General features: G+C 36.7%; 50 protein-coding genes, 1 tRNA gene, 1 pseudogene and 1 riboswitch (1 of these 53 running past the window's edge). Of the genes and pseudogenes, 25 read left to right on the top strand and 27 right to left on the bottom strand.

Going from position 1 to position 57,671, the window contains the following annotated elements:
- The 7 genes from ACWIW0_RS01065 to ssb form a co-directional block, all read right to left on the bottom strand.
- Positions 1–281, bottom strand: the 5' portion of a protein-coding gene (locus ACWIW0_RS01065; protein WP_454450495.1) for a hypothetical protein. 58 nt of this gene lie to the left of the window's left edge; the window shows 281 of its 339 coding nt (coding positions 1–281); the start codon lies at positions 279–281; its stop codon lies beyond the left edge, outside the window.
- 228 nt (positions 282–509) lie between these two features.
- Positions 510–692: a hypothetical protein gene (locus ACWIW0_RS01060; RefSeq protein WP_454451841.1), complete on the bottom strand. Its 183-nt coding sequence runs from the start codon at positions 690–692 to the stop codon at positions 510–512.
- A gap of 83 nt (positions 693–775) precedes the next feature.
- The gene (locus ACWIW0_RS01055; RefSeq protein WP_198303052.1) at positions 776–985 is read right to left on the bottom strand and encodes a hypothetical protein; all 210 of its coding nucleotides are present in this window, start codon (positions 983–985) and stop codon (positions 776–778) included.
- Positions 986–1,037: 52 nt separating this feature from the next.
- Positions 1,038–1,478, bottom strand: a complete 441-nt coding sequence (locus ACWIW0_RS01050; protein WP_454451840.1) for an STY4534 family ICE replication protein — start codon at positions 1,476–1,478, stop codon at positions 1,038–1,040.
- A 1,150-nt stretch (positions 1,479–2,628) separates the two neighbouring features.
- The gene (locus ACWIW0_RS01045) at positions 2,629–4,659 is read right to left on the bottom strand and encodes a DNA topoisomerase III (protein WP_454451839.1); all 2,031 of its coding nucleotides are present in this window, start codon (positions 4,657–4,659) and stop codon (positions 2,629–2,631) included.
- A 748-nt stretch (positions 4,660–5,407) separates the two neighbouring features.
- Positions 5,408–5,854: a hypothetical protein gene (locus tag ACWIW0_RS01040; RefSeq protein WP_454451838.1), complete on the bottom strand. Its 447-nt coding sequence runs from the start codon at positions 5,852–5,854 to the stop codon at positions 5,408–5,410.
- Between the two features lie 70 nt (positions 5,855–5,924).
- Positions 5,925–6,440, bottom strand: a complete 516-nt coding sequence (gene ssb, locus ACWIW0_RS01035; RefSeq protein WP_454451837.1) for a single-stranded DNA-binding protein — start codon at positions 6,438–6,440, stop codon at positions 5,925–5,927.
- A 189-nt stretch (positions 6,441–6,629) separates the two neighbouring features.
- On the opposite strand from ssb, the gene ACWIW0_RS01030 reads away from it, so the two are divergent.
- Entirely contained in the window at positions 6,630–6,821 is a 192-nt protein-coding gene (locus ACWIW0_RS01030; RefSeq protein WP_454451836.1) for a hypothetical protein, read from the top strand.
- Between the two features lie 3 nt (positions 6,822–6,824).
- Here ACWIW0_RS01030 and ACWIW0_RS01025 read toward each other — a convergent pair whose 3' ends face one another.
- From ACWIW0_RS01025 to hflD, 13 genes are all read right to left on the bottom strand, one after another.
- Positions 6,825–7,037: a hypothetical protein gene (locus ACWIW0_RS01025; RefSeq protein ID WP_454451835.1), complete on the bottom strand. Its 213-nt coding sequence runs from the start codon at positions 7,035–7,037 to the stop codon at positions 6,825–6,827.
- Between the two features lie 152 nt (positions 7,038–7,189).
- A complete protein-coding gene (locus ACWIW0_RS01020; RefSeq protein WP_454451834.1) occupies positions 7,190–7,693 on the bottom strand; it encodes a DUF3158 family protein in 504 nt (167 codons plus the stop codon).
- The gene (locus tag ACWIW0_RS01015) at positions 7,686–8,423 is read right to left on the bottom strand and encodes a PFL_4669 family integrating conjugative element protein (protein ID WP_454451833.1); all 738 of its coding nucleotides are present in this window, start codon (positions 8,421–8,423) and stop codon (positions 7,686–7,688) included. Before ACWIW0_RS01015 ends, ACWIW0_RS01020 begins: the two co-directional genes overlap by 8 nt.
- A 315-nt stretch (positions 8,424–8,738) precedes the next feature.
- Positions 8,739–10,040 (bottom strand): STY4528 family pathogenicity island replication protein, encoded by a 1,302-nt coding sequence (locus tag ACWIW0_RS01010; RefSeq protein WP_454451832.1) that lies wholly within the window; start codon positions 10,038–10,040, stop codon positions 8,739–8,741.
- An 84-nt stretch (positions 10,041–10,124) separates the two neighbouring features.
- Positions 10,125–10,685: a DUF2857 domain-containing protein gene (locus ACWIW0_RS01005; RefSeq protein ID WP_454451831.1), complete on the bottom strand. Its 561-nt coding sequence runs from the start codon at positions 10,683–10,685 to the stop codon at positions 10,125–10,127.
- Complete coding sequence (locus ACWIW0_RS01000) at positions 10,678–12,423, bottom strand: ParB family protein (RefSeq protein WP_454451830.1); 1,746 nt, start codon at positions 12,421–12,423, stop codon at positions 10,678–10,680. Before ACWIW0_RS01000 ends, ACWIW0_RS01005 begins: the two co-directional genes overlap by 8 nt.
- A gap of 2 nt (positions 12,424–12,425) precedes the next feature.
- Positions 12,426–13,811: a replicative DNA helicase gene (dnaB, locus tag ACWIW0_RS00995; protein WP_454451829.1), complete on the bottom strand. Its 1,386-nt coding sequence runs from the start codon at positions 13,809–13,811 to the stop codon at positions 12,426–12,428.
- Positions 13,812–13,821: 10 nt separating this feature from the next.
- Positions 13,822–14,652, bottom strand: a complete 831-nt coding sequence (locus tag ACWIW0_RS00990) for a ParA family protein (RefSeq protein WP_218194841.1) — start codon at positions 14,650–14,652, stop codon at positions 13,822–13,824.
- Positions 14,653–14,731: 79 nt separating this feature from the next.
- Positions 14,732–14,817: transfer RNA gene (locus tag ACWIW0_RS00985), tRNA-Leu, on the bottom strand.
- Positions 14,818–15,003: 186 nt separating this feature from the next.
- Positions 15,004–15,876 (bottom strand): 4-hydroxybenzoate octaprenyltransferase, encoded by an 873-nt coding sequence (gene ubiA / locus ACWIW0_RS00980; protein WP_454451828.1) that lies wholly within the window; start codon positions 15,874–15,876, stop codon positions 15,004–15,006.
- Complete coding sequence (locus tag ACWIW0_RS00975; protein WP_454451827.1) at positions 15,876–16,640, bottom strand: DeoR/GlpR family transcriptional regulator; 765 nt, start codon at positions 16,638–16,640, stop codon at positions 15,876–15,878. Before ACWIW0_RS00975 ends, ubiA begins: the two co-directional genes overlap by 1 nt.
- 204 nt (positions 16,641–16,844) lie before the next feature.
- The gene (purB, locus tag ACWIW0_RS00970; RefSeq protein WP_454451826.1) at positions 16,845–18,212 is read right to left on the bottom strand and encodes an adenylosuccinate lyase; all 1,368 of its coding nucleotides are present in this window, start codon (positions 18,210–18,212) and stop codon (positions 16,845–16,847) included.
- Between the two features lie 14 nt (positions 18,213–18,226).
- Positions 18,227–18,856 carry a high frequency lysogenization protein HflD gene (gene hflD / locus ACWIW0_RS00965; RefSeq protein WP_454450512.1) on the bottom strand — a complete coding sequence of 210 codons (630 nt, stop codon included), beginning with the start codon at positions 18,854–18,856 and terminating at the stop codon, positions 18,227–18,229.
- A 215-nt stretch (positions 18,857–19,071) separates the two neighbouring features.
- Between hflD and lon the strand changes: the two genes are divergently transcribed.
- Positions 19,072–21,477 (top strand): endopeptidase La, encoded by a 2,406-nt coding sequence (gene lon / locus ACWIW0_RS00960; protein ID WP_454451825.1) that lies wholly within the window; start codon positions 19,072–19,074, stop codon positions 21,475–21,477.
- A gap of 59 nt (positions 21,478–21,536) precedes the next feature.
- Here lon and ACWIW0_RS00955 read toward each other — a convergent pair whose 3' ends face one another.
- Positions 21,537–23,480, bottom strand: coding sequence for an ABC transporter ATP-binding protein (locus ACWIW0_RS00955; protein ID WP_454451824.1), 1,944 nt, complete (start codon positions 23,478–23,480; stop codon positions 21,537–21,539).
- 178 nt (positions 23,481–23,658) lie between these two features.
- Here ACWIW0_RS00955 and ACWIW0_RS00950 point away from each other — a divergent pair, with 178 nt between their 5' ends.
- From ACWIW0_RS00950 to ACWIW0_RS00935, 4 genes and pseudogenes are all read left to right on the top strand, one after another.
- Complete coding sequence (locus tag ACWIW0_RS00950) at positions 23,659–24,537, top strand: EamA family transporter (RefSeq protein ID WP_454451823.1); 879 nt, start codon at positions 23,659–23,661, stop codon at positions 24,535–24,537.
- Positions 24,538–24,646: 109 nt separating this feature from the next.
- The gene (locus ACWIW0_RS00945; RefSeq protein ID WP_157393920.1) at positions 24,647–25,531 is read left to right on the top strand and encodes an NAD(+) kinase; all 885 of its coding nucleotides are present in this window, start codon (positions 24,647–24,649) and stop codon (positions 25,529–25,531) included.
- Between the two features lie 92 nt (positions 25,532–25,623).
- Entirely contained in the window at positions 25,624–27,639 is a 2,016-nt protein-coding gene (gene uvrB / locus ACWIW0_RS00940; protein WP_454451822.1) for an excinuclease ABC subunit UvrB, read from the top strand.
- Between the two features lie 130 nt (positions 27,640–27,769).
- Positions 27,770–28,675 (top strand): annotated as a pseudogene (locus ACWIW0_RS00935) (IS256 family transposase, variant Zn-binding type); the annotation flags it as partial.
- 164 nt (positions 28,676–28,839) lie between these two features.
- Here ACWIW0_RS00935 and ACWIW0_RS00930 read toward each other — a convergent pair.
- The gene (locus ACWIW0_RS00930) at positions 28,840–30,345 is read right to left on the bottom strand and encodes a Na+/H+ antiporter NhaC family protein (RefSeq protein WP_454451821.1); all 1,506 of its coding nucleotides are present in this window, start codon (positions 30,343–30,345) and stop codon (positions 28,840–28,842) included.
- Between the two features lie 134 nt (positions 30,346–30,479).
- Positions 30,480–30,660, bottom strand: a riboswitch (Lysine riboswitch).
- A gap of 210 nt (positions 30,661–30,870) precedes the next feature.
- On the opposite strand from ACWIW0_RS00930, the gene ACWIW0_RS00925 reads away from it, so the two are divergent.
- From ACWIW0_RS00925 to ACWIW0_RS00870, 12 genes are all read left to right on the top strand, one after another.
- Entirely contained in the window at positions 30,871–31,284 is a 414-nt protein-coding gene (locus tag ACWIW0_RS00925; RefSeq protein WP_454451820.1) for an H-NS family histone-like protein, read from the top strand.
- 81 nt (positions 31,285–31,365) lie between these two features.
- Positions 31,366–32,202, top strand: a complete 837-nt coding sequence (gene purU, locus ACWIW0_RS00920; protein WP_157393924.1) for a formyltetrahydrofolate deformylase — start codon at positions 31,366–31,368, stop codon at positions 32,200–32,202.
- A gap of 64 nt (positions 32,203–32,266) precedes the next feature.
- Positions 32,267–32,728, top strand: coding sequence for a ribonuclease HI (gene rnhA, locus ACWIW0_RS00915; protein ID WP_157393925.1), 462 nt, complete (start codon positions 32,267–32,269; stop codon positions 32,726–32,728).
- A gap of 230 nt (positions 32,729–32,958) precedes the next feature.
- Entirely contained in the window at positions 32,959–34,548 is a 1,590-nt protein-coding gene (locus ACWIW0_RS00910; protein ID WP_454446576.1) for an ABC transporter substrate-binding protein, read from the top strand.
- 165 nt (positions 34,549–34,713) lie between these two features.
- Positions 34,714–35,667: an ABC transporter permease gene (locus tag ACWIW0_RS00905; RefSeq protein ID WP_454446577.1), complete on the top strand. Its 954-nt coding sequence runs from the start codon at positions 34,714–34,716 to the stop codon at positions 35,665–35,667.
- A complete protein-coding gene (locus tag ACWIW0_RS00900) occupies positions 35,667–37,625 on the top strand; it encodes a dipeptide/oligopeptide/nickel ABC transporter permease/ATP-binding protein (RefSeq protein WP_454451819.1) in 1,959 nt (652 codons plus the stop codon). Before ACWIW0_RS00905 ends, ACWIW0_RS00900 begins: the two co-directional genes overlap by 1 nt.
- Positions 37,625–38,431, top strand: a complete 807-nt coding sequence (locus ACWIW0_RS00895; RefSeq protein ID WP_157393929.1) for an ABC transporter ATP-binding protein — start codon at positions 37,625–37,627, stop codon at positions 38,429–38,431. Before ACWIW0_RS00900 ends, ACWIW0_RS00895 begins: the two co-directional genes overlap by 1 nt.
- Before the next feature lie 1,440 nt (positions 38,432–39,871).
- Entirely contained in the window at positions 39,872–40,225 is a 354-nt protein-coding gene (locus tag ACWIW0_RS00890; RefSeq protein WP_454451818.1) for a hypothetical protein, read from the top strand.
- 267 nt (positions 40,226–40,492) lie between these two features.
- On the top strand, positions 40,493–40,765 hold the full coding sequence (locus ACWIW0_RS00885) for a hypothetical protein (RefSeq protein ID WP_454451817.1): 273 nt from the start codon (positions 40,493–40,495) through the stop codon (positions 40,763–40,765).
- A 228-nt stretch (positions 40,766–40,993) separates the two neighbouring features.
- A complete protein-coding gene (locus ACWIW0_RS00880) occupies positions 40,994–41,293 on the top strand; it encodes a hypothetical protein (protein WP_454451816.1) in 300 nt (99 codons plus the stop codon).
- Between the two features lie 375 nt (positions 41,294–41,668).
- Complete coding sequence (locus ACWIW0_RS00875; RefSeq protein ID WP_454451815.1) at positions 41,669–42,844, top strand: hypothetical protein; 1,176 nt, start codon at positions 41,669–41,671, stop codon at positions 42,842–42,844.
- 24 nt (positions 42,845–42,868) lie between these two features.
- A complete protein-coding gene (locus tag ACWIW0_RS00870) occupies positions 42,869–44,119 on the top strand; it encodes an HlyD family secretion protein (protein WP_454451814.1) in 1,251 nt (416 codons plus the stop codon).
- Positions 44,120–44,354: 235 nt separating this feature from the next.
- On the opposite strand, the gene ACWIW0_RS00865 is transcribed toward ACWIW0_RS00870, so the two are convergent.
- Positions 44,355–44,609 (bottom strand): hypothetical protein, encoded by a 255-nt coding sequence (locus ACWIW0_RS00865; protein WP_454451813.1) that lies wholly within the window; start codon positions 44,607–44,609, stop codon positions 44,355–44,357.
- 172 nt (positions 44,610–44,781) lie between these two features.
- On the opposite strand from ACWIW0_RS00865, the gene ACWIW0_RS00860 reads away from it, so the two are divergent.
- The 5 genes from ACWIW0_RS00860 to purF all read left to right on the top strand — a co-directional run bounded on the left by ACWIW0_RS00860 (position 44,782) and on the right by purF (position 51,254).
- The gene (locus ACWIW0_RS00860; protein WP_454451812.1) at positions 44,782–45,285 is read left to right on the top strand and encodes a cysteine peptidase family C39 domain-containing protein; all 504 of its coding nucleotides are present in this window, start codon (positions 44,782–44,784) and stop codon (positions 45,283–45,285) included.
- A gap of 154 nt (positions 45,286–45,439) precedes the next feature.
- Positions 45,440–46,771 (top strand): peptidase domain-containing ABC transporter, encoded by a 1,332-nt coding sequence (locus ACWIW0_RS00855; protein ID WP_454451811.1) that lies wholly within the window; start codon positions 45,440–45,442, stop codon positions 46,769–46,771.
- 753 nt (positions 46,772–47,524) lie between these two features.
- Positions 47,525–49,141, top strand: coding sequence for an FAD-binding protein (locus ACWIW0_RS00850; RefSeq protein ID WP_454451810.1), 1,617 nt, complete (start codon positions 47,525–47,527; stop codon positions 49,139–49,141).
- A gap of 74 nt (positions 49,142–49,215) precedes the next feature.
- Positions 49,216–49,728, top strand: a complete 513-nt coding sequence (locus ACWIW0_RS00845; RefSeq protein ID WP_454451809.1) for a CvpA family protein — start codon at positions 49,216–49,218, stop codon at positions 49,726–49,728.
- Positions 49,729–49,736: 8 nt separating this feature from the next.
- Complete coding sequence (purF, locus tag ACWIW0_RS00840; RefSeq protein WP_454451808.1) at positions 49,737–51,254, top strand: amidophosphoribosyltransferase; 1,518 nt, start codon at positions 49,737–49,739, stop codon at positions 51,252–51,254.
- 70 nt (positions 51,255–51,324) lie between these two features.
- Here purF and ACWIW0_RS00835 read toward each other — a convergent pair whose 3' ends face one another.
- The 4 genes from ACWIW0_RS00835 to ACWIW0_RS00820 all read right to left on the bottom strand — a co-directional run bounded on the left by ACWIW0_RS00835 (position 51,325) and on the right by ACWIW0_RS00820 (position 55,087).
- A complete protein-coding gene (locus ACWIW0_RS00835) occupies positions 51,325–51,984 on the bottom strand; it encodes a prepilin peptidase (protein ID WP_454451807.1) in 660 nt (219 codons plus the stop codon).
- Entirely contained in the window at positions 51,981–53,195 is a 1,215-nt protein-coding gene (locus ACWIW0_RS00830; RefSeq protein WP_454451806.1) for a type II secretion system F family protein, read from the bottom strand. The genes ACWIW0_RS00835 and ACWIW0_RS00830 overlap by 4 nt, the downstream gene beginning before the upstream one ends.
- A complete protein-coding gene (locus tag ACWIW0_RS00825; RefSeq protein WP_454451805.1) occupies positions 53,188–54,582 on the bottom strand; it encodes a GspE/PulE family protein in 1,395 nt (464 codons plus the stop codon). Before ACWIW0_RS00825 ends, ACWIW0_RS00830 begins: the two co-directional genes overlap by 8 nt.
- A gap of 67 nt (positions 54,583–54,649) precedes the next feature.
- On the bottom strand, positions 54,650–55,087 hold the full coding sequence (locus ACWIW0_RS00820; RefSeq protein ID WP_454451804.1) for a pilin: 438 nt from the start codon (positions 55,085–55,087) through the stop codon (positions 54,650–54,652).
- A gap of 227 nt (positions 55,088–55,314) precedes the next feature.
- Here ACWIW0_RS00820 and radA point away from each other — a divergent pair, with 227 nt between their 5' ends.
- Positions 55,315–56,694 carry a DNA repair protein RadA gene (gene radA, locus ACWIW0_RS00815; protein WP_454446835.1) on the top strand — a complete coding sequence of 460 codons (1,380 nt, stop codon included), beginning with the start codon at positions 55,315–55,317 and terminating at the stop codon, positions 56,692–56,694.
- Positions 56,695–57,180: 486 nt separating this feature from the next.
- On the top strand, positions 57,181–57,671 hold a 491-nt coding region (locus tag ACWIW0_RS00810), incomplete at its 3' end, for a hypothetical protein (protein WP_454451803.1).

Here is a 57,671-nt window from a genome sequence, read left to right as displayed (position 1 = left end):
CAAATATCCCACTCATTAATAACCAAGTGGGTATCAATTGAATTTACATAGTAAAACAGCGTTAAATCTGATTCATCTTTTCCTGTTTCCTCACAGAAATGGGATAAGATGCGATCTAGCACTAATCGTTGGTAAATATTTCCTAAGATAGGTGGTTTCTCCGATTGTCTAGCAATCTCCCAGACTTCATCATCTGCAACCCAATCATTGTAATGGGAAAGAATATCTTCCCAAGCCTCGCATTTACGGGAACAATTAAGAGGAATGTTTAAAAATGACATAATGTGTCTCCTAAAGAAGAAAGGGAAACACTGCCTTACCTAATAGGGAAGTGTCCCCATTGGGTAAATGTTAAAAAATGAAAGAAACAGACCGCTAGCGAGGTCTGTTATATGGTTAAGTTATTGCAAATAAAGTTGCCTTACAGTAGCGTTCTGCGTTCATCAACTCGTGATGAGATGCTACGGTTTGTTCAAAAAGTATGGACAAATTCATAATATAATTCCTTATCATTCAGGATCATCATAATATTCACCATCTTCATTTGCACCGAACCACTGGCTAATAACATTAACGTTTATTAGTTCAATATCATCGCTGTTTTGCCAGAGATTTAATTGTTGCTGAGTTATGACAAAGTGGTCTTGCTGTTGAGTCTGTTTATTACGAAATACGACAGAATAAAGTGACATAATTTTCTCCTTTTAAAGATAGCCAACACAACTTTTGCTGTACTAGCTAACTAAAATTAGCAGGATTCTATAAGTGAACCAGATTATTTACCTTTCGATGCCATAAATGCGAGATAGCCTATACTATTTTGCATTGGATCTTTGTTATATTTCAGAGCGTATAGGATTTTTAAAATCCGTTCACTCTCTTGAATACGAGTTCTAGCAATTTCATCGGTTTCTTCACTTTGGTACCAAGCTGTATAGCGTTGGTCTAAGCGTAAAAATTCATCTTGAATATATTTATCCAACATAAAAATATCCTCTAAAAATAAAGCCCAACAATATTGCTGGGCTAAGGTTGATTTAAGCATCAACTTCATCTTGTTTTTTAGACTCTTGGTATTTTACTTCGCCATCAATTTTAATCATTTTGATACGAATTAAACGACCTTTAAGACTTACGCCTGTATCACCTTTTTTATGAAATTTACTATCTGTTGAATAAGTAAATGTGTCTGTCCATAAATCGGCAATAACGAATGAAATTAACACTTTTTTCTGAGCTTCAACTGCTTGCTCGCATTTTCTGACAAGGGCTTCAGCATCTTTGCCTACAACATTGACATCAAAATAACGATATTCAAGTTCATCAGCAGGACCGGTTAAAGCAGCAATTTGGCAAGCTAAAAATGAATTACCTTTTTTACCTTTCGGTTGTACTTCACGAATGCGACTTAAATAGCCCACACCATGAGTATGAAGATTAAAATAGTTAGCTTGTTGAGTAGAAGTTTGAGTAGTCATAGTTTGTTTCTCCAAAGAATAAAAAAAGCGGAGAAACATTCCTACCCAATACGGGAAAAACGTTTCCCGCCTAGGGTTAAAATTGGTTGTGAAGTAAACGATCCCAATAAATTGGAGTCCTTTTCAGATCGCCGAGGAACATTTGGGAGAGTTCATTCTATCCACCGATAGAATTATCGCTTTCAGAACTCTACGATATTTAAGTGCTATCAACGATAGCGGCTTAATGCATAAATCATAAGCAAAAAATTAATGTTTTATAACATTAAATTCTATTTTGAATTTAGAGATTTAATCCCGATACGCCTAAATACAGTAGACAAACGCCGAAGGAAAAATGAATGATTGTGCGTATATATTCTTTAGGTTGGCTAAAAAAGTAGAGAATTCCCATTAATGTGTTTATACCACACAAAATAATGAGAAATATGCTTAACAGAATCATATAAATCACCCACAATTAATCTTTTTTGGCTATTATAACGATAAAGTTAAAGGGTTAAATTAATGAAATTTAACTGAAATATTTTGGAAAAAGCTTATTACCGTCATTGCAAAGCTGATTATTGTAATCATTATTGAAAAAAGAAAAACCCTAGAACTTCCGCTCCAGGGCATTGAATAAAAATTTGATAATAATCACGATTAAATATATAGACTAGTTGGACCATATAATACAAACGCTGAAAATAGTGTTTGTTCTCGTCAAGACATTAACTACTTTCTTTTTGCATTATCCGATAACAAAGTGGTCATTTATCGGCAGTGACACGCACCAAATATGGCACAAAGGGCACCTCTTTTTTCACCAGGAGGCTCTGGGATAGATAGAGTTTGCGTAATGCAAGGACAGCAATATTCTCATAGGCAAAATATTCCTGTCCTTACAATACCCTAATGGAGTAAGATGGGGTCGCCCTACGATCCCTTAATGTAGTTTGACCCGATAGAAGAGTAAACACCCCTAGTTATAGAACTAGAGCCCTTTTCTGGGTGCTGAGGGACATTTAGGAATGTAGTCAGAGCTAGTAGAGACCCTCTGCCACATCAGACTATTTGATGACCGACAAATAGCCAAAACGGCTTTTAAGACCTGATTCTAGCACGTTAAAGCACAAAGATCCAAATTTAGACTGAATAAATCAAAACATCAGGATAATATTTTACCTCTAACTTGCTCAGAAATAGATAATGGTTTACTACCTGCTTTTGAACGACCTTTTGCTTTGCTAGTAATATTCTCTATAGCATCACACTGAGGATACTTTGAACATCCCCAAAATGCCCCATTTTTACCCGTTCGTTTTACCATTGGAGAGCCACATCTAGGGCATTTTTTAATCTCAATTTTCCCTAGTTTCATACCTTGTTTAAGACACATTTGCATCAAATGACGGATAAAACCTTCTTGTTTCTGCATAAAATCCTCTAACGAAAGTGTTCGCTCTGCAATCTGATTTAAGGCCTGCTCCCACAATGCGGTCAATCCTGGATTTTTTAAAAGTTCAGGTAAGTTATCAGCTAAAGCACATCCTTCAGCCGTTGCTATTAAAGATTTACCTTTTTTCTTAATAAATCCCTTATTTAGTAATGTTTCAATCACACTAGCTCGAGTAGCTTCCGTTCCAAGTCCTTCTGTTTCACGCAATCGTTTTTTTAACTCCTCATCGGTAACAAATCTTGCCGCATTTTTCATTGCTGCAAGTAAAGTACCTTCCGTGTAATGGCTCGGTGGTGAAGTTTTGAGAGATTTGAGTTCAACATTTTGAATATGGCATTGTTGATTTACCGAGAGAGGGGGCAATCCTTGAGTTTCTTCATCTTCTTCAGTACTTTTACCAAATAATATTTTCCATCCTGTAGCAATTACAACCTGTCCTTTCGCAATTAAGGTATGTCCAGCACAACTTAGTGTGACGATGGTTTTATCTGATTCAAAATAAGGTAAAAATTGAGCCAAATAACGACGACGAATGAGATCATAAACTTTAAATTCATCGGAGCTTAATTTAGCTAAATTACCTCTTGAAACAGTAGGAATAATACCGTGGTGAGCGGTAATTTTCTTATCATTCCAAACTCTAGATTTTTGTCGCAAATTAAGATTGGGAACCAATTTTTTCAGATTAGTATCTACTGAACACAATGATTGAATAACACTTCCGACATCAGAAAATTGAGATTCAGGTAAATAACCGCAATCTGTACGAGGGTATGTGGTAAGTTTATGAACCTCATACAGTGATTGGGCAATATCTAATACTTGTTGAGCCCCCATACCATACAAGCGGTTACATTCGCCTTGAAGATCACTTAATGCAAAGAGAAGCGGATGACTTATTTTTTCTCTTTTTGTACTCACATCCAAGACTTGAGCCACTTTTGCTTGTTGTACTTGTTGATGAACTTGCTGTACCAAAGCCAGATTAAGGCAACGCCCCTCTTCATCACAATACTGCTCAGGAGGAACCCAGCCTGCAATAAACGATTGATTTGCAGTAGAATTAAGTTGGACGCTTAAAGCATAATGAGACACAGGCACGAAATTAGCAATATCCCTATCTCGGTTGACGACCATTGCGAGTACGGGGCTCTGTACTCGACCAACCGATAGTGGAGGACCTTGATATCCTTGTTGTTGAGCCAATAATGTAAATAGCCGAGAGAAATTCATCCCAATCAACCAGTCTGCTCGACTTCTACCTAAACCAGCATAATACAAAGGCAGGGTTTCTTGATTTGATTTTAAAGAGCTTAACGCTTGGCGAATACTGGCATCATCTAAAGCGGATAGCCATAACCGTTGAATTTGTCCTTGATAGGAAGCAATATCTAATAACTCACGGGCTATCATTTCGCCCTCACGGTCAGCATCAGTAGCAATAACCAAATGCTTAGCTTGTTTAATGAGTTTAATTACAATGTTATATTGCTTTTTTGTTTCTTTTTTAGGTGCAACACCCCAATGTTTAGGAATAATCGGCAATGTCTCAAATGACCAGCGTTTATATGCAGGATCATAATCTTCTGGCTGAAATTGTTCGACTAAATGCCCAACACCCCAAGTAACACAAATGGCATTATCAGTAGTAGCTAAATAACCATCACCATTTCGATTAGCCCCTAAAATTCTAGCAATATCTCGACCCTGTGATGGTTTCTCGCAAAGAAAGAGTTTCATGTTATCTCCATAAATGAACAGGCTTAGGCGTATTACAAACAAGGAAGAAGAACTGCTCAATAGCTTAATCTCTTGAGAAAATAATGAGTTTCATAAAAAAACTCCCAGTCATATAAATAACTGGGAGAATCCTCTAGGAGGTTTTGTCACACCATTATAGTTTACCCTAGTAATTACTAGAATTAGAACCGTAGATACTTTGGTTAATTTACTCTGCTATTTCGCCTACTTTAGTATTAATCGCACTTATCAAATTAGAGAGTTCTTTCACCTACCATAAAACCAATTTCTAACAGCCATTTATCCATAAGACTCCTCAAGTTTATTTTAATAATTTACGTAGTTTTATTAGAAACCATACAACATATCCCAATAAAGAGATAGTGATAGAAACTCTAATTAAAGGATATGTCATCTCATAGTAATTGCTATTTATTGCATTTACATTTAAATCTAAGAACACAATAAGAGAGATGGTGGTAAATGAAACAGAAAAAAGAAGAAATACGACTAAAATATCTTTAAGAAAATGACTCAATGTGCTTGAAGTAGCAGGAACCAATGCTTTTAATATATCTTTATGCATAAAATCTCCAATTAGCATCTAAAAAAATGGCACCTTAATAGGTGCCTAATCTATCTTCGTTTTTCGCCTTTTTGTTGTAATTCGGAAATATAACGTAGCGATGCCATTTTAGCGGTTAAAGCAATAATAGATATAATAATTATAAATTACATATAAAAGACTTTATTTAATTGCTTTCACCAATCGTTTTTCTAATCTTTGAGCGTATTCTTCTGTCGCATAAATTTCCCAACGGACAATCGTTTTTTTACCCTCTTTTTCTAATATCACTGAAGTTGTGTAATATTTAGGAAAAATTTTCGGCTCTGATTCAGCTAATTCCAATTTGTAATAAACGTTTGGCACAGCTTCTCTTGTCTTTAGATTTAGTTCACGTTTAAGTCTAACAAATAGGTTATCTATAGTGCTTTGAGATTTATAGCTGTCACTATAATTATTAAAAGTTATTTGCTCAACTCGAGTGTTAGTTGTGGTATTTTGCTGGCCATCACGAATTTCAATCATTTTACCCGCCCATTCACCAACTTGTTGATTCACCTCGGCAAGTTCAGCACAACCAGTCACAATACTGGCACAAAGGATAGGTATAATAAATTGTTTCAGTTTCATAAGGGATCTCCTGAATAACACAGATATGTGGGCAGTTATTTTACTACGCAGCCCATACGTAGCCAACTAGCTAAATAGAATAAATGGTTATTTTACTGTGACTATGATGAACGGGAGCAAAAGGGATATCATCATCAAAATTATTTAATGTTGGTTCCCCACCCTGTGGTTGGGATGCTGGTTTTGCTTGAGACATATTAGAAGATGAAGGAGGTTGCTCTGTACCATAATTATTCCCTTGATTATTAGCATTACGGCTACCCAACATTTGTAACACATCACCTTGAATTTCAGTTGTATAGCGATCTTGTCCATTTTGATCTTGCCATTTACGTGTACGTAAACGACCTTCTATATAGACTTGTGAACCTTTATGGAGATATTGACCAACGACTTCAGCTTGACGGCGATAAAATACAATACGATGCCATTCAGTAATCTCTCGACGCTCGCCTGTATTTTTATCAGTCCAGCTTTCACTTGTTGCAACGCTAATATTAGCCACAGCCTCACCATTTGGCATAGTACGCATCTCAGGTTCATTACCGAGATATCCAACAATAATTACTTTATTTACACTAGCCATTATTTTACTCCTTTCAATGAATTAAATTTGGATTATTAAACTTGATTTCATAAACGAAAAAATCATTTAATTAAAATTCCATCGGAATGAATTTCTAAGATGTGAGTCGCTTATTTAGCCACATCGACTCTATGTGGTATATTGAGTCTCTATTTTTTATCTACCACAACAAAACATAGGAAACTCAATATGTCAGAAAAACTTAATATTACTTTTGGTGAAGCAGTTATTGCAGCTTCAAATCTCTTATCTTTGGATTTAGGTGAAAAAAATAGTTCAATCAAACAAGAGTGGGATGAATCACCTTACCGCAGGGAAGATTTTATTGCTGATAAATTGAATGATTTAGCCAAATCTATTTATAAAACTTGCAATCAATAGGCATTACTGTTTTTCATAAGTATCGAAAACAGGCCAAGGTTTTTTATCTATCCATCTTTCAGAATGGAACTCATTCATCTTATCAATGATTTCTTTAGCTAGTTTACGCTCTTCATGAAAACGAGAGCGTGTTATCTTACCTTGTTCATTGATCTGATGTTGAATAATCGTTTCACCATCTATTTCAACACTGAATGTCATCTTCACATTTACCATCATTTTCTCCTCAAGAGTAAAGGCGTTTTCTCGTCAAAGGTAAGGGGCTTCGCCCCCTTACCTTTAAAAGGCCTTTTAGTCTAGGCTTTGCATACGCACTTACTTCTAGGGTTTGCATACGCAACATTTCTAGGCTTTGCATACACAAAATTTTATTCATTTTCTTCCTGCGCCAACATTTCAATTTGCTGGATTTTGTCACTACACTCTCTAAGCTGGCGAACAATATGAGTGAGAATAGCCATCTGCATATTTAGTGTAATTCTTTCTTTTTCAATTTGAACTAAGGAATCCTTTACTACCTTTGGTTGATTAGGTGATAGAAGTATCTCACGCCAAGCATTTTCTCCTGATTTAGAATTCCGCAGATTTCGCCATCTGAGATAACAAGCCTCTGATCTGCTAGCTGTATCTCTAACAAAGAGTAAAGGTAGAACCCCCATTACATTGTCGGTTTTAATACCATCTACCATTCTATCTTGCAATTCAGATAAAGACTGACGCACCTCTTTGATTTGATCACTGATATATTGATACTGTTCAATGTCATCAATTGGGCTAAATAACAATCTTAATATCCCATTAAGATTATGTTTCTGCGTCAAATCTTTATACATTCCCTCTGGAATCAAACGATAAATTTTGGATTTATTCATTTCCTTCACCACTAATTACTTGTTCATCTGGGCCAGTTTGTTGTGTTCGAATCATTGGTGCAAACATTGCTCGTTTTTCACCAGCGAGAACATCTGCTGGCAATTCTAACTGAAGTCGTTTAACCGTCTCTTGGTAGCGAGAGTTATTTTCTCTCACGTCTTGGCGAGTGATCCCAGAATGACGATAAGAACTGGTCACACCAAAACATTTACGTAATAAACTTGCTCCAGCTTCTAGCCATTCGTGAGATTCTGCACGACTCATTAAGGCGATATGGCAGGCAGTCATAGTAGAGCGAGCTAGCATATCGAATTCGGATAGTAGGTAGATTAGCTTGTAGCCAAGTTGGGAATTGACAAAGATAGGAATAGTGACAGGATTGATATTCGCACAGCGAGAAATATCAATATTTTCAGGTAATTGATCTTGGTAAATATCAATTAATTTCACAATGAGTTCTTTCATATCTTCAGTATGTTTTTGCACCTTTTCTTCAAATTGAATCAGATACCAATCTGCGTAAGGGTCATCACCTGCGGCATCCTTTTGAATTTGAGATAAGATTGCGAGGCAATTTGGCATACTAGGAATTTGAGGCTTAACAACATTATCTGTGAGTTCATCACGAAGAATGGGTCTGCCATTCCATAGTTTCAAAGCATACTGCGAATGTAGTGTAAGTGTAATTTCACTACGTAATGCTCCAAGTTCCTGATTATATTGAGTCATAATTACTCCCTTTCATAATGTTTTTAAGTTATACGAATTGCCACCAGTGGTGGCACTTGGTTCAAAATTTATACAAACTGCCACCAGTGGCGACACTTGGGTCAAAATTTATACAAACTGTCGCCAGTGGCGACACTTGGGTCAAAATTTATACAAACTGTCGCCAGTGGCGACACTTGGGTCAAAATTTATACAAACTGTCGCCAGTGGCGACACTTGGGTCAAAATTCATACAAACTGTCGCCAGTGGCGACACTTGGGTCAAAATTTATACACTGCAGCTTGGGGTGGCACCTGGGTCAAAAATGACACAAATTACGTTCTTACCATCTGTGCCAATTTTTTAATAAAATCCTGAGATACCTGAGTATCCTTATCAGGAATCGTACTGCTTAAAACTCGTTTAGCGGGATGAGATACCTCTCTCATTTTCCCTAAATGCTCAATCTGTGGCGATTTGTTTATCAAGTAGGGTTTAAATAGCCCTGCTTTTGCTTTGTAAATCAAGCTTGTTAAATATCCCACAGGTTTTTTCACACTGCCTTGAGAAATTCGCTGTTCAGCTTCAAACAGTACCGCTTTACGCAATTCATCGCTTAATCCTTCCAACTCTTTCGAAATAGTATTTTTTTCTAAAATACTTAATTGCAAATTCTCTAATGATAAATCTGTACTTGTACTGTACTTAATACTATTAGTACTAGTACTGTACTGGCAATCTACTGAGTTCCAATTTGGAACTTCTTTTAAAATCAATGAGTTAAAATTACTCTTCTTACTGAGTTCCATATTGGAACTCGGTGATTTATCTGTTTTTTGACTGAGTTCCATATTGGAACTTGGTAAATTGTCTATTTTTTGACTGAGTTCCATATTGGAACTTGGTAAATTATCTGCTGTTGGGCAGAGTTCCAAATTGGAACTCAAGATGTCTTTCTGAACATTTTCTATTGCTTCAGCAATATTTGGGGTCAGTTCAGTTATTTGTCTCGGTTTCACAAATCCTTCTTTAAAATGTAAATAACGCTCTGTAATGACTCCTAAATGAGAAACAAAGTGGCTTAATGACTGTTGTGCTTCAATTTCGCCTATGATTGCATCTGCCACTTCTTTAATGAGTGGATCACTATGTTTTTTCGATTTTTCAAGTAGTCGTAAATAATCACCATTAATTTGCAAACAATCCGAAATGCTTAATGGTTCATCATTCATTACATAAACATTACCAAGAATTTGTCCTCTCTCGTTACGTACCGTCTCACATAAAGTAAGCCATCGAGTGAGTCTTAATAGTAAAAGTGTTTGGCTAATTGTTTTACGAGATAAGGTTTTATTTTGAAACGCTCTATCTGATAGCCAATATCCAAGCTCCTCATAAGAGGGAAATGCAGCACCTTGAAATTGTTGTGCATTTAGCTTGATCATTTGCCAAGCAGTCTTCGCTCTAGGCGTCAAATATTTATCCGTCAATAATCTTAATGGAACCGTTTCGTGGCGATTACCAATAAAGAGTAATCCCTGAAACTGTCCATTTTCTTCAGAATTCTGTTCTTTCTTTTCAGATAATTTTTTCCTTGCAAATTCCGCTTGATGATTTATACTTTTCCGCAATTCCATTCTAGTTCTCCAAAGACGAATCGGGTTGGATATGTAAAGGAACATCAAAAGCGAGAATTCGTACTTCTCGCTTTTTTATTGGTATTACTTCACGCTATGTAATCGACGTTCTTTTTCCCATTGTGAAACAAGACGATAAATTTCAGTTAAACTTGTGTCACTTTCTTCCGCTATCAGTATTAATAGATCTAATGATTCGCTTGAGTCCTCTTCAGTCTTATGGCGTTGCCAGAGTTCCCAAATTTTTGCTTCTTCTTCCTCATTTGCATTGGGTTTTCTACCCATATTTTCTTTAATACCTAATAACTTCCGTCTTGCAGACACTTCTGCAGAACTCCAGCCAAAGAATATATGGATCATCTCGGAAGAAATGCCTAGAGTCAGAGCTCGGTCAATTTGGTTCCGTTGTCGAGAAGCCTCACGTACTGTTTCCAATAATGACCAAAATACAGCGTGATCAATTTGAATTTTGGCGAAAGACGCTTTACTTTCACTCATATCAAGAATTTCTTGTGTTGATAAATTCGTAATCTCTGCAAGTTCGGATTCATCAAAACCAAATTGTTGGCAATAATTAACTTCCCCTCTTCTGATACGAATTAGGATCTCTGAGAGAATAGCTTGATTTAACGTTGTATTAAGCATTTTGTCCTCCTTGATGAGATTCTTGTTTTAAATGACGAACTAGGCGAATTAAACGAAATATTCGCACTAACATTAAATCTGAAATAGCTGCTGAATGAGATAAATCACCCAATAATAAATCTGATGATAAGATACATTGGTGATTTTCATTATTTTCCATAGCAATCCTATTCGTTGCTAACATTGAAAGAAGACTATGAATAGCTTTCTGTAGTGGTAAGGGCTCATTAATATCTAAGGGCAGTACATCAAAGCTATAATCAACAGGTTCATAAACAATGTGTTGCACGAGGTGAGCTAAACCACATTCTTCAGCAATATCTAAAGCGATAGAATAAGCATCCATTTTATGCTTACGGCTAGGGTGAATTTTCCAAAGATTAGTAATTGGTTGACGCCCCGTATTGGCAAACTCTAATGCATTTGTAACCGCTTCTTCCATACGTTTTGCTTCAGGCACAATACCAAATCCAGCTAAATGGTTGGTAATTGCATTTTCCATTTCTACCGCAGAAATGTTGCCAATGCCTAATGGTGGTAATTGATCTTCTTGATGAATGTTAGTAATGTTGTTGTGTTCAATATTTTCTTCATCCATTATTTCTATCGAATGCAATTCAGCAGGAACAGAAATGCTAGATGGATTATGCTCTTCGTTGCTAGTTGCTTGTCTAGGCTGCTGAGTTTTCGCGACAGCTTTACTTTCTAACAGTTCGTGGTGCTCTTGGATATGCTGTTCACACTCCGCTGCTTTTTGAGTGATCTCAGCTTGTTTCTCTATCAATTTTTGGAGTTTACGCTCTTCAAGATCAATCTCGAGTTTTAATGCATCATAGGAAACCTGATAATTTAAGGCTTCGACCATTTTGCCAATAAGGCTATCTTGCAAGTCACTAATGGAAAAATTTCCAACATTTTCATCAAAAGGGGATAGTGTATCCATCCAAATTTCATCAAAAGATGAGTGGCTAGAAGATTCTACTTGGTGCTGTTCCCAAGAAATCTTCGCTTTATTATGAATGCTGACTAGCTTATCAATTTGAGGTTTCCCCAATCCACCCAATAGAATATTGGGAATATGAGGGTATAGATATGTTAAGCATTGCTCCATTCGAGCAATAATTTGATGTGAAATTGGATACCCATTTTCCCCTAATTTCTCTGCAAGTTTTCGATGTGAAAAATACTCTTGATATTTTTCTTCATATAGTTTTTTAACTTCTCGAATACCTAACGCTTTCTCAATGAAAGTTAGATCACCTCGGATATCATTTTCAGCCAAATGCCCAATCAAAATATTTAACTTGGAGTTAATATCATCAATATCACCATTCCAAGGCTTGAATACACACTCAATAGACCAAAAACGACTATCTTGTGTTTCTTGGAATAGTTCTTTAAGAGCTTGTAAACGAGTATTACCACCATCAGCAATCGTATAGAAATCATCACCAGGTCGCTGAGTTACATTTGGAGCGTGATCTAATCCTCTTGCTTTAATTGAGGCTTTTATCTCGTCAAATGCAGGGTTTTTAGTTCTGCGAGGATTGCCTGCGTACGGACGTAACTTATCCAATGTCACTACAATCAGTTGTTTCTGTGTCGGCATTGACGGCATTGTTTGGTTATAACTTGGTGAAATATTTTGAATAGCGGGCTTCAATAATTGCTCACGCATATTATTTCTACGTTCTTCAGTGGAACGATGGCTAATTAAAGGATTTTTATTATTTTTCATATCTATTTACTCTTAATTCGTTCATATTCATCTTCTGGAATACTATCAAAGCGAGAATATTCGCCACGAAAGCGGGAAAATATTGTTCCAATTGGACCATTACGTTGTTTACCAATAATGATTTCAGCGATACCAGGGAGATCTGAGTTATCGTGATAAACTTCATCTCTATAGATAAAAAGCAACACGTCAGCATCTTGTTCTAATGAGCCTGATTCTCTTAAATCTGAATTTAATGGGCGTTTATCTGCCCGCTGCTCTAAATTTCGATTTAATTGAGAAAGGGCAATAACAGGGCATCCAATTTCTTTCGCCAAATTTTTCAAGGAACGAGATATTTCGCTGATTTCTAAATGACGGTTTTGGCTGTTTTTAAGTGAGGGTACAGACATTAATTGGAGATAATCGACTATCACAATGGATGGCTGACCATATTTACGCATATTCCGTCTGACACGAGTACGGAGCATTTGAGGAGTGAGATAACTACTGTCATCAATCAATAGTCTATCTTCCCAATTGTCTCGGATGTATTCCATTGACATTGCCACACGAGCCCAATCTTCATCATCCATTAATACGGCTTGACGAATTTTGGTTAGACTTAGGTTGGCTCTCATCGCCAACAATCTTTCCATTATTTGCTCTGCGGGCATTTCAAGACTGTAATACTGGACTGGTTTATTGATAGTTTCTAATGCACTATTAGCAAAGCAGAGCGATAGAGCGGTTTTTCCCATAGAAGGGCGAGCAGCAAGAATAATTAGCTCCCCTGATTGAGCACCTGATGTATTTGAATCAAGCTGAGTAATACCGAAAGGGACACCTGTCACAAGACTCTTATCTTGGCAACATCTCTCCATCTTAGTTACAACAGACTGCATTGCTTTAATAACCGATACGTTTGTTAAATCTGCATCAACATTAAGCGTAATTTCCGTTAATGCTTTCTCTGTTTGTTCAATGAGATCATCTAAACTCTCTTGCGAATAGATTTTGTTTGTCTCTGCTCGTAATGTGTTACCTAATGCATTTAACTGTCTGACTTGGCTATCTCTTTTTACAATATGAGCATAGCTTTCAATACTCGATATACTAGGCGTATTTTTGACAAGTTCAGCGAGATAAGCTAGCCCTCCGACTTGTTCAAGCAATTCTTTATCCTTGTCTTTTAATACTTGCTCCATCGTAATGATATCTACAGGTACATTTCTTTCACATAAAGACTGGATAGCAGAAAAAATGATTTTATGAGCAAAAAGGTAAAAATTGCTTTCATTGACAATAGGCGTAATTTCATCCCACTTTTCGTTCGCTAATAGCAAGCCACCGATAACAGCTTGCTCAGCCGATAAGGAATAATGAGATGATTCAGGCAATGTGGCCATTCTTTTCTCCTTACTCGTTCTCTAATTGAGCGGACCATTGAGGAAATAAAATCGAACAAAGTTTACGAATATTTTCACTCTCAATTTTACTGTGACGATGTACAGGTAAAGCACGACTCGCAGCCTCACGATAGGCAACTCGGTTTGGGATTTCAAAGTTAATTAGTTCAATATGAGAGTTTTCATCGGATAGCTTAGAAAAAATATCATAAAGATTTGTCACAATATCTTTCGCATCACGAGTATGATCGAGGCAATTAATCACTGCTTTTAATGGAGGAAGACTAATACCGTAGTTTGTGAAGATACTGAGTGATTCATAGAGATTAATTGTTCCTCTCACAAATTCTCTCGCTGAGACTAATTCAGGTTTAATTGGTGAGATGACAAGATCACTGGCAAGAACCGTCATATCAACAGTAATCCCCCGAGTACCTCGAGTATCAATGATGATGAGATCATAACCTTGGATTTTTTTAATCAGTTCTCTAAATTTAAGCACGCCACCAGGAAGTCCGTTTAACTCTGTTGTTAAGCGGTCCCTAGGGTCATTCGATTGGATAATATCAAGGTTATCAAACTCGGTTTGCGTAATAATCTGTTCAATCGGCAAATCAGGGCGATTAAATAGTTCATAAACACCGAATGGCGATTGATTGGAAATGTGGTAATAAGACGATAAGGTTGGTTGTATGTCAGTATCGATCATTAGTGTTCTAATACCGTGATCAGCACAAAATGCCCCGATATTTGCCACATTAGTTGATTTTGTTACTCCACCTTTAGTTGAAATCATAGATACAACAAAAGGATTTTTTTGATTGGAAGATAGATTTTGCATAAGTGGTCCTCTACCAGTTAAAAAATTAATTAACTTAATAGAGCCTATGCTCTTGGACATTAGTAATTTTACTCTCAATTGGTGCCTGAGGTCGGACTCGAACCGACACGATTATTCATCGGCGGATTTTGAATCCGCTACGTCTACCAATTTCGTCACTCAGGCGAGTGTCTTTACTAATTTTATGATTACCAATATGACTAAATCACGCAGATGATTTTGAATCCGCTACGTCTACCAATTTCGTCACACTGGCTTTAAGAAGTGATAACGAGTGTAATTATAAAAACCTTACTATCTTTATGCAAGCAAGAAATGTCGAGAATAATTCAGTTGTAGTTATTTTCGACATTATTGAGCAAAAATTCCGATTAAGATTGAGATAAAGATACCTAAACCGACATAGTTATTATTTAAAAAGGCTTTAAAACAAGCACCTCGCTCACGCTGTTTAGTCAATTTGCATTGATAAATAAAAAGTGTTGCTGTAAATGCTAAAGCAATAAAATAAGCGGTCGGATAACTTTGTAATTTTCCAAAGAGAGTTAAGAGAGTTAAGGTAATAAACTGCAATAACGCAATAACTTTATTATCATATTGGGCAAATAAAATTGCCGTAGATTTTACTCCAATACGTAAATCGTCATCACGATCAACCATTGCATATTGGGTGTCATAGGCGACCGTCCAAGCTAAATTGGCGAAAAAGAGTAACCAACATTCAAGAGGTAAACTTTGAGTAACAGCTCCGAAAGCCATCGGAATAGACCAACCGAATGCCATTCCTAGCACGAATTGTGGCAAGTGGGTGTAACGTTTCATAAAAGGATAAACAACCGCCAAGCCAACTGCAATAAAAGATAACCCTATCGTATAAGCATTTAATTGTAAGACCAATAAGAATGCGATAAAGATTAAACTAGCAAATAAAATTTTAGCTTCTTTCGCTGTGGCTCGCCCTGTGGCAAGTGGGCGTAGAGATGTTCGTTTCACACTGCCATCAATATGTCTATCGGCGTAGTCGTTGATTACACACCCTGCTGCACGCATTACAATAACGCCTAGTATAAAGACAATTAAAATAGATAAAGGGGGAACACCTTTAGCGGCGGTAAATAAAGCCCATAACGTAGGCCATAATAGTAATAATGTGCCGATAGGTTTATCTAAACGCATTAGCTGAGCGTATGCAAGCCATTTATCTCGAGTAAAATGATTTTTCATTATTGTTCGTTACAGGTATAAACCGCCACATCACTATGGCTTAAATAATGTTGTAATTCTAATGGTAATGGGCGATCAGTAAATAAATAATTCACCTCTTTGATATCACCTAATCGCACAATTGCATTGCGTGTAAATTTAGAATGATCGGTTACTAATACAATATTACGCGCATTACGCATTAACGCTCGTTTAACCTGCACTTCGTGGTAGTCATAGTCCATCATTGATCCATCTGACTCTACTGCACTAATACCTAAAATACAGTAATCTAGGCGAAATTGATTGATAAAATTGACTGTCGCTTCACCAATAATGCCACCATCAGCACGCAATTCACCACCAGCAATAGTCACTTGGCAATCATCTTTCTGTAATAAGATATGTGCGGCATTTAAGTTATTCGTAACCACCCTTAAATCTTTATGGTTCAGTAACGAATAAGCTACCGCTTCAGGTGTTGTGCCAATATCAATAAACAGCGATGCACCATTTGGGATCATTTCTGCAACTTTCTTACCAATCTGATTTTTTTGTTCTGAGAAAAATTGTTTACGCTCACTATAATCGCTATTTTCTGTATTAGATGGAGATGCCGCTCCACCGTGATGACGGCGGATAAGATTATTTTCCGCTAATTCATTCAGATCTCGGCGAATAGTTTGCGAACTCACATTCAAAATAGCAACTAGCTCTTCTGTGCTGACATAACCAGATTGATTGACTAATTCAATAATTTTTTGATGACGAATAGACTGTTTCATAACGTTACCTGTTTGTCACTGGTAAAACATTGATAAAATCAGACCGCTAATAAACACTAAAACAACATAAAATGTGTAGGGTGGGCTTTAGCCCACCATATAAAATCAATAGATGAAACGGTGGACTAAAGTCCACCCTACAACAAATAGGTTTATCAATAATCTGAGCCTGCCTATTATAAGCGGTCGATTTTCAAAAAAGTTTTACAATTTTTCAACCAACTCCACAGCATAACCAATATAGCTTGCAGGAGTCATTTGTTTTAAGCGATCTTTTTCGTGCTGTGGTAGCTTTAAGCCATCAATAAATTGACGCATTGCTTCGCCATCAACACGTTTACCACGAGTTAATTCTTTTAATTTTTCGTATGGTTTTTCAATACCATAACGACGCATTACGGTTTGAATTGGCTCTGCCAACACTTCCCAGTTTTGATCTAATTCATCACGCAAGTGTTGTTCATTCACTTCTAATTTACTGATACCTTTTAAGGTTGCTGCATAAGCAATTAACGCATAGCCTAAGCCAACCCCTAAGTTACGCAATACGGTTGAATCCGTTAAATCACGTTGCCAACGTGAGATGGGTAATTTCTGTCCTAAATGGCTCATTACCGCATTCGCTAAACCTAAATTTCCTTCTGAGTTTTCAAAATCAATCGGATTTACTTTATGTGGCATTGTAGAAGAGCCGATTTCACCTGCGATTGTACGTTGTTTGAAGTGATTTAAAGCAATATAGCCCCACATATCACGGTCAAAATCAATGATGATCGTATTAAAACGAGCCACACAGTCAAAAAATTCTGCAATATAATCGTGCGGTTCAATTTGAGTAGTATATGGATTCCAAGTAACACCAAGCGACTCAATAAACTCTTGACTGAAAGTATGCCAATCAATTTCAGGATAAGCCGAAAGGTGAGCATTATAGTTACCTACAGCACCATTGATTTTCGCTAAAATTTCTAAGTTTTCGAGCTGTTTATATTGGCGTTGTAAACGATATGCTACATTCGCCATCTCTTTACCGATAGTACTTGGGCTAGCGGGTTGTCCGTGTGTGCGAGAGAGTAATGGAATATCTTTATAACGAGTGGCTAACTCTTTGATTGCATCGATCACTTTCTTCCATTCTGGTAATAGCACTTCTTCTTTCGCTGTTTTAAGCATCAGTGCGTGAGATGTATTATTTATATCTTCTGAAGTACAAGCAAAGTGAATAAATTCACTCACTTTCGCTAATTCAGGCAAGGCTTCGCTTTTCTCTTTTAAGAAATATTCAACCGCTTTTACGTCGTGGTTAGTTGTACGTTCGATAGTTTTGATACGTTCTGCATCTTCAAGAGAGAAATTCGCAACAATTTGGTTTAAGTAATTGTTTGCTTCTTGAGATAAAGCTGAAACTTCTTGAATTTGAGCGTGAGATGCCAGTTTCTGTAACCAGCGAACTTCCACCGTAACGCGGAATTTGAGTAAACCAAATTCACTAAAAATAGGACGTAATGCCGTTGCTTTATCTTGGTAACGACCATCAATCGGGGATAATGCAGTAAGAGCATTGAGTTGCATAAAATGTTCTCCAGTTATAACGATGAATATAAAGATTGAGTTGCATTAAGAATTTTTTTACGAGAGAAGAAAAATTGCCAGCGACTTCCCCCAACTTGTTGCCACAGAATACCTGCACGAATACCTGCTAATAAAGTGGCACGAATACGATTTTGAATATCAGGACGAGAAAGTAAATCGTGACGACCAAATACTTGAATACGAGAGCCTAACGGACTAATCAAATCGCTATAAATGCTCGCCATATTAGCTATCATCTGCTCGTGTAAAATGTCATTGTCATATAATGATAATTGACGCTCAAGTTGGAGCAAACGCTGTGCTAATTCACTTTTAGTTTGAGGATTTTTATCTAGCTTTTGACTTAACGCTAAAATACCTACCCAATAACGCCCGATTTCAGTATCTAACTTCCCTTGTTTTCCACCAAATTGAGCAAATATCGTTTCTAATCCCTGTTTTAAATGTTGAAGATCATTATCAAACACAGCAAGGGTTGAATCTGGTTGTAAAACGAGTAGGCTTTTTAAAGATTGAGCAAGGCTTTCTCTCTCTGCACTACCTTGATGTGCAAAATTTTGGACTAAACTTGCCGCTTGGCAAACACCTGCTAGGGCAATACTAATATCTGAATAATTCGCCATTTTTTGTATGATTTTCTTTGTAGCTTTCTTTATAGCTATGTTGATAGTTATGTTTAAAAATAGTGGTGATATACCACAAATGTTAAGGAATATAGCATTTTTTCAAGGCTTTTTGAATGCTTTTATTTTATTATCAAATCTCTCCTATTTTTCCCTTGTATTTCCAAAATAAGCCCCCATAATGAGCGAATTACATTTTTCGGAGAGTAAAGAAAATGGCAAGAAAAAAGAAACCGATTGAATTACCGTTATTACCATTGCGTGATGTTGTGGTGTTCCCATTTATGGTAATGCCGTTATTTGTAGGGCGAGATAAATCTATCCAAGCCTTACGAGCAGCTATGGAAACCAATAAGCAACTCTTTTTAGTGACACAAAAAGACCCGAATAAAGAAGATCCAACCGTTGAAGATATTTACGATGTAGGGGTAATGGCAAACATTATCCAAATGTTGAATTTACCCGATGGCACAGTCAAAGTGTTGGTTGAAGGGCAAGTAAGGGCAAAAGCCGAACATATTCACGATGATGAAAATGGTTTTTGGGCGGGTGTTACGCCGTTAATGTCTGAATATCAAGAAGATAACGATGAATTAAAAGCGATTGCGAAAACAGCATTAACCGAATTTGAAAATTACGTTAAAAGTAATAAAAAAGTGCCTGCAGAAATTCTGCCAAAACTACAAAAAATCACCTTTGAAGAGCGTTTAGCTGACACAATGGCAGCTAATTTAGTCGCTCAGGTAAAACAAAAACAGGCACTACTTGAAGAAGTAAACTTAATTGCTCGTTTTGAGGCCTTGTTAGTTGCAATGGCAACAGAGATGGATACCCTTGAAATGGAAGGTCGTATTCGTAATCGCGTAAAACAACAAATGGAAAAAAATCAGCGTGATTATTATCTCAATGAACAGATTAAAGCGATCCAAAAAGAGCTTGGTAATGGCGAAGAACAAGAACAGAGCGAATTAGATAAATTAAAAGCCAAAATTGAAGAAGCAAAACTCCCTGCTGAAGTAAAAGAAAAGGTAGATAGCGAATTTAATAAACTCAAAGCAATGCCGCAAAGTTCTTCTGAAGCGACTGTCGTGCGTGGTTATATTGACTGGATTTTACAAATGCCTTGGCACAAGCGGTCGGTTGTGAAAAAAGATTTGCAAAAAGCCCAAGAAGTGTTGGATAAAGACCATTACGGCTTAGAACGTGTGAAAGAACGTATTTTAGAGTATCTTGCGGTACAAAGCCGTTTGAATAAGCTCAAAGGCCCAATCCTTTGTTTAGTTGGTCCACCAGGGGTAGGTAAAACGTCTTTAGGGCAATCTATTGCAAATGCCACAGGACGTAAATATGTGCGTATGGCATTAGGTGGCGTGCGTGATGAAGCTGAAATTCGTGGACACCGCCGCACTTACATTGGCTCAATGCCTGGTCAGTTAATGATGAAAATGGCAAAAGTCGGCGTACGTAACCCGCTGTTTTTATTAGATGAAATTGATAAGATGGCACAGGATATGCGAGGCGATCCCGCATCAGCCTTATTAGAAGTGCTTGATCCTGAACAGAACAAAGCCTTTAACGACCACTATTTAGAAGTTGATTACGATCTCTCAGATGTAATGTTTGTGGCAACCTCTAACTCAATGCATATTCCACCAGCGTTATTAGATCGTATGGAAGTGATCCGTCTTTCAGGTTATACCGAAGACGAAAAAATGCACATCGCTAAAGAGCATCTTATTGCCAAGCAAAAAGAGAATAATGGTATCAAAGAGAATGAGCTAACCATTGAAGATAGTGCAATTCTTGGCATTATCCGCTATTACACTCGTGAAGCTGGCGTGCGTAACCTTGAGAGAGAAATCGCTAAAATTTGCCGTAAAGCAGTAAAAGCTCTTGTGATTAATAAAAAGCTCAAATCGATTACGGTAAATCAAGATAATCTGAAAGATTATTTGGGCGTACAACGTTTTGACTACGGTAAAATGGATAACCAAAACCGTATTGGTGAAGTAACAGGCTTAGCTTGGACAGAAGTGGGTGGCGATTTATTAACTATTGAAACCGCATCAGTAACAGGTAAAGGCAAATTCTCTTACACTGGCTCACTAGGCGATGTAATGAAAGAGTCTATCCAAGCTGCAATGATGGTGGTACGAGCAAGAGCAGAAAAATTGGGTATTGCGGAAGATTTCTATGAAAAACGAGATATTCACGTTCACGTTCCTGAAGGTGCAACCCCTAAAGATGGTCCTAGTGCAGGTATTGCAATGTGTACCGCATTGATTTCTAGCTTAACAGGTAACCCAGTTCGTGCCGATGTTGCGATGACGGGAGAAATTACCTTACGTGGTAAAGTACTACCAATCGGGGGCTTAAAAGAAAAACTATTAGCAGCACATCGTGGTGGCATAAAAACAGTGATTATTCCAAAAGAAAATGAAAAAGATTTGGAAGAAATCCCAGAAAATGCAAAATCCGCCTTAGCAATTCACCCTGTTGAAACTATTGATGAAGTGCTAGCCATTGCACTACAAAATCCACCAACAGGTATTGAGATTGTTCCGCCAAGTACAAAAAGTATTAAAGTGAAGAAAACAAAATCTTCATCTGTGATGCAGTAGTTACTAGAAACACAAAATAGTAATCCACACATTTTACGTGTGGATTGCCATTTCAGACTTCATACATTCCCATTTTTAATATTTTCCAGCTCTTCCCAGCGTTCAAATGCTTGTTCTAAGGCTTGCTCGGTATCAGCGAGTTTTTGTAGCTGTGCTTGAGTATAACTTGGATCTTGGCTAAAGAAATCGGCACTATTTACTTCTAACTGTAATGTTTCAATTTCAGCTTCAAGCTGCTCCATTTTCTCAGGCAATGCTTCCAGTTCTCGTTGGTCTTTATAAGATAGCTTCACTTTTTTTGCAGGTTCGGCTTTTGTTTTTTCAGGTTCTGTAAGCGGTGGCTTTTCAATATTTTTTTGCAAATTTTTGCTTGTATCTAACCGCTTATTCTCTAATGTGGCAAGGTAGTTAGTTTGTTGCTGTTTTGCATCGTGATAGCCACCGATGTATTTATTTAAAACGCCATTACCTTCAAAGATGTAACATTCTTCAACGGTATTATCAATAAATTGACGGTCGTGGCTTACGATCAAGAGTGTGCCTTGATAGTCGGCTAATAGTTCTTCCAATAACTCTAATGTTTCCACATCAAGATCGTTAGTCGGTTCGTCTAATATCAATAAATTATTCGGTTTGAGGAGTAATTTCGCCAACAATAAGCGGTTACGTTCACCACCAGATAATGCTTTAACAGGAGTCATTGCTCGTTTGGGTGGGAATAGAAAGTCTTGTAAATAGCCTAAAACGTGGCGTTTTACACCATTTACTTCAATATCTTGCTTACCGTCTGCAACATTATCCATAACAGTTTTTTCAGGATCGAGTTCAGCACGATATTGATCAAAATAAGCCACTTCTAATTTTGTGCCACAGCGAATAGAGCCTGATGTCGGTTGTAATTCGCCTAATAAGAGCTTAATAAAGGTTGTTTTACCACAGCCATTTGCACCAACAAGGGCAATTTTATCGCCACGCAGAATAGTCGTGCTAAAATTGCTCAATAACGTTTTACCTGCAACTTCATAGCTGGCATTTTCCACTTCAAAGACAATTTTGCCAGAACGAGCGGTCTGATCGAGCTGGATTTTTGCCGTTCCCAATACTTCTCGGCGATTTCGTCTTTCTTCTCGAAGGGCTTTTAAGGCTCTTACACGTCCTTCATTACGGGTTCGGCGAGCTTTAATACCTTGTCTGATCCAAACTTCTTCTTGGGCGAGTTTCTTATCAAACAGCTCATTTTGTAATGCTTCAACTCGCAAGTCTTCTGCTTTAGTTGTGAGATAAAGATCGTAATTGCCAGGGTAAGAAACTAATTTACCCCGATCTAAATCCACAATACGAGTTGCCATTTTGCGAATGAAAGCACGATCGTGCGAAATAAAAATAATGCTACCTTTAAAATCCAACAAGAGATTTTCTAGCCAGTTAATTGCATCAACATCTAAATGGTTGGTTGGCTCATCTAGTAGCAATACATCAGGGGTTGATACTAACGCTCTAGCAAGTGCCGCTTTACGCAACCAACCGCCCGACAATGCGGAAAGTGGAGTATCTGGGTTAAGTTCTAACAAACGGAGCGTATCTTGAATACGGTTTTCAAACTGCCAACCGTTAGCGTGTTCAAGTTGGGCTTGTACAGCAGAGAGCTTTGCCATTAAGGTATCGTTATAGTCTGTTTGCATTTCAATAGAAATATGATGATATTGCTTTAACAGATCAGCAAGATGGCTAATACCTTCCGCAACATAATCAAAAATTGTCCCTTCAGCAAAGCGTGGAGGGTCTTGCTCTAAGCGAGCTACAACAATATCTTTCTCAAAAATTAGTTTGCCGTCATCAAGCTGAATATCGCCTGCAAGAATTTTCATTAGGGTGGATTTACCAGCCCCATTACGTCCAACTAAGCAGACACGCTCGCCTGCTTCAATATGTAATTCAGTGTGATCTAACAGTGGGTGATCGCCAAAGCCTAAATAGGCATTAGAAAGGTTAATTAAAGCCATAATCTCAATATCTTATAAAAAATTTTGCAAATTTTAGCAGTTTTATGACCGCTTGTAAGCGGTGGTTTTGGAGGAAAGTTTTACAATGTAAAAAAATCAGTAGAAATTGGCTGAAAATTTCCCTTATTAAGCAGATCCGCTATACTAGGTTTACTTTCTCTATTTATAGGTAGGCGATATGTTGTGGATTTGGTTTACATTATTGGCAGCACTTGCTCAAGCAGGTAGAAATGCTTTCCAAAAGCAGTTAAGTAAAAGTGTCCCTGTTTTAGGAGTAACGTTAGCCCGTTTTTTATATGCAACACCGATTGCTTTCGGCTATTTATATTTTCTTTACCAAGTTGAACCCAGTTATGCTATACCACAATTTAGCGGGCTATTTTTTGTTTATGTACTAGGAGCAAGCCTATGCCAAATTTTAGCAACTGCGTTAATGGTACAACTCTTTCGTTTAAAGAATTACGCAATCGGCGTTGGGCTTGCTCGCAGTGAAGCGATTTTAGCGGCAATATTAGGCGTTATCTTTTTTGGAACGGAAATTAGCTATTTAGGTTGGCTTGGTGTGATAATCGGCGGAGTGGCATTATTTTTAATGATGGGAGTAACTCAACTTCGTTACCTTTCGTGGCAAACGTTATTGATCGGTATTGGTAGCGGTTTAAGTTTTGCCTTCACTTCTCTTTGGGTTCGAGAAGCTAGCTTACAGTTGAATAGCGGTTACTTACTTTCCGCAGCTTGGGTGTTGTTTGCTGTTATCAGTTTAGAAGCCTTATTACTCTTGATTTATTTAGGCTTATTTGAACGTTCGACTTTGCAAAAATTATGGCAACAGCCTAAATTTGCTATTGCAACAAGCTTATTCTCTTTTTTAGGCTCTTTTGGCTGGTTTAATGCAATGAGCTTAAATGATGTTGCGTTTGTGAAAACAGTCGGACAAATCGAAATTCTGGTAATGTTGATGATCTCTTATTTTATCTTTAAAGAACGTTTAAAATCGCAAGACCTAATTGGTATTTTTTTGATTGTTCTTGCCGCATTATTAGTGGTTTGGGGTTAAAATTGCCCGATGACTACAAGAGAGTTCACAAACAGATTTTACAAAAAGAGCAGTGCTGAATAAAATATCCGTCTAATCCTTTACGGAAGAATGTGTAGGAAAAGCAAATATGAACCGAAATCGCCCCTTTCAGACTATCGCTATTGTGGGTAAACCACGCCACGATATTGCGTTAGAAACTCACTTAGCTGTTTATAACTGGCTAAAAGAGCGACAATATAATGTCTTAGTTGAGAAAAATATTGCTCAACAACTGAGTTTACCTAATCCAATGAGCCTTCAAGAAATCGGTGAATGGGCGGATCTGGTGATTGTGATTGGCGGAGATGGCAATATGCTGGGAATGGCTCGCCAATTGGCAAAATATCAAGTGCCGCTGATTGGGATCAATCGTGGTAATCTTGGCTTTTTGACTGACATAGCCCCACAATCTGCTTTTGAACAGTTACACAGCTGTTTAGAGCGTGGCGAATTTATTATTGAAGAACGTTTTTTGCTAGATGCTAAAATTGAGCAAAACGGTAAAATTATTGAAGCGAATAACGCTTTAAATGAAGTGGTGGTACATTCTAGTCAAATTGCTAGAACCATTGACTTTGAAGTGAGTATTGATGGGAAATTTGCCTTTTCACAGCGTTCTGACGGTTTAATTATTTCAACCCCAACAGGTTCAACGGCTTATTCACTTTCGGCAGGTGGGCCTATTCTTACCCCTAATCTGAATGCGATAGCACTCGTACCAATGAGTCCGCATAGTTTATCTTCTCGCCCCCTTGTCGTTGATGGCGACAGTATTATTTCACTGCGTTTCGCTCAGTATAATCAACCTAACTTAGTGGTAAGTTGTGATAGCCAGCGTTTACTACCTTTTAGTGCTGATGAGCGTGTTATTGTGCAAAAAAGTACGGATAAATTAAAACTACTTCACCTAAAAGATTATAACTATTTCAATGTGTTAGGTTCAAAATTAGGCTGGTTAAGTAAACTCTTTTGATAAGTTAAGCGGTGAGATTGGTAAAAAATTTTACAAATCTCACCGCTTGCTTGTGATAAAATCCTATCAATTTTTCTGGGTAGGATTTTTTAATGAACAAGCAAGGCAAACCTTTTATTTTGCACTCTCCGTTTAAACCGTCAGGGGATCAGCCAACCGCAATAGCGAAATTGATTGAAGGGTTGAATGATGGTTTAGCTCATCAAACATTACTTGGTGTAACTGGTTCGGGAAAAACCTTTACGATTGCTAACGTGATTGCTAACTTAAATCGCCCTGCAATGTTACTTGCCCCAAATAAAACCCTTGCAGCTCAGCTTTATGCCGAAATGAAAGCTTTTTTCCCAGAAAATGCCGTAGAGTATTTCGTTTCATATTATGACTACTACCAGCCTGAAGCTTATGTTCCGAGTAGTGACACTTTTATTGAAAAAGATGCGTCTATCAATGAACAAATCGAGCAGATGCGATTGTCCGCAACAAAATCATTCCTAGAACGTAGAGATACCATTGTGGTGGCATCTGTTTCTGCTATTTACGGTTTGGGCGATGTTGATGCTTATATGCAGATGATGTTGCATTTGCAAGTTGGAGCTATTATCGATCAACGCACGATTTTATCTCGTTTAGCCGAATTACAATACACTCGTAACGACCAAGCCTTTCAACGTTCTACCTTTCGTGTGCGTGGTGAAGTGATTGATATTTTCCCTGCCGAATCGGATGAAGTTGCGTTACGAGTAGAATTATTTGATGATGAAATTGAGAATTTAACCTTATTTGACCCACTCACAGGGCATAGTTTAGGGCGTGTGCCACGCTATACTGTTTATCCTAAAAGCCACTATGTTACACCCAGAGAACGTATTTTAGATGCGATTGAACAGATAAAAGTGGAACTTGCTGAACGCCGAACTTATTTTATCCAAGAACATAAATTACTTGAAGAACAGCGTTTGGCTCAACGAACTCAGTTTGACATTGAAATGATGAATGAACTTGGTTATTGCTCTGGGATCGAAAACTACTCTCGATATTTATCAGGTCGAAAAGAAGGCGATCCACCACCGACACTGTTTGACTATATGCCGAGTGATGGTTTATTGATTATTGATGAAAGCCACGTTACCGTTCCACAAATTGGCGGAATGTATCGTGGAGATAGAGCAAGAAAAGAAACCCTTGTGCAATATGGCTTTCGCTTGCCTTCCGCTTTGGATAATCGACCATTACGTTTTGAAGAATTTGAACGCTTATCTCCGCAAACTATTTATGTCTCTGCGACACCAGGCCCTTATGAATTGGAGAAAAATCCAGATGTGATCGACCAAGTGGTTCGCCCAACTGGATTATTAGACCCGATTATCGAAGTTCGTCCAGTCGCAACCCAAGTTGATGATTTGCTGTCAGAAATTCATAAACGTGTTGCCGTAGATGAACGAGTATTAGTGACAACACTGACCAAAAAAATGGCGGAAGATTTAACGGATTATCTTGATGAACACGGTGTAAGAGTACGTTATTTACATAGTGATATTGATACGGTAGAGCGAGTAGAAATTATCCACGATTTACGAATGGGAATGTTTGATGTACTGGTTGGGATCAACTTGTTGCGAGAAGGTTTAGATATGCCAGAAGTTTCACTAGTGGCAATTCTTGATGCAGATAAAGAAGGCTTTTTACGTTCAGAACGTTCGCTAATTCAGACTATTGGACGTGCCGCTCGAAACTTAAACGGAAAGGCAATTCTCTATGGTGATCGCATTACTAATTCAATGCAAAAAGCGATTAGTGAAACGGAACGCCGCCGTGAAAAGCAAATGGAATATAACCAACAGAACGGCATTATACCGCAAGCTTTAAATAAGAAAGTCGGCGAGTTGCTCGATATTGGGCAAACAGATAAGCCAAAACGAGGTAAAAAAGTTGCAAAAGTCGCAGAAGATCATACCGCTTACATACCAAAATCTCGTAAAGAACTGGAAAAAGAGCTGAAATCATTAGAACAGCAAATGAAAGCCTTTGCACAAAATCTTGAATTTGAAAAAGCTGCTGCGGTGAGAGATAAGATTAACCAGTTAAAATTGGTGTTGCTTGAAATTTGAGATTGATACTAGTTGGTGTAATACAAATAAAAGGTGTAATGGACAAAAATGTGGGAAAAAAGTGTAGTTAAGCCTTATACTACAAGCCTTTAACCCACATTTTTGAAAATGAACAAAAAATTGCCCTTACTGCCAAAATACTGTTATCCATAAACACGGATTGAAAAATAATATTCAACGCTATAAATGTCCTTCCTGTAATAAAACATTTACCTTCCAAAAGAAATTAAATTATAGCGATATTTGGCAAGATTATTCGCAAGGAAAACAAACTTATAAAGAACTTGCCTTAAAATATAAATGCTCCGTTAAAACCATTCAAAGATATATTGATAAAGCTCCTAAAACAGCCTTAAAACCGCCTATTTCCACCCATTTAAATATTATTATGGATACCACTTTCTTTGGACGAGAGTTTGGTGTTTTGGTCATAATGGATAGCTCAAGTGCGAAGGTAGTTTATCATCAAATTGTGAGCACAGAACGCAATGAATATTATCAAAATGCACTGAATAGATTGAGAGAAAAAGGCTATATTATTCAATCAATTACTTGTGATGGTCGTAGAGGGTTGCTAAAGGATCTATTAGATACCCCCACTCAAATGTGCCATTTTCATATGCTTGCCATCGTGATGCGGAAATTAAGAAAAAAACATAAATCCATTGCAGGAAAAGCACTCAAAATACTTGTTAAAACACTGAGAGATAGCCGAAAAAACGAATTTTATCGCCATTTACATTATTGGTATTTAAAGCACCAAGATTATTTAAATGAACGGTCAGATAAATGTAATGAGAGGGGTTATTTTCCTTATAAACATAAAGGTTTAAGAGGGGCTTTATCTAGCTTAAAATATTATGAGAAATATTTATTTACCTTTGAAAAACATCCTGAATTTAATATAGAAAAAACGACAAATAGGCTTGAGGGATTATTTAGTGAACTAAAACGAAAATTAAATAATCACAATGGATTAAGCAAAAAACGTAAGGTTATGTTTATAAAGGATTTTTTGAATAAGAAAAGCAATTAACGATCAAAAATATAATGGAGATCCCACACTTTTGTCCACTTGAAAAGAAAATGGACAAAAATCCCACATTTTTGTCCATTACACCAAATAAAAGCGGTCAGTTTTGTGATATATCTTGTAAAAGAAAATACAAAACTGACCGCTTGTTTTATGTAGAGTTTACGTTATTTCTTCGCTTTTAGCACAATCAGTAAGATTGCCATAATCACAGCGGTTGCAACAAAACCCGTGAGTGCTGATTTTGTGAAACCTAATACTAAGTAACCAATAGCAGAAGCACTAGCAACTAATATTGCATAAGGAAGCTGTGATGTTACGTGATCCATATGGTTACATTGTGCCCCTGTGGAAGATAAAATGGTCGTGTCTGAGATTGGTGAGCAGTGATCGCCACATACCGCACCAGCCATTACCGCAGACATACAAGGAATGAGTAGTGTAGCATCTACATTTACTGCCATTCCTGCAGCAATTGGGAGCATAATACCGAATGTTCCCCAGCTTGTTCCTGTTGCAAATGCCATTACTGTTGCAAGTGCAAATAAGATTGCAGGTAAAAATGCAGGATCGATTGTGCCAGCAACCAATGTTGAGAGATAATCTCCAGTGTGCATATCTTTAACAACACTGCTGATTAACCACGCTAAAACTAAAATTGCAATAGCACCAAACATTGATTTACAGCCTAACCAAATTGCTTTTGGATAGTCTTCTGCTTTAATTAAGCCCAATGTGCAAAGAATTACTGCAATTACACCCGCAGAGCCACCAATAACTAAAGATAAATTTACATTAGTATTTTCAAACGCACCTAATAGTGAGAAGGTTTCTAAAGCCTCTGCACCTGTATAGATCATTGAGGTAACTGTTGTTACGATTAGTACTAAAATAGGTACGATTAACGCATAGACACGTCCTTTTGTTTCCACTTCCTTGTTTTCACTTTGTTGCTCAGCATTTAATGCAGCACGTTCAAAACGAGCCATTGAGCCAATATCTAAAGAGGTGTAAGAAACAATAAAGACTAAAATTAAGGCAAAAATAGCGTAGAAGTTCATTGCACTCATCGAGATAAATGCACTCATTGCGGTGTATTCGGTAATGCTATAAGTTGCAAGCAGTCCACCGATAGTTGCAATAATAGACGCCCCCCAACTTGAAACAGGCATTAGCACACACATTGGTGCTGCGGTTGAGTCTAAAATATAAGCAAGTTTTGCTCGTGATACTTTAAATTTATCAGTAACAGGGCGTGCAATAGCACCAACAGCTAAGCTATGGAAGTAGTCATCAATAAAAGTTACAAATACTAAACAAGCCGTGAGTAATTTTGCTCCACGACGATCTTTAATATGTTTTTTCGCCCAGTTAGCAAAAGCCTGATTACTGCCTGAATAGGTGAGTAGAGAAGTGAAAATACCTAATAAAAGTAAGAAAATTAGGATCTGAACTTTGCCGAAAGAAAATTCTCCATCAGCATAAACTAAAGCAACGGCAATATCTTTTAAATAACTAAATCCACCAAGAATATCGGAAGAGAGCATAAATGCCCCAACAATAATACCAACCCCTAAGGATAGTAATACTTTGCGTGTTACAATAGCTAAAATAAGGGCTAATGCCGCAGGGACAACAGACCATATCGAGCTTGAATAATCAATTAAATTCATAAAACCTCTAAAAAGATGACTTAGTAATAAATGTTATCGTCAAACAAAATAGAAGAGAAACTACTGAACACCATTATCTAAATGGTATAGAAAGAAAAGGCGGTAATATGAAAGACCATAAATAATGAACCGACCCTAACAGTAGCGCTCCGCAATAACTTATCTTAAATTATTACGACAGTGTCGTTCCTTTCGGCAACGACCCCAACCAATTACATTGACACATAATTGATTTCGGCAAATACCCCTTTCATTTTTCTTCACCGTTTTCCACTCAGAAAAAGTACTGATTGTATCTGCACCTCTACAATTTGCAGGACCGCAATAGATTACCTGAAGAATAGTGCTTTGCCAATAGTTAAATGTTAAATTTTTATTTCGTAAGAAATGGCTTTATTATACTTAATAATTATTGGAAATTTATTTATTAGATATTTACCTTTAAATAATCTTAGGTTAAGATAAAAACATTATAGAAATTTTATTCTTAATAATGTTAAATCAAATTTATTTAGGAGATAATAAATGTCTGAAGTTTTAAAAACATTATCTAATATTCGTAGTTTGCGTGTTATTGCTCGTGAAGTAACGCTTGAGCAGTTAGAAGGCTTACTTGAAAAACTCACTATCGTTGTTGAAGAAAAACGTGAAGCAGTTAAAGCACAGGAAGCAGAAGTTGCTCAACGTTTAGAAAGTTTAAACAAATATCGTGAATTATTGGCTCAAGATGGTATTTCTGCAGAAGAATTAGCATTATTATTAGGTTCATCAACAGAATTTAAAAAACGTGGACCACGCACACCTCGCCCACCACGTCCAGCAAAATATAAATATGTTGATAATGGCGTAGAAAAGACTTGGACGGGTCAAGGTAGAACACCAAGTGTGATTCAAAAAGCATTAGATGCAGGTAAATCATTAAAAGATTTTGAAATCTAATTATTCTTAGATTGAATATAAAAGAGAATTCATACAAAATGAGTTCTCTTTTTCCATTTATACATAGATAAAATTAACACAATGATTGAAAATAAAATTTTATTAACAGAATGTCCAGATGATACTGGGTTAGTCGCAAAAATAACGAATATCTGTTATAAACACCAATTAAATATTGTCAAAAATAGTGAATTTGTAGATAGCGATACTCGCCGTTTTTTTATGCGAACAGAATTACAAGGTATTTTTAACGATCAAACGTTACTAGCCGATCTGCAATTTACCTTACCAAAAGGGTCTAGCTATAAATTAGTACCACAAAAACAGAAACGAATTGTGATTTTGGTAACAAAAGAAGCACACTGTTTGGGTGATATTCTAATGAAAACGTATTACGGCGGATTAAATGTAGAAATTGCCGCAGTAATTGGTAATCACGATACGTTAAGAAGTTTGGCTGAACGTTTTGATGTGCCTTTCCACTTAGTAAGCCACGAAGGTTTAACTCGAGTAGAACACGATAAATTATTAAGCGATAAAATTGATGAATATGCACCAGATTATATTGTACTTGCAAAATATATGCGTGTATTAAATCCTGAATTTGTTGAGCGTTATCCTAATCGAGTGATCAATATTCACCACTCATTTTTACCTGCTTTCATCGGTGCGAAACCTTATCAGCAAGCCTATGAGCGTGGGGTAAAAATTATTGGTGCAACAGCACATTTTATCAATAACGAGCTAGATCAAGGGCCGATTATTATGCAAAATGTGATCAACGTTGATCATACCTATACCGCAGATGCAATGATGCGAGCAGGTCGTGATGTGGAGAAAACAGTACTAAGCCGAGCATTAGAATTAGTCTTAGCAGATCGTGTGTTTGTTTATCAAAATAAAACGATTGTGATGTAATAAGCAACGTTGTTTGATAAAAATACAGAAGAACTCACCGCTTTATTGAATCATTTAATATATAATGAAGACCGTTGAAATTTTTACTGATGGCTCTTGCCTAGGAAACCCTGGAAAAGGGGGAATAGGCGTGCTGTTACGTTATAAAAATCACGAGAAAACCTTGAGTAAAGGCTATCATTTAACCACTAATAACCGAATGGAGTTATTAGCGGTTATTGAAGCCTTATCAATGCTAAAAGAGCCTTGCCATATTCAACTATCTAGTGATAGCCAATATATGAAAAATGGTATCCAAAAATGGTTGGCAAATTGGAAAAAAAATAACTGGAAAACAAGTAATAAAACGCCAGTTAAAAACCAAGATTTATGGATATTGCTCGATCAGAAAATTCAACCTCACCAATTAGAATGGTTGTGGGTAAAAGGGCATTCTGGGCATCGTGAAAATGAAATTTGCGATCAACTTGCTCGAGAGGCTGCAAACCAGCCGACTTTAGAAGATAGCGGATACAATCCAGACTAATTGTTACTTTTCTGTTGAATTTCGTGATATAGATCACAAATGTAAACTCTCAATTAGACAATTTATTGACATACTCTTTGACAATGTTATGATGTTTTCAATCCATTTTTGTTTTGAATTTTGGTTAATTCACTCCAAAATTTGAGATTGGAAATCAAGCTCTGTGATAGTTCTTGAGTTTATGAACTTGAACATTTTTGTTTAAACACAACACCGTTAAGGAGTCTGTTATGGCTAATCACTTTGAACATAATGAATCTCGCCGTGGCTTTATGAAATTAGTTGCTGGCGTAGGTGCAGGTATCGCATTCAGTGGTACTCTTGGTTCACTTTCATCAAAAGCATACGCTGCACCAGCAGCAGGTTCAACTATTGAAGCAGGTATTGCTTACCCACTTTCAACAGGTTTTGACCCAGCGACAGCAAGTGGTGCATCTTCTTTTGCAGCAAATATGCACTTCTTTGAAGGTTTAGTTGATTTACACCCAGCAACACGCCAACCGTATCTCGCACTTGCAGCTAAAGAGCCAGAGCAAGTTGATGAAACCACTTGGCGTGTTACCTTACGCGAAGGTGCAACTTTCCACGATGGTAAACCAGTTACCACCGAAGACGTTGTTTATTCTTACCAACGTGTTTTAGATCCTGAGAAAAAATCGCTGTTCGCTCAATTTGTACCATTTATTGATTCTGTTAAAGCAGTAGATGATAAAGTAGTTGAGTTTAAACTTAAATATCCATTTGCTATCTTCAAATTACGTTTAGGTATTGTGAAAATTGTACCAAAACACGTTGTTGAAGCAGTTGGTCAAACTACATTTGATGCTAACCCAGTAGGTTCTGGTCCATATAAATTTGTATCAGCAGTAAAAGATGACCGTATCGTCTTTGCCGCTCACGAAGGTTATAACGGACCATACCCAGCGAAAGTAGAGAAAATGAGCTGGTTCTTATTATCTGATGATGCTGCTCGTGTAACAGCACAGGAATCAGGTCGTACACAAGCAATGGAAAGCGTACCGTATTTAGATGCAGAACGCTTAAAACGTAAAGGTAAAGTAGAATCTGTACAATCATTTGGTTTACTCTTCTTAATGTTTAACTGTAAGAAAGCTCCATTTGATAATCCAAAAGTACGTCAAGCATTACACTATGGTTTAGATACACAAAAACTCATTGATGTTGTGTTCTTAGGTAATGCAAAAGCAGCAACTTCTTATGTTCAAGACACTCACCCTGATTATGTAAAAGCATCTAGCCAATATGATTACGATGCGAAAAAAGCAGCTGAATTATTAAAAGAAGCAGGTGTGGATAAATTAGAATTCCAATTACTTTCAACAGACCACTCTTGGGTGAAAGAATGTGCTCCATTAGTACTAGAGTCTTGGAATAAGATCCCTGGTGTTAAAGTAACCTTACAACACTTACAATCAGGTGCATTATATGGCGGACACGTTGATAAAGGTGCATACGAAGTTGTAATGGCACCGGGGGACCCATCAGTGTTCAGTAACGACTTAGACTTACTCTTAAGCTGGTGGTATCGTGGTGATGTATGGCCGAAAAAACGTTTCGGTTGGTCAGACACTAAAGAGTATGCTCAATTACAAGAGTTACTTGATGTTGCGGTTAAAGCTAAAGAGCCAGCAGAAGCTAAAGCAGCTTGGGAAAAAGCAATTAACATTATTGCAGAGCAAGTTCCGCTTTACCCAATTGTTCACCGTAAATTACCAACGGCTTGGAGTGATAAATCACTAGATGGTTTCCAACCAATCCCAACCACTGGTCTATCATTTATTGGTGTTGGTCGTAAATAATGACCTAATTTCCCACTCTTTCGAGAGTGGGAACAAGCTCTTTCATTTGAATATTTAAGCGGTTAGATTGATAACAAATTTTGCAAATTATTTTAAAAATATAACCGCTTTTTCTTTGATAAATATAAACCTTCCAACGAACCATTCTTGTAGTCGGAGAAAAAAATGGAAATCGTACTTCGTCTGTTATTACGTCGTTTAATGGCATTACCAATAATGATGCTTGGCGTAAGTGCATTAGTGTTCATTATTTTGCAATTCACACCAGGTGATCCAGCTACTGTCGCATTGGGCGAGAGTGCTAGTGAAGCAGCAAAAGAATTATATCGTGAACAGCACGGCTTAAATGATCCACTTGTTGTTCAATACATTCGTTTTATCGGAAATGCATTACAATTTGATTTTGGAATGACAACTCCGCCAGAACAGCCTATTACTTCTCTTATCGCAAAAGCTTTTCCTATTACCTTACAATTAACTTTTATCGGGGTATTTTTAGCTGCGATTGTTTCTTTCACATTAGGCGTATTAGCAGCATTACACCGTGATAGCTGGGTGGATCAAATTATTCGTTTACTTTCTGTTGCTGCAGTTGCAACGCCATCTTTCTGGTTGGGGATTTTATTGATTCAATGGTTTGCTCTTGAGTTAGATTGGTTACCATCAGGTGGATTTGTTGCATTTAGTGAAGATCCAACAGAATATATTCGCTCAATGGTACTTCCTTCCTTAGCTTTAGCAGTACCTGTTTGTGCATCATTGATTCGTGTTGTGCGTACCACAATGGTAGAAGAAATGGATAAAGATTATGTGCGTACAGCAATCGGTAATGGTGTGCCTTATGCAACGGTTATCCGCCGTAATGTATTACGCAATGCGTTAATTACACCTGTAACCGTACTTGGTTTGCGTGTAGGTTATTTACTAGGTGGAGCAGTGGTTATCGAACAGATTTTTGACTTACCAGGAATGGGTAAATTGATCTTTAACGGTATCGTCAATCACGATTTACACTTAGTACAAGGCGTAGTATTAACCATTGCATTTACCTTCGTGTTGGTAAATATCATTGTTGATATTCTGTATCTTATCATCAATCCAAAAATTCGGAGTTTATAATGTTTCGTCAAGGATTAGCAGATCGACTTGCTTCTGGCGGTGCAAGATTCAAAGCATTATCAACCGCCTCCAAAATTGCATTGATTTTTTTATTGGTTGTTGCAGCCGTTGCAATTTTAGCGCCGTGGGTGGCACCTTATGACCCGCTCCAAACATTACGCCCTGTGCAAGCACCGAGTAGTGAATATTTATTCGGAACAGACCGCTTAGGACGAGATATTTTCTCTCGCTTAGTTTACGGTGCACAAACCTCGCTCTTCATCGGTTTAGGTGCAGTGGGAATGGCGATTGTATTCGGTAGTATCTTAGGGGCAACTGCCGCTACCGCAGATAAATTCGGTAACGAAGTTATTATGCGTCTAATGGATATTTTAATGGCATTCCCAGGTATCGCCTTAGCCGCCGTATTACTTGCTACTTTCGGTAACAGCGTGCCTGTAATTATCTTAACCATTGCAGTGGTTTACACTCCACAACTTGCTCGTGTTGTGCGTGCTAACGTAGTTTCACAATGGGAAGAAGATTACATTCGTGCAGAACGTGTTATCGGGGGAAGCCGTACTTACATTCTCTTAAAACACGTTGTGCGTAATACTGCAGCACCTGTTTTAGTTTTTGCCACAGTAATGGTTGCTGATGCCATCGTATTAGAAGCATCACTTTCATTCTTAGGGGCAGGGGTACAACCACCATATCCATCTTGGGGTAACGTATTATCAGAAGGACGTAACTTAGTATTAAGTGGCTTCTGGTGGGCGACAACTTTTGCAGGTTTAATGATTTTATTAACGGTATTATCATTAAATATCTTATCTGAAGGCTTAACTGATGCGTTAGTGAATCCAAAACTCAAACGTAGCCCAACAGCAGCAAAAGAAGACGTATCAAAACCGCTTTCAACAGATGTACAAGAAGCGATGGCAGAAGGTTTAGCTTTAAAACGCTACCTATTAAAATTACAAGAGAAAGAAGTGACTCGTACCGATCGTATGCAAGTCAATCCAAATGCAAAACCGATTTTACAAGTGAAAAATCTCTCTATTCGCTTCCCAAATCGTTATGGCGAAACTCCACTTGTGGATAACATCAGCTTTACCGTTCACGAAGGTGAAACAATGGGCTTGGTGGGTGAGTCTGGTTGTGGTAAATCAATTTCAGCTTTCTCGATTATGGGCTTATTACCAAAAACAGCAAAAATTACGGGGGAAATTCTCTTTACCGACCGCAGTGGTCAGCAACACGATTTACTCAAAACAGATAAATTAAATGAATTGCGTGGTCACGAAATTTCAATGATTTATCAAGATGCGTTAAGTGCATTAAACCCATCAATGCGTATTAAAGACCAAATGCAACAGCTTATCAGTCGTGGTGGTAAACAATCAGCAGAAACCCTATTGCAATGGGTAAAACTTGACCCAGAAAAAACCTTAAACCGTTATCCACACGAATTATCGGGTGGTCAAAGACAACGTGTGTTAATTGCAATGGCACTTGCTCGTGAACCAAAACTCTTGATTGCAGATGAACCGACAACCGCATTAGACGTAACAGTTCAAGCTGAAGTGATTAAATTGCTCAACGAATTGCGTGAAAAATTAGGCTTTGCAATGGTATTTGTAAGCCACGATCTCGCACTTGTTGCACAAATTGCTCACCACATTACCGTAATGTATGCAGGTCAAGTGGTAGAGGCTGCACCAACAACACCGTTACTCACGAACCCAACACACGAATATACTCGTGGATTACTTGGCTCAGTGCTTTCAACAGAGTGTCGTGCAGAGCGTTTGTATCAAATCCCTGGTAGTGTTCCATCACCGTTTGATTTCGCAGATGGCGACCGTTTTGCAAGCCGTTCACTACGACCAGATGCAAATCCAAAACAACGTTTGAAACTTGTTCCAGCAGGAGACCACCCGAAACATCTATGGGCATCACATTTGGAGGCTAAATAATGAGTATGAAACCATTAAAAGAACAGCCAATTATTGAATTGGAGGACATTGTTGTACAGTTCCCTTCTCGTGATGGTACGCTGTTCAATCCAAAGAAATTTACTGCCGTAGGTGGTGTAAGTTTAAGTGTTAGTGCAGGTGAAACAGTTGGCTTAGTAGGGCAGTCTGGTTGCGGAAAATCTACCCTTGCTAGCGTGATTATCGGTTTACAAAAACCAACGTCAGGTACAGTTAAGTTTAATGGCTTACAAATGAAATACGGTAGCACCGAAGCTCGTAAACAGTTTGGTCGCCAAGTATCGGTAATCTTCCAAGATCCAGCAACCGCATTAAACCCAAGAATGCGAGTGCTAGATATTTTGAAAGACCCAATGGATATTCACAACGTGTTACAACCACACGAACGTGAAAAACGTGTGTATGAACTGCTTTCTCGTGTTGGCTTACCACGTTCAGCCGCATTAGTTGAACCAACGCGTTTATCGGGCGGGCAAAAACAGCGTGTTGCGATTGCTCGTGCGTTAGCGTTAAACCCAAAATTGATTGTGGCGGACGAACCAACATCAGCATTAGACGTATCTGTTCGAGCACAGGTGCTTAACTTACTTGCAGATTTGAAAAAAGAGTTAAATCTTGCAATGGTGTTTATCTCACACGATTTACAAACAGTACGCCAAGTTTCTGACCGTATTGTTGTAATGAATGGTGGATTGATCGTTGAGCAAGGCGAAGCCGCCGAAGTCTTCGACTTCCCACAAAAAGAGTACACCCGAATTCTATTAGATGCAGCACCATCGCTTCTCTAATAGACACAACCCCTAACAAGCGGTAAGATCTTGTAAATTTTTTGCAAAATCTTACCGCTATTTCAATCTATTGAAACTGTGAAAAATTACCTCTTAAGATTCTCTATGTAAAAATCTTCAATCTCAAAAAATTAATAAATTGTGATACTGATCACGTTTTCCTCAAGATATATATAAAAATAATTTCCTCCAAGTGAATGGAAGAGTACAATTAAATCGCTGAATTTTTAGGCATTATCAATGTGTTAAATTATTGTGTTTAACAGATAATAATTTGAATGGTATCAAAAGAGGGGATTTTTTATGAGGGTTCTAAATATAGGTGATACTCATAGCATCTTTGCTGGAAGAAATTTGGGTAAATCTATAACAAATGGAGCAATTACAGGGGATATTAGTGATGGTTCTATTCATCTAGCTATGTTTTGGTGGTAATTATGAAAAAATCGCTAATTATTCAGGCTCCGATATTTTTTTCGATAACTTTTTTGATTGCATATTTGTTTGAATCTAACGAAAGAAGTATTGTAAATATAATGGTTGGCTGTTTTGTTGGCTCAATTATTTATATTATTGTTGTATATTTTCTACTGAAATGGTTTAATAATAAATAGAAATATAAAGAAAATGGCTGTATTAGACTAATATACTTGTGAATTTAATACAGCCTCTCATTTTAAATATGATATATAATTCTATATATGTTTTTTCATTATAATTCTTTGTTACTTAACAAAAAAATATGTGGTAAAGAACACAAACACAATATTATTATATTGTGATATTTGAATGAAAGAAGGTGTAAAATGAAAAGATTTATTCTCACTACTTTTATTTTTGCTATTTTCTTTTTTATAGCTTCCAACTTTATTTATCCTATATTACCCTTTGCTGTAAATAGATGGATTGCAGATCCTATTTTAGCGTTAGTAGTATATTTAATCTTTTTTAGAAAAAGTAATTAATGTTCAGAAAAGAATCCCTTGAACATCAAAAATGGAAAGGTATTTATTCTCGCTACGGGGGCAATAACAGGAGGGGTATGAGGGGCTACAATTAAGACAGCTGGTGATATAGCAGCTAATGTAGCTTGGTGACCAGGTTTTATAGGGTTAAACTTTGGGGTTCAAAAAGCGATTTCGTCTAACAAATAGTGCCTTTTCATTACAAAAATACGGTACCATACATGAATATTTATCTCATCATATTTTCCGTTTTATTTAATCAGCTTCTTGTATTTATCAGTAGAAAATTTTCATTAAGTATAAAAAGCTCTTTATTTTTTTATTTTATTTTAAATATGATATATGCTTCTACATATGAATTTTTTGTTAGAGGGAAAGAAGTTGATATAGAACAATCTATTTTTAATGTTTTTTTGATTTCCACTGTCTTTGCTTTTTTGAATTTAATTTTATATCTTTTTGATAAGAGATAATTATGTTCAGAAAAGAAGCCTTAGAATATCAAAAATGGAAAAGTACAGCGGTATTACTTTCATCAATACCAAGCTGGCTAGTTTTTCTATTGTCGTTCACAATCATTGTTTCTTTTATTCTATACATAACCTTTGGTAGCTACACTCGTCGTGAAACTATTTTAGGTGAGGTGGTAATGCAACCTCACCCTATAATTCTTTCCGCTTCAAAATCAGGCTATATTTCAGAGCGTTATGTTGAAATCAATCAGCCGATTAAAAAAGGTGATCCTCTGTTCAAAATTACTCTAGATCGAATAACTGATAGCGGTAACGTTGGTATAAATTCTATCAATGCAATTAAAGAACAGATATGAAAGTTAGAGCTGTGGGGTACTAGTCTTTTGCATAGATAAATAATAAAAAATTTGGGCAAAAAATGGCGGTAGGGCTTTGCTGTTCTTTGTTTGGGGAGTTATGCAAAAAAGGAAAATGGTTGGTTTTTGCATAGGTATGAGCGATTTTTTGGGGTAATTTAGAATAATGTGAAGTAGATCACTTTTTTTGTTAGTTTATGTGCTATATATACCAACTCTATTAAAGTTAGATAACCATTCACAAAGAAACATACTGAGGATTGTATAATGAGACAACTAACTGATTATGAAATAAAGCATGTATCTGTTTCATTTGGGCTACCTGGTGCAGGTATCGGAGCTCTAAGTGGAGGTTTGGGATATCTTGGAAACTCTGTAATTTCAGGTAATTTTTCTTGGTCTGGATTTGGTACTAGCATTGCCGTAGGGGCCGCTTCAGGAGCTGTAGGTGGTCCATTAGGTTCTGCGGCTGCGAGATATCTAGCACCTAGAATTGGATTTTTAGGTGGAGCCGCTGTTGGTATTGCTGATAAAAAATAGCTGTATCCGATGAAAGATTTAATTCTATTTGTTTTAGTGAATGCCTTGTTTATGTCACAAGGCATTTTCCCTTTTTTTATGTCACTTACATTTTTAATGATGATTTTATTGAAAAGAGTATCAAAAATTAACAATGTCCCCCAAAAAACATTTAAGATGGTAATTGAATTGAATTTAATTATAACAGTATTACTTGGTATATATTACGCATCTTTACTATAGATATTTATGTTTAGAAAAGAAGCTCTTGAACATCAAAAATGGAAGAGTACAGCGGTATTACTTTCATCAATACCGGGCTGGCTTGTATTTTTATTATCTTTTTTGATTACGGCTTCTTTTATTCTTTATATTGTTTTGGGTAGTTACACTCGCCGTGAAACTATTTTAGGTGAGGTGGTAATGCAACCTCACCCTATAATTCTTTCCGCTTCAAAATCAGGCTATATTTCAGAGCGTTATGTTGAAATCAATCAGCCGATTAAAAAGTCAAAAGCGTTTCGTCTCGCTAACTATTTTTTTATTTAATAAAAATAAAGTTCTAAAGTAGATTTCTCCCCCAGTTTCGTATTATTTTAGTAGGTATATAGAAATCATTATTTTTTCGAAGAAGAAATAGGAGTGCTTTTATCATTTTATTGTTCTTTATCAATGTTTCTTTACTGTATATTGTTTATCATAACTTCGATGAAGTTTTTATCACCATTTAATTTGATTTTTCACTTAACCAAATTAAGGAGTTTTCTATGAACGATTTTGTTAAAGAAATTATGCTATCTGAAAATTTAGGAAATAATAAGAGGTTATACAGAAAGGCAATAAAGTATCTTTTGTTAAGTAGATTTGACTAGGAATAATAGAAAATTTAACTACTCTTGATGACAGTGAGGATCATAAACCATTATGTGGAATATATCATTAGTATTTAAAACGTTTCTATTTTTAGTATTTTTTACTTGTATCAGCTCTCTATCTGCAAAATATAATAGTATCCTTTTAGATAAGAATAAAGATGAGCTTATAATTTATTATAATATACCCAGTGCCAATTATATTGAGATTGATAGTCATTATGATAATATATTGATTAAAGGCAAAACATTTACAACATCAATGGATGGAAAGTTCAAGATTACACTTAATATAAAATCAGAAGTATCTAGAGAGTTTTATGATCCTCTTAGAGTTTATAGCAATGGTGAGTTCTTGTTGTATAAGGACTATTTATTACCTAAAACTATTAGATATGAAAATGGGACTGTAGTAAACAAGATACAGGATACATACCCAAACTTTTCTATTTTGGAAAATGATGAATATATTTTGGGCAATAGATATATTTTTTGGGGAGATGAAAAACCTATAAAGATTCTTGGATTAGAAAAAAATAGAGACTTGAAAGAAAATATACTCAAAGTATACAAAGAAGTGTTTAATTATTATTCTAATGTTTTTGGACATATTATTAAAAAGAAACCTGTCGTTGTTATAGATTTTACTGAAAATGGAGGAGATTTTCATTATAAAGGGGATGTTTTAGATGATTTTTTATCTTATAACGTATTAAACGTGTCCAAACTAGATAAAGGTAAATATCATCAAATATATAGTTTTATTGCTCATGAGATATTTCATATATGGAATTCATATGAACACAATCATTTCGGTAAATCTTGGTTGCATGAAGGCAGTGCCGAGTATTTTTCTATAAAGAGTTTATTTAAACTAGGTTATGTCGATGCTCACAAAGTCGAAAGTATACAGCGAGCATATTTAGATGCTTGTTATAGATATTATAAAGATAATAGTAAGAAGATAATGAATGAAAATAATTCTGATTTTTCTATTTATGTTTGTGGAAATGCCTTACATATCTTATTAGAAAAACTTGAAAACGAAAATATAGTATTAGATATATGGAAAATTTTATTTAAAGATAGTTCTTACAATTCTGATGATTTTATTTATTCAATAAAAAAGCAGCCTTCAATAAAAAAAGAAACTATAGCTAGAATATATGATTTTATTTATAGAGAGGGTGGGGTTGTTAGATCAATAGAACTTTTGAGTGGTAAGTAGTATCTTTTTTCTATTGGAATATTTATGTTTAGAAAAGAAGCCCTTGAATATCAAAAATGGAAAAGTACAGCGGTATTACTTTCATCAATACCAAGCTGGCTAGTTTTTCTATTGTCGTTCACAATCATTGTTTCTTTTATTCTATACATAACCTTTGGTAGTTACACTCGCCGTGAAACTATTTTAGGTGAGGTAGTGATGCAACCTCACCCTATAATTCTTTCCGCTTCAAAATCAGGCTATATTTCAGAGCGTTATGTTGAAATCAATCAGCCGATTAAAAAAGGTGATCCTCTGTTTAAAATTACCCTAGATCGAATAACTGATAGCGGTAACGTTGGTATAAATTCTATCAATGCAATTAAAGAGCAAATTAGTAAGTTAGATCGAGTAATTGAATTGGTAAAAGCTAACCAAGTTGAAACTTTAACTAATTTAGAGAAACAGATCGCCAAGAATCGTAAAATCTATGCAGATACAGAGAAATATTTTGCAGAAGTATCAAAAAGTACTGAGGAATATTATTTAACTCTGAAAAAGTATGAAAATTTAATGAAAAAGGGCTATTCAGCCAATGATGAGGTTGCTCTACAGCGTTCTCGTTATTTTGATCAGAAATCGTTACGAAATAGTTTACAAGAAAAGCTGATTCAGCAAGAGTCAGCAATTCTTAGTCTTGAAAATGAAATAGAAAGTCGAAAAACAGATTTCCAAAATCAGATTATCCGTTATGGGTTACAACAAAATGACCTTGAGATTCGGTTGTTAGAATTTGAGTCTGTATCTGAGTTGATTGTTAATGCTCCAATGGATGGTTTAGTTGAGTCGGTTAGTGTAACTGTCGGGCAAGTAATTCGAGAAGGCGATGCGTTAGCACAGATGATACCTGCTAACAAAGGAGAATATCAGCTGGTGATGTGGGTGCCGAATGGTGCTATTTCGTTTATAAAACCTAACGACAAGATTAACATTCGCTATGAAGCCTTTCCTTTTGAGAAATTTGGACAGTTTAATGGGGTAATTAAACACATTTCAACAGTGCCAGCTTCTCTGCAAGAACTGGCGTTCTACAAAAATATTCCTGTGGCTGATCCAAATAATCCATTATATAAAATTACGGTAGCAATTTCGGATCAGAAGGTGGAGTATAATAACACTTCGCTTGCATTTTTGAGTGGGATGAAAGCGGAAGCAACGGTTTTTCTTGAAAATCGTAAATTGTATGAATGGATGCTATTTCCACTCTATAACCTAACAAAAAATACGGAAAACTGACTACCAGTAGGTAGAAAATATAAAAGCTCATAGAACATTTCTGTGAGCTTTTATTGGAATTATTTTTTATTAATACGATCATAAATATATGTTGCAACAAATTGACCGAGTAACATTAGAAGGATAACAAAAAGCCATTTAGTTATGTTTGTTAGCTCAGTCTCTTTGATGAGTAATAGGTAAATTACTACTCCTATTACAGTACCTAACATTTGGGTGAGTTTTCTCATTTGAATTAGTCCGCTGGGATATAGCCATTTTTTAATTCATTATTGATCTGATTTTTATAATTTTCCCCTATTTTATTATAATCTGTAGTTTCAATTGCATGTCCAACAACACTACCTGCAAGCGAGCCAATAGGGCTACCATAGCTACCAATAGCTCCACCTATTGTAGCTCCCCAACTAGGGGATGAATCAAAGAAAGAACCAAAATCGAAAAAGCCACCATTTACTTGTGAGACTTCATATTGATTTAAAATTTTCATAGATTTCTCCTTATTTGGTTTAAAGAAACTTAAAATTAACAATAATATAACAATTTTTTATCAATAAATATGTAATTTAGTTCACAAAAAGGAAATTATTACAAAATTTAATGTAGGAATGTTTTCTGAATCCCATTATATTTCTATTCATTAATATGGGGATGATGTCATTATGCTAGATAAGCTCAATTTCTCTTTTTTCAAAAAAGTACCTGTTGTATTGCAAACAGAGTCGGCTGAATGTGGATTAGCCTGCTTAGCGATGGTGGCTGGCTATTATAGTGGTGAATCCAATCTATTTCGGCTTCGTAGTAAATATGGTATTTCATCTAAAGGTGCAACGTTAAGAAACCTCGTAGATATCGCCTCTGATCTTAAACTTATTACTCGCCCACTTTCTCTTGAGCTTGACGAACTTAAATTATTACGTTTACCTTGTATTTTACATTGGGATTTTAATCATTTTGTGGTCTTAACCAAAGCCACAGATCGCTATGTAGTTATCCACGACCCTGCATTTGGTAAGAAAAAAATCTCGCTAACCGAATGTTCGAAGCATTTCACTGGTGTTGCCTTAGAGGTTTGGTCAGATGTGAGGTTTAAAAGCCCAAAAATCGTGAAGAAATCAGCCTCTATGAAACCTTTAAGAATATCTCTGGGATTAAAGGGGCATTAGTTAAAATTTTCTCGCTCTCGATTTTAATTGAGTTGATCGCCTTATTGATGCCGATTGGCACACAACTTGTAATGGATCACGTTTTACAAGCAAAAGACCAATCGTTACTGCTAGTAATTTGTCTTGGGCTGTTCCTATTCACCTTTTCTCGCATTTGCTTAAACTCCCTCTTGATTTCTTTGAAAAGCGACAAGTTGGCGATATTCAATCAAGATTTTCATCTCTTAGAACAATTCAAAGTACGCTAACTAACAGCATAGTAACAACGATTATTGACTTGATAATGACCGTTAGTGTTGTAATTATGATGTTTCTCTACGGTGGTTGGCTGACGTGGGTGGTTATTGCCTTTTCTGTAGTTTATTTGTTGCTTCGTTTGGCTACTTATCTGACCTATCGTCAAATTACTGAAGAGCAAATCATTAAAAATGCCAAAGCCAGCTCGCATTTTATGGAAACACTCTATGGTATAGCTACCTTGAAATCACTTGGTTTGAACAAAAAACGAGAAGAGCATTGGATGTCGCTTAACGCAGATGCTTTCAATACCTCTATTCGTGTAACGAAGCTTGATATGTTCTTTTCAGGTGTTCATACATTTATTTCAACCCTTGAACAAATTATGATTTTATGGATTGGGGCGACAGCTGTAATTGATAACGTAATGACGATAGGTATGTTTATGGCATTCAACGCCTATCGAGGATCATTTTCCTCACGAATGGGTAGCTTGATTAACATCTTTTTCGATTTCAAAATGCTTTCACTACACCGTGAACGAATTGCTGATATTGCTTTAGCGGAAACAGAGCAAGACGTTTATCAACCTCAAGCGGTAGGATTAGGTGAAGAATTGCAAGGAGCATCTATTACAGTTAAAAATCTTACTTTTCACTATGACCAGTTTTCTCCTCCTGTATTTTCAGATCTAAATTTAACGATACAAGCGGGGGAAAGTGTAGCAATTTCAGCAAAATCAGGTTTTGGAAAGACCACATTGCTCAAATTGATGGCAGGGCTTTTAAAACCAACTAAGGGAGAAATTTACTTTAATAATATCGACATTAAACAAATTGGTACAACAAACTACCGACAGCATATCGCCTGTGTACTGCAAGATGACAAATTTTTCTCAGGTTCTATATTAGAAAATATTGTTAGCTTTGAAGCCAAATATGACCGTGAATTTGCCATTGAGTGTGCCAAATTAGCACAAATTCACGATGAAATAATGACAATGAACTATGAAACTTTGCTTGGCGAACTTGGTAATAATCTTTCAGGAGGACAACGCCAGCGGTTATTTATTGCTAGGGCATTGTATAAGAAACCCAAAATTCTCTTTATGGACGAAGCAACCAGCCATTTAGATGAAGACAATGAGCGAAAAATTAACGAAGCAATAGGAAAGTTAGCAATTACGAGGGTGATTGTAGCTCACCGAGAAACAACGATAAAATCAGCGGATAGAATTGTAAAAATGTGATTTATCTTACAGACTAATAGCATTATGTAAATTATTCTATTTAAAATTTAGTTAGCTGATCTAAATCTAAGGTTGAACTGTATGAATAAGAAAGTGATTTCCATATATATTGTAATCATTAGCTTTATCCTATTGTTTGTAATTCAACCATATTATGGGATATTGGGTATGTTACCGATAGCATTGCTAGGTTCCTATTTGTATCATAAAACAAAGGAGAAAATATGAGAAAAATTATGTTTTCTAGGTATTTAACCCAGACGGTAATATGTTCTGTATTTTGTCTAACATCCTGTGTATCTGAACCATCAAATTCGTCACGTAATTTCGATGAATCACGTTGTATTCTTGATGCTAATTCATATTCTAGGGAATATTCGGTTCAGGGAATTACAGATCCAGTTTTGAGGCAAATCAGATATCAAAGATGTAAGAGAAAATAGATATACCCAATTGCATACCATCGTGCTAGAGAAATTGCTTATCAACTAGGATATTTAGAAAAAGGCTCAATAAGAGATAAAATCTGCAGAGCTATTTTAGAGCCAATTTGTCTATTTTTAGGAATGTTTACGACAGAGAAAAAATACCAAGAATTATGGCGTAATGCTTAACCTAAATTAAAGATGAAATGATTTGCCAAATTATTTTCTAATTTTGGTAAGCAAGTACAGAACTCATATATCTAATAGACACAACCCCTAACAAGCGGTAAGATCTTGTAAATTTTTTGCAAAATCTTACCGCTTTTTTATGTATCCAATTTCTATTTCTCATCATATTGAAACCGATCTTCTGATTGTTGGCACTGGCATTGCAGGTTTGGCAAGTTGTGTAGAAGCGAATGCCAAGCAAATCCGTACTGTGTTAATTAGCAAAGCACCCATTGGCAGTGGAGCGAGTTATTTTCCCCTTAAAGCGACTTTAGGTATTCAAGTTACAGGTGATCAGGACGATCACGCTAAATTTAAAGAAGATATTGACCGAGTCGCACAGGGAATGAACAATCCTAAAATTGTGCAAGCTTATATTGAAGATTCCGCACAAGCAGTCGAGCTATTAGAGCGGATAGGTTTTCGCCCTTGGAAACGCAATGATAATCGCCCTGCGTGCTTTGCCAAATATGCTCGCCCGATCTATTTGATCAACCAGTGGAAAGAAGCTGCCGAACGTGCCAAACAGATCATTGAGCAACAGCAAACCGAATATTACGAAAATGCTACGTTGTTGCACATTGTGGTAAAACCGAATGAAGCTCAACAGAATGTGGTGCAAGGGGCGATTTTTAGCCACAAAACAAGCGGTGAGATGCAGTATATTTTTTGCAAAACATCACAAATTATTCTTGCCACAGGCGGCATTGCGGGCTTATATAAAGATAACCTTTACCCTGCCGATGTGATTGGTTCTAGCCATTATATTGCTCAACAAGCAGGGGCAAAGCTGACCAATTTGGAATTTATTCAGTTTATCCCGTCTTTTGTTGAACCGAAATACAAAGTATTGTTTGGCGAGCATACTTTAAAATATGTGGCTAAAGTAACGGATAGCCAAGGCAATGATCTCTTTGCACACCTTTCACCCGATGCTTTTAAGCAGATGATGCGAGAACGGAGTGATTATGCCCCTTTCAGTGTAGATTTTGACTGTGTTGAATTTGATTTAGTGATGATGAAACACTTGCTTGAAAATCCACAAGAAAAGGGCGTTTATCTGCACTATTCGCCTGAGTTATATCAAGACCAAGAAGAATTTTATACGGTTTATCTAAATTGGTTAAATAATGAAGTCGGTATTCATTTATTGCGAGATAAAGTTGCGATTGCTCCTTTTGCACATAGTTGTAATGGGGGGATCGTGATTGATGATTATGCAGAAAGTGATGTAAAAGGTTTATTTGCGGTAGGGGAAGTTTCATCTTGTATTGAAGGGGCAAACCGTTTAGGTGGTAACTCCGTTGGTGGTAGTTTAGTGTTTGCCAAACGAGCGGTTAAACGCATTTTGCAAAATTTAGCTCAAAACCCACCGCTTGCCACCACTTTTTCAGCTCAAGATTGGGCGGACTACCTTGCTACATTAGTTAATCCACAAGGCGATGAGAGCTTGAGTGCCAGTCAGGTGCTTTCCAGCATTCGAGAATTGATGTCCCGTTTTGCTAATGTGTACCGAACTACTGAAAATTTAATCGCACTGCAACAGAGCTTGCAAAATCTAGCAGAACGCTATCAACCGTTAGCTTTTCATCAACATCAAGGCATTGAAATTTACTATGCGTTAAAGACCGCACAAGCCGTAGTAAATGCAATGTTACAACGAGAAACCAGTTTAGGTTCTCACTTTAGATTAAAAGAAAATGAAAGTTTCGCTTAATTCGGGCTACGCAAACGTTTTCTTTTTTTGTAAAATAACGCCTGTTTTGCCAAATGGGCATTTTTTGAGGTTTTATGGTTGATTTTATTATTATCGGAATTGTGGTTTTTTCAATCCTTGTCAGTTTATGGCGAGGTTTTGTTGAAGAAGTAATGTCTTTGGCAGGGTGGATTATCGCCTTTTTTATCGCTAGTAAGTTTTATCCTGCAATGGCGAATTTACTTCTTCAAATTGATTCAGTTTATTTACAAAATTCAGAATATCTACGCAACGGCATTGCCGCAGCAATCTTATTTATTGCAGTGTTAATCGTCAGCGGTATTATCAATGCGTTAATTGGGCAATTAGTCAGCAAGACAGGTTTATCAGGCACAGATAGAGTGCTTGGGGCTGGCTTTGGTATTTTGCGTGGCATTTTTATTGTTGCAGCGATATTGTTCTTTTTAGACACCTTTACCAGTTTTGCTCAAAGTGAATTATGGAAAGAATCTAAATTGATTCCCCATTTTGATTTTATTGTGAAATGGTTTTTTGAGCATTTTGAGCAGTTAAAAGTAAATTCAAGTTTTTTAAAATCGGCTAACTAGAGGTTATTATGTGCGGAATTGTTGGGATTATTGGTCATTCCCCCGTAAATCAAGCTATTTATGATGGCTTAACATTATTACAACATCGTGGGCAAGATGCCGCAGGTATTGTTACCATTGATGAAGAAAATCGTTTCCGCTTGCGTAAAGCAAACGGCTTAGTCAGCGAAGTTTTTCGCCAAGAGCATATGTTACGTTTACAAGGTAATGTCGGTATCGGACACGTTCGCTACCCAACAGCAGGTTCATCAAGCGTATCAGAAGCACAGCCTTTCTATGTAAATTCACCTTATGGTTTAACACTTGTGCATAATGGAAACTTAACCAACAATGCAGAGTTAAAACAGCGATTATTTACTCTCGCAAAACGCCACGTGAATACCAATTCAGATTCAGAAGCTTTATTAAATATTTTTGCTCATTATCTTGATCAATATCCAGCAGAGCCACTTACGCCAGACAATATTTTTGAAACAGTGCGTAAAACGAATGAAGTCATTCGTGGTGCTTATGCGTGTTTAGCAATGATTATTGGCTATGGAATGGTTGCATTTCGTGATCCTTACGGTATTCGCCCGTTAGTATTAGGTAAACGTGAAGAAAATGGTAAAACCGAATATATGTTCGCCTCTGAAAGTATCGCTTTAGATATTGTCGGCTTTGAATATGTGCGTGATGTTCAACCAGGTGAAGCGATTTATATTACCTTTGACGGTCAATTCCATTCTGCAATTTGTGCAGATAATCCAAAACTAAACCCTTGTATTTTTGAATATGTTTATTTTGCACGCCCAGATTCTGTTATTGATGGTGTATCTGTATATGCGGCTCGTGTTCATATGGGGCGTTTACTTGGCGAGAAAATCGCAACACAATGGAAAGATATTCTGCCTGAAATTGATGTGGTTATTCCAATTCCAGAAACTTCAACAGACATCGCATTGCAAATTGCAAACGTACTCAACAAACCTTATCGTCAAGGTTTTGTGAAAAATCGCTATGTTGCTCGTACCTTTATTATGCCAGGGCAAGCACAGCGTAAATCATCGGTACGCCGTAAGTTAAATCCAATTGCAAGTGAATTTAAAGATAAAACAGTCTTGTTGGTAGATGATTCTATCGTGCGTGGTACAACGTCAGAGCAGATAGTTGAGATGGCTCGTCAAGCGGGAGCTAAGAAAGTATATTTTGCATCCGCAGCACCAGAAATTCGTTATCCAAACGTATATGGTATTGATATGCCGACTTGCGAAGAACTAGTTGCTTATGACAGAAGTGTCGAACAAGTTGCCGAAATGATTGGTGTTGATCGTCTTGTTTTCCAAGATTTAAGTGATCTGTTTAAATCTGTTCAGCTTGAAAACCCTGCAATTCATAACTTTGATGCATCGGTCTTTACTGGCGAATATATTACTGGTGATGTTGATAAAGAATACTTAAATTGTATTGCTCAAGCAAGAAACGACAAAGCAAAAGCCAAATTAGCTAAACAAGCAACTAACTTGGAAATTCATAACGAAAGTTAATATATTTATAATGTTCTATCAGCTCAAAATAGCTTTATGCGATTTTGGGCTGTTTTTTTATTATCAATTCCTAACCTAAAACCATTACAGAAAAACTAATAAAAGGAATAAAAGGGAGCTTTGTTAATTGTTTTTTTGTCGCAAGATAAAAAATTAGTGAATAGCCTATACCTGTCACACTTGCAATAAACAGCAACCAACAAAATTGTTCTAATGAAAATAAAGGCGATAGAGTAATGAGTAAAATTATATCTCCTGAACCTAGTGCTTCTTTTTTCAAAATATACTTAATCAATAAAGAGAGTAAACTAAAAAATAGAATAGCAATAAATAATGTGAAAATCCGTTCGTAGATAAAATAAGATTGATTAAAGAGTAACTCTGTTATAGCAAGTAGAAAAATAATAGCAATATAATGTATATCAGTTAAGTAATAATAAATATCAATAAAAGAAAGATAAATTAGAATAAAGATAATCAATAAAATAAATATTGAGTATGAACTAAATAGTGAAAATAATAGAAAGAGTAAGCCCATTAAATAGAAATATGCAAATGGCTTAGGTTGTAATTTTGAGTGTTTAACAAAATCAGCTTGCGTCATTTCACAATCAACAAGGGTTGTAACATCTTGAAAAATAGCGTGGTTGATTTTATGTGGAAATTGATAGAATGCCCGTTTAAACCAAAATAGCATTGAGCAAGCAATCAGTAATTTTAAACCGATCATTCTACTAATGCTCCCATACCAAAAATTGGCAAATAAAGCCCAAGCATAATTGTGCCGACAATTACCCCCATAATCAGCATTAGCATAGGCTCAAGCAATTGTGAAAGCATATCGATTTGATAATCCAATTTTTGCTGATACATCTCACTAATATGATGCAGCATTTGGCTAAGATTACCGCTTTTCTCACCAATAGCGATCATTTGTATCATTTCATTATTAAATACAGTCGGATTAAGCCCTTCATAAAAACGGTAGCCTTGTTGTAATAATTGGAGTATAAATTTAACTTCTTTTTGTAAAATTGGGTCATCGCTTTGTGTATGCTGAAAAGCGTTCAAAATTTGGTTTAAACGGATATGTGAATCAAGCATTAAGCCACAATTTTGGCAAAAAAAGACAATTCTAGCTTGCTTAATAATTCGGTTAAATATCGGTAATCGGCTTAATAATAAGAATTTAGCTCGTTTTAATAATGTTGTTTTCTTATTTATAAAATAAAGTATAAGGCATAATATAAGCGTAAAAATAAATAATCCATAAATTGTATTGGCTAGGAATTGTGAAAATGAAAAGAGTAATTGTGTAATAAAAGGTAATTCTTTCGCTTTATTTGCATAGAGTTCAGCAAATTGTGGCACAATAAAAATAAGCAATAATAAGGATAGGCTTATTGATATAAACAAAATCATTGCAGGATAGAATAGAATTTTTTTGATTTTTTTATTTAATTTATCCGATTTACTGCGAGCTTCTGCCATATTGTATAAAATTGTGGTTAAGTTACCGCTTGTTTCCCCCATTTTAATCAGTTGGATTTCTTGATGAGATAAATAAAATGGTAGTTTTTCTAAAGCCTGAGAAAAAGAGTAGCCAGATTCAATCTGTACAATAAGATGTTGCAACCATTGAAATAAACGAATCTGTTGGCAATTTTCCTTGAGCATTACTAATGCCTGCTTTAGCGGAATATGTGCTTTAATCAACAACGCCAGTTGATGAATAATTTGAGTAATTTCATCTTGCTTTGGTGGTGTTGGGATCACAAAATTTCGCTGCATACGAATGTGGCTAACGCCTTGAGCCAAAAGTCGTTTTTCAGCTTCATCTCTGTGCGTGGCAAGTAGCTTTCCACGTTGTTTTTGCTGAAATCGGCTTAACCCTTTCCAGCGATATTCATAAATACGCCCTACGGCTAAATCTTTATTCATTCCCTAGCACCCTTTCAACTTCAGCTAAATTAGTCTGTTGATTAGCAATTTTCTCTTTAGCACTTTCAAATAGTGTTGGAAAATCTAAACAAGCGGTCTGTTTATCAAATTCTTTTGCAGATCGGCTTAAAAATTGATAAACGCCTATTCTCCCTTTATAGCCTTGATAGCAATGAGAACAGCCTTTGCCTACGCATTGGGGGCATATTTTTCTGACAAGCCGCTGGGCAATTACTAATAATAAGGCATTTTTAATTTCATATTCTTGAATACCTAATTGAGTAAGACGCTCTACGGCAGAGAGTGCATCATTAGTATGTAATGTGGAAAGAACCAAATGCCCTGTTTGTGCTGCACTTAATGCCATTTTTGCACTCTCTTTATCACGAATTTCCCCGAGCATAATGATGTCAGGATCTTGGCGTAAAAAAGTGCGTAATAATCGGCTGAAATCCAGTTGAATATTAGAGTTTACTTGTGTTTGGATTAAGCCATCAATCTCAATTTCAATCGGATCTTCTGCGGTAAGAATATGTTTTTCCATTTGATTTAAATGGCTTAACGCACTATATAGCGTAATACTTTTGCCACTCCCTGTTGGTCCTGTAACCAGTATCAAACCTTGTGGTTGTTGTAGGGCATTAAGCAAAAGCTGTTTTTGGTTGGAGTTAAAGCCAAGATCTGAAAAATCAAAATGAGTGGGCTTATTTTTCTGCAAACGCAGAACAGCTTTTTCACCGTAGTTTGTTGGCAACGTTGATACCCTAAAATCCAGAGTGTCAGAAAGTGCAGTAGTGAAACTAAATTGTCCGTCTTGCGGTAGGCGAGATTCGCTAATATCGAGTTTGGCAAGTAATTTAACCCGAGAGAGAATTCGCTGGCTAAAATGGAGTGAAAGCGTTTTATAAAGATGCAAAACCCCATCAATGCGTAAGCGAATAACTAAACGATCTTGCCTTGGTTCAATATGTATATCTGAAACCTGTTGAGCAACACAAGTTTTAAACAGATTATCTAAAATTTGGATAATCGGATCATTCAAGTCTAAATGTTCACTACGATTTTCTGTGTGGTCATAATGTTCCGTATTTTCATCGTGTGCTATTTGTTGTTCGGGAGAAAGTGCATTCAGTAAGTATTTCAGTTCTTCACTTGCGATGATGACGGGTTCTATCTGCTTATTATGTAAGAAAGCGAACATCTCACAGGCACTTAGATTATTTTCATCATCAATAGCTAACCACAACGTTTGCATATTTTCTTGCACAGGAATGGCCAAATAGCGTTGCAAAAGTTGCTTTTCTTGGCAATTACGTTGCCATAGCGTTTGTTCAATTTGAATTAACGTATCACTATTTTTCTCATAAACCGCATAGTCAGACAGCATTTTCCCCTCTCCTTAATATCAGGCTCTTTTTCAGTGAAATTGAAGAAAGAGCCGATAAATATCAACTCTAACCACAGAAGCCAGCAGGGAACAGACTTGTATCACTGCCTTTACATTTTGTTGCCCAAGTAATATTTCCATTGGTTACCGTTGGCGTAAGGGTATAGCCATAACCATCTAAATTGCCTTTACCTTCAACAGTAATAACTCCCGCAGAAACAGCAACTGATTTTAGGTATTTAGCATCAGTACTGTCTGCTTTGGCTGTTTGAATGCCATTTGAGCCAGCGGTACAATTTGTCGCTGTTCCCGTATTGTAGATACAGATTTCAACATCTGATTTATAAGACGCAGATGCACGAAGTAACTCTGACAGAGCTGCTTTTTGGGTATAACTGGTATAAGACGGAATGGCGATAGTGGCAAGAATGGCAATGATTGCAATCACAATCATTAACTCAATCAGCGTAAAGGCTTTTTGTATAGGTGAAACTAATTTATACATAGATTTCCTTAAATGAATAGTGAGTAAATGTAAAATAATGAGCGGTGTTTCTAGCTCCTTGTTTAGTTTCACCGTTTTCTTAGAAAAAGCGAGTTAGTAAATTCCATTTTTCGATCTAGATCGAAAAATCAGAGGATTCCTGTTTATTTAAACAGTGTTTTTTGGTAGGATTGCTACGTTTAACAATGTCTGATTAGGCAATAGCGAATTAAGTAATAGAGGTAACAATGGCAAAAGCACCAAAAACAGCTTATGTATGTAGTGATTGTGGAGCAGAATATGCTCGTTGGATGGGGCAATGCCGAGCGTGTATGGCGTGGAATACCATTAGCGAAGTTCGTTTAATTTCAGCTAAACAAGAGAGCAAGGGCGATAGATTTAGTGGCTATGCAGGCGAAACTTCAGGAAAAGTACAAAAACTTGCTGAAATTGATTTGCAAGAAGTTCCTCGCTTTAGCAGTGGTTTTTATGAGCTAGATCGTGTACTTGGTGGGGGGATTGTGCCAGGAAGTGCTATTTTAATTGGCGGACACCCAGGGGCGGGGAAAAGTACCTTATTACTACAAGTAATGTGTGGTTTATCAAGCCAAATTCCGACACTTTATGTTACAGGGGAAGAATCCTTACAACAAGTCGCAATGCGAGCACACCGTTTAGGACTACCAGCAGATAACCTTAAAATGTTGTCTGAAACTTCTGTTGAGCATATTTGTAATATTGCCGATCAGGAAAAACCAAAGTTAATTGTGATTGACTCTATCCAAGTAATGCACCTAGCGGATATACAATCTTCGCCAGGGAGTGTTGCTCAAGTGCGTGAATGTGCTTCCTTTCTAACTCGTTATGCTAAAACTCGCCAAGTTGCCATTATTATGGTGGGGCACGTTACTAAAGATGGTACTTTAGCAGGGCCGAAAGTGTTAGAACACTGCATCGACTGTTCTATTTTACTGGAGGGGGAAGCTGATTCTCGTTATCGCACGTTGCGTAGTCATAAAAACCGTTTTGGTGCAGTGAATGAACTTGGTGTGTTTGCGATGACAGAACAAGGATTACGAGAAGTAAAAAACCCTTCAGCAATTTTCCTAAGTCGTAGTGAAGAACAGACTTCAGGTAGCTCCGTAATGGTACTGTGGGAAGGAACACGTCCATTGTTGGTAGAAATTCAAGCTTTGGTCGATCACTCAATGTTAGCTAATCCAAGACGTGTCGCTGTTGGGCTAGAACAGAACCGCCTTTCATTATTACTTGCTGTACTACATCGCCACGGTGGTTTACAAATGTCCGATCAAGATGTATTTGTGAATGTTGTTGGAGGCGTTAAAGTGACTGAAACCAGTGCTGATTTAGCCCTATTACTTGCCTTAATTTCTAGTTTCCGCAATCGTCCGTTACCCCAAGATCTTGTTGTTTTTGGTGAAGTTGGCTTGGCGGGAGAAATTCGTCCTGTTCCAAGCGGTCAAGAACGTATTAGTGAAGCGGCTAAACACGGTTTTAAACGAGCTATTATTCCAGCTGGCAATGCACCTAAAAAAGCAATTAAAGGAATGGAAGTTTTTACTGTTAAAAAACTGAGCGATGCACTAGATATTGTGAGTGGGTTGTGATGTAGAGTTTATATTCATTTAGAGGAAGTATATAAAATTCAATTTTGTAAATAATTATTTATCTTTGTAGATTTATTATGTTAGTTGTAAAAAAGGAATTAAAAGTGTTACTTTATATTCCAAAAGGTAATATAAAATCAAAAAATATTAAATATTCTTAATGCATTGATATTTAAGGAAATTTATGCTGCCTGCCTGCCTGCCTGCCTGCCTGCCTGCCTGCCTGCCTGCCTGCCTGCCTGCCTGCCTATTTTTGTAGTTTTGTTATGAAGATAAGTGATTAAGTTATTGATTTGTCTTGGAATAAAATGGTGTTGCATTCTGAACCATAGATTTTAGTTTGTTTTAGATGAGTCGGTATGCACTTTACTCACGAAAATTATCTTTAAGTAACGAAGATTTTTCTCTCAACTAATTCCACAGGATAAATTCATTATGAATAAAATTTTTAAGGTTATTTATGACCGTACCAAGCAGGCATTCGTGGTGGTATCCGAATTCGCTCGTAGTCGTTCCGGCAAATCCAGCACCAGCCAAGTTAGTGCTGATGTCTCTCTTCTCCCCCCCCTAGTAAAATCAAAATTATTCTTTAAAACCAGTATTATAGCCACTGCTGTAGTTGCGAGTATCGGTTCTGTTCAGGCTAGTACTATTATTGCGGATGGTGGCCAATGGGATGCCGGTGCAGGAAGGAAATATACATTAACTATCAAAGGTGTTAATGGTACAACAGTACGAATGTATGAGAGTGGAAATAATGCAAGTTCAGTACAAACACTAGAAATCGGTGTTGGTGGTACTGAATTTGACAAGATCAAAAAAGATGCAGCAGATGCGAAAAAAGCAGCTACTGCCGCTCAAACCACTGCTAATAATGCCGCTACTGCAGCCGCAGCAGCTGACACTAAAGCAGGAGCTGCTCAAACCGCTGCTAACAATGCAGCAACTGCAGCCGCCGCAGCTGACCAAAAAGCCGT

The organism is Ursidibacter sp. B-7004-1 (assembly GCF_053654055.1).
The sequence above is the reverse complement of the archived record's forward strand: the minus strand, read 5'-3'. Positions and strand labels throughout refer to the sequence as shown.

What these genes read in the sequence shown, in the direction of transcription:
- ACWIW0_RS01060 (WP_454451841.1), bottom strand. Translation starts at nt 692, where the DNA reads ATGTCACTTTATTCTGTCGTATTTCGTAATAAACAGACTCAACAGCAA.
- ACWIW0_RS00955 (WP_454451824.1), bottom strand. Translation starts at nt 23,480, where the DNA reads ATGGCTTTAATTAACCTTTCTAATGCCTATTTAGGCTTTGGCGATCAC.
- ACWIW0_RS01015 (WP_454451833.1), bottom strand. Translation starts at nt 8,423, where the DNA reads ATGACTCAATATAATCAGGAACTTGGAGCATTACGTAGTGAAATTACA.
- ACWIW0_RS00895 (WP_157393929.1), top strand. Translation starts at nt 37,625, where the DNA reads ATGAGTATGAAACCATTAAAAGAACAGCCAATTATTGAATTGGAGGAC.
- ACWIW0_RS00865 (WP_454451813.1), bottom strand. Translation starts at nt 44,609, where the DNA reads ATGAAAATTTTAAATCAATATGAAGTCTCACAAGTAAATGGTGGCTTT.
- ACWIW0_RS00870 (WP_454451814.1), top strand. Translation starts at nt 42,869, where the DNA reads ATGTTTAGAAAAGAAGCCCTTGAATATCAAAAATGGAAAAGTACAGCG.
- ACWIW0_RS00975 (WP_454451827.1), bottom strand. Translation starts at nt 16,640, where the DNA reads ATGAAACAGTCTATTCGTCATCAAAAAATTATTGAATTAGTCAATCAA.
- ACWIW0_RS00880 (WP_454451816.1), top strand. Translation starts at nt 40,994, where the DNA reads ATGTTTAGAAAAGAAGCTCTTGAACATCAAAAATGGAAGAGTACAGCG.
- ACWIW0_RS00850 (WP_454451810.1), top strand. Translation starts at nt 47,525, where the DNA reads ATGTATCCAATTTCTATTTCTCATCATATTGAAACCGATCTTCTGATT.
- purF (WP_454451808.1), top strand. Translation starts at nt 49,737, where the DNA reads ATGTGCGGAATTGTTGGGATTATTGGTCATTCCCCCGTAAATCAAGCT.
- purB (WP_454451826.1), bottom strand. Translation starts at nt 18,212, where the DNA reads ATGCAACTCAATGCTCTTACTGCATTATCCCCGATTGATGGTCGTTAC.
- ACWIW0_RS01025 (WP_454451835.1), bottom strand. Translation starts at nt 7,037, where the DNA reads ATGGTAAATGTGAAGATGACATTCAGTGTTGAAATAGATGGTGAAACG.
- ACWIW0_RS01055 (WP_198303052.1), bottom strand. Translation starts at nt 985, where the DNA reads ATGTTGGATAAATATATTCAAGATGAATTTTTACGCTTAGACCAACGC.
- ACWIW0_RS01000 (WP_454451830.1), bottom strand. Translation starts at nt 12,423, where the DNA reads ATGAAAAATAATAAAAATCCTTTAATTAGCCATCGTTCCACTGAAGAA.
- dnaB (WP_454451829.1), bottom strand. Translation starts at nt 13,811, where the DNA reads ATGGCCACATTGCCTGAATCATCTCATTATTCCTTATCGGCTGAGCAA.
- rnhA (WP_157393925.1), top strand. Translation starts at nt 32,267, where the DNA reads ATGAAGACCGTTGAAATTTTTACTGATGGCTCTTGCCTAGGAAACCCT.
- ACWIW0_RS00945 (WP_157393920.1), top strand. Translation starts at nt 24,647, where the DNA reads ATGAACCGAAATCGCCCCTTTCAGACTATCGCTATTGTGGGTAAACCA.
- ACWIW0_RS00845 (WP_454451809.1), top strand. Translation starts at nt 49,216, where the DNA reads ATGGTTGATTTTATTATTATCGGAATTGTGGTTTTTTCAATCCTTGTC.
- ACWIW0_RS01005 (WP_454451831.1), bottom strand. Translation starts at nt 10,685, where the DNA reads ATGCTTAATACAACGTTAAATCAAGCTATTCTCTCAGAGATCCTAATT.
- purU (WP_157393924.1), top strand. Translation starts at nt 31,366, where the DNA reads ATGATTGAAAATAAAATTTTATTAACAGAATGTCCAGATGATACTGGG.
- ACWIW0_RS00885 (WP_454451817.1), top strand. Translation starts at nt 40,493, where the DNA reads ATGAGACAACTAACTGATTATGAAATAAAGCATGTATCTGTTTCATTT.
- uvrB (WP_454451822.1), top strand. Translation starts at nt 25,624, where the DNA reads ATGAACAAGCAAGGCAAACCTTTTATTTTGCACTCTCCGTTTAAACCG.
- ACWIW0_RS01020 (WP_454451834.1), bottom strand. Translation starts at nt 7,693, where the DNA reads ATGAATAAATCCAAAATTTATCGTTTGATTCCAGAGGGAATGTATAAA.
- ACWIW0_RS00930 (WP_454451821.1), bottom strand. Translation starts at nt 30,345, where the DNA reads ATGAATTTAATTGATTATTCAAGCTCGATATGGTCTGTTGTCCCTGCG.
- ACWIW0_RS00910 (WP_454446576.1), top strand. Translation starts at nt 32,959, where the DNA reads ATGGCTAATCACTTTGAACATAATGAATCTCGCCGTGGCTTTATGAAA.
- ACWIW0_RS00890 (WP_454451818.1), top strand. Translation starts at nt 39,872, where the DNA reads ATGTTCAGAAAAGAAGCCTTAGAATATCAAAAATGGAAAAGTACAGCG.
- ACWIW0_RS01010 (WP_454451832.1), bottom strand. Translation starts at nt 10,040, where the DNA reads ATGGAATTGCGGAAAAGTATAAATCATCAAGCGGAATTTGCAAGGAAA.
- ACWIW0_RS00875 (WP_454451815.1), top strand. Translation starts at nt 41,669, where the DNA reads ATGTGGAATATATCATTAGTATTTAAAACGTTTCTATTTTTAGTATTT.
- ACWIW0_RS00925 (WP_454451820.1), top strand. Translation starts at nt 30,871, where the DNA reads ATGTCTGAAGTTTTAAAAACATTATCTAATATTCGTAGTTTGCGTGTT.
- ACWIW0_RS00820 (WP_454451804.1), bottom strand. Translation starts at nt 55,087, where the DNA reads ATGTATAAATTAGTTTCACCTATACAAAAAGCCTTTACGCTGATTGAG.
- ACWIW0_RS00905 (WP_454446577.1), top strand. Translation starts at nt 34,714, where the DNA reads ATGGAAATCGTACTTCGTCTGTTATTACGTCGTTTAATGGCATTACCA.
- ACWIW0_RS01040 (WP_454451838.1), bottom strand. Translation starts at nt 5,854, where the DNA reads ATGAAACTGAAACAATTTATTATACCTATCCTTTGTGCCAGTATTGTG.
- ACWIW0_RS00825 (WP_454451805.1), bottom strand. Translation starts at nt 54,582, where the DNA reads ATGCTGTCTGACTATGCGGTTTATGAGAAAAATAGTGATACGTTAATT.
- ACWIW0_RS01030 (WP_454451836.1), top strand. Translation starts at nt 6,630, where the DNA reads ATGTCAGAAAAACTTAATATTACTTTTGGTGAAGCAGTTATTGCAGCT.
- lon (WP_454451825.1), top strand. Translation starts at nt 19,072, where the DNA reads ATGGCAAGAAAAAAGAAACCGATTGAATTACCGTTATTACCATTGCGT.
- ACWIW0_RS00830 (WP_454451806.1), bottom strand. Translation starts at nt 53,195, where the DNA reads ATGAATAAAGATTTAGCCGTAGGGCGTATTTATGAATATCGCTGGAAA.
- ACWIW0_RS00860 (WP_454451812.1), top strand. Translation starts at nt 44,782, where the DNA reads ATGCTAGATAAGCTCAATTTCTCTTTTTTCAAAAAAGTACCTGTTGTA.
- ACWIW0_RS00835 (WP_454451807.1), bottom strand. Translation starts at nt 51,984, where the DNA reads ATGATCGGTTTAAAATTACTGATTGCTTGCTCAATGCTATTTTGGTTT.
- ubiA (WP_454451828.1), bottom strand. Translation starts at nt 15,876, where the DNA reads ATGAAAAATCATTTTACTCGAGATAAATGGCTTGCATACGCTCAGCTA.
- ssb (WP_454451837.1), bottom strand. Translation starts at nt 6,440, where the DNA reads ATGGCTAGTGTAAATAAAGTAATTATTGTTGGATATCTCGGTAATGAA.
- hflD (WP_454450512.1), bottom strand. Translation starts at nt 18,856, where the DNA reads ATGGCGAATTATTCAGATATTAGTATTGCCCTAGCAGGTGTTTGCCAA.
- ACWIW0_RS00900 (WP_454451819.1), top strand. Translation starts at nt 35,667, where the DNA reads ATGTTTCGTCAAGGATTAGCAGATCGACTTGCTTCTGGCGGTGCAAGA.
- radA (WP_454446835.1), top strand. Translation starts at nt 55,315, where the DNA reads ATGGCAAAAGCACCAAAAACAGCTTATGTATGTAGTGATTGTGGAGCA.
- ACWIW0_RS00950 (WP_454451823.1), top strand. Translation starts at nt 23,659, where the DNA reads ATGTTGTGGATTTGGTTTACATTATTGGCAGCACTTGCTCAAGCAGGT.
- ACWIW0_RS01045 (WP_454451839.1), bottom strand. Translation starts at nt 4,659, where the DNA reads ATGAAACTCTTTCTTTGCGAGAAACCATCACAGGGTCGAGATATTGCT.
- ACWIW0_RS00990 (WP_218194841.1), bottom strand. Translation starts at nt 14,652, where the DNA reads ATGCAAAATCTATCTTCCAATCAAAAAAATCCTTTTGTTGTATCTATG.
- ACWIW0_RS01050 (WP_454451840.1), bottom strand. Translation starts at nt 1,478, where the DNA reads ATGACTACTCAAACTTCTACTCAACAAGCTAACTATTTTAATCTTCAT.